Here is a 57,671-nt window from a genome sequence, read left to right as displayed (position 1 = left end):
TATTAAAATTAGCACTTTCATATAATTTTATCATAAATTTGAAAGTTATTTATTTTTTGAGTGCTTCATAATTTTTTTAACTTTTTTATAAAGTATTTTAAAAACAATATAGTGAACATTTTTATTTGGGTGCAATTTGTCTACAAAAAAATAACAATCAAAATTAATAGGATCATTAAATTTTGCTGAGTTAATTTGAATTAAGATTTTATTATTTGCTTTTTTTGAAGCAAAAATTAATTCTGGTAGTAATGAAATTAAGTCTCTTACTCCATTTATTGATCTTGTTTGTTCACCAATAGTTAATTCTACTTCAACTTCTTCTCAATTAGTAGCACTTGTGTTTATCATTTCTAAAGCTAGTTTTTTCTTTTTAAATCAAAAAGTTTTATAAAATTTATTTTTTAAAAAATCAGTATTTTTATAAAGATCAAATAAATGAACACAATTTTTATAGTGTTCATTGGTTAATTCTAACACTTCAATTATATTTTTATAAAATTGATCAGTTGCTAAAAGAATGACTTCTTTAATTAAAATGTATTCTTTTTTACTCATAATATCTTGAAATATAGGTGGAAATTCAATTGGTGGTGGTGTCATAAATAAAATATTTTTAATACCATTGTTTAATAAACTAAAAAGCGCTATTTTTATACGTTCAGTTGCATCTTCTAAATAAGAAGTATAATCTTCCCCAATTTGAATTAACTTAACAATATAAGCCAAATCATTACCTCCAATTTCAAAAAACACCAAATCATTTTTATTGATTTTATGTTGTTGAATTAAAGCACGAGCTTGAATATCAATTCTAACATCATTTAAAAAAGTTCCTGAATTAGTGTTTAATTTACCAGCAGTAGCTCCAGCAACAGCATAACTATTGCCAAAACCATTTACTCCCTCTGAATAAATATTAGAAGGTTTTAAACATTTTATACCTAATTTTTCTGCTAATAAAAAAGCAGCTGTTGGTCCATTAGAAAAACAGTTGAAAAACTTTTCATCTTTATAAAAACCATATGCATCACCTTTAATAATCAATTCAGCATTTAATTTTAAAGCTTTAATCCTTTGTTCTACAAAAGTTGTTAAACCATTTACATCGCTTAAACTATCACCAATTACAAAAAAGTTAGAAATGTTATGTTTGTATTTACCACTTGAATCTTTAGCATTAGATTTATCGATATCTTTACCTAATTCCAAAACATTATCTACTTTATTTTTTTCTTTATCTAATTTCTTCGCAACAGAGTTTATTTTAAAAGGAATAATTGTAAATAAACTTGATATTAAAAAAAAGATTTTTTTCATATTATTTTCTCCTAATCATTTTATTTTATTATAACTCCAACTCTGATTGAATAACAATCTTGTTTATCTCTTTTAATTGACTTACACCGCAGCCAATTAAAGATACATAATTTTCTTTTTCGATTTCATATAATTTACTTATTAAATTTGCAAAAATTATTTCTAAATCATTTGTGTGTTTGTTTAATGTTAAAGAGTAAGTTTTTCTTGATTTAGATTTTTTATTATCTTCAAAAAATTTAATTGATAATTGAATAGTTTTAGCTTTTAAGTTATTTTCTTTTAATTTGAAAACAACATTTTTAGTTAGTTGAAATAAAAGTTCTTTTATTTCCTCATCTCCAACTAGCAATTTATTGTTTGCAGTTAAAGTTTTTTCTTTTGAGATAGATTTAATATCATGTGATAAATAATCAACAAATGAGTAATCTTCACCTTTTAAAGCTTTTTGAATTTTAAACCCAACTTTACCAAAAAGTTTAGCAACTAAATTTTCATCAATTTCAACAAATTCAAAAACTTTACTTATTTTTAAAGCTTCAATTTGTTTTTGTGCACTATGTCCGATTCCAATAACATTTGAAATGTCCATGCTTCAAATCAAACTTTTGAAATTTTGCTTAGTAATGATTTGAATACCATTAGGTTTTTGCATATCACTTGCCATTTTAGCAAACATTTTATTAAAACTAGCACCAATTGAGCAAGTCAAAGTTGTTGTCTGATAGATTGCAGCTTGAATAGCTAAACACAAGTTTTTAACACTTCCATAAAAACTTCAAATATCAGAAACATCAATAAAACATTCATCTAATCCGTATATTTCTACTTTATGAGTAAATTGAGATTTTATAATATCAAATATTTGTTTACTGTATTTTTCATACAGATCATAACCACTACTTACAATGTGAAATTCAACGTTTTTTAAAAGTTGTTTAACTTTAAAAATTGGCATTCCAGCTTTTACACCATATTTTCGACACTCATAAGATGCAGCTACTACAATTGATTTTTCATCATAACGGCTTACTATAATAGGTTTATTTTTTAAACTAGGATTATTTGCTTGTTCACAACTAGCAAAAAAAGCATCCATGTCTAAATGCAAAATGATTTGTTCTTTTTTCATATTTTTTAATTATTCAAAGTCTTTTATTTGATTATCTTCTAATACTTTATTGACACTGCCTTCATAAGCAGTTAACATTTCTTTAGCTTGATTGATCTTTGCAATATTATCTTCAAAAATTTTCATAGCTTCTTGCATTGTAATTTCATTAGACGACAATTTTAGAGTGCTTTGTTTTAATTCTTCTATTAATTTATCATATGTCTTATTTTCCATTTTTAATTACCTCTTTCACTTGAGTTGAAATTTCTCCATCATTTAAAATAATTTTAATTATGTCATTTTCTTTTAGCTTATTTACTGTATTAATAGTTTGATTATCATAAATTAATAAACCATAACCTTTTTCTAAAGGTTTTTTTGGATTTAGCAACTGTGTTTTAGTTTTTATATTTTCAAGTAATATTTTATTTTTATCTAAAATGTTTTTAATTAAATTTTTAGTATTTTGATAAAAATAATTTAATTCTTTTTGTTCTTTGTTAATTTCATTTTTAATAATTGAATAATTGTTTTTAATAAGAATGTTTAAAGTATTTTTATCATTATTTAAATGAGATATTATTAATTGTTTTTGGTTATGATAAATATATGATAACTCTTTTAGTAACTCTTTTTGATTAGGAGTTGCTAATTCACCAGCACTAGTTGGAGTTGGAGCTCTTAAATCTGATACATAATCGATTAAAGTGATATCTGGTTCATGACCAACAGCTGAAATTATGGGTATTGTTGAATCAATTACAGATTTTAAGACTTCCATTTCATTAAAGCATCATAAATCTTCATAACTTCCACCCCCACGTCCAACAATTAATATATCTAGTTTAACTTTAAACATATTAGCTTGTTTAATTTTTTTAGCAATATCTATTTTAGCAAATTCACCTTGTACCATTGATGGGAATAAATAAATGTTTATTAAAGGCATTCTTCTTTTAATGGTTGTTATCAAATCTTTAATTGCAGCTCCAGTATCAGCTGTAATAATCCCAATATTTTGTACAAATCTTGGAATTGGTTTTTTTCTTGATAAATCAGTTCACCCTAATGCTTTAATTTCTTGTAAACGTTTGTCAAATAATAATTGTAAATCACCAACACCTTCAACACTAATATCAGTAATTTCAAAACTAACTTTAGCATTGGGGATATAAAAAGTTATGCGTCCATAAGCAATAATTTCCATTCCCTCATTTAAATTCAAACTAACAAACTTGTTTGCATTGCTTTTTCATATCATTGCAGTTAAACTTGACTGCTCGTCTTTTAAAGATAAGTATATATGTCCGCTTTTATTAAAAACCAAATTAGAAATTTCACCTTTAACATAAATATTTTTAAAATAAGTGTTTGCTTCTATTACTTCTTTTAAATTTTTGCTAATTTCACCAATCGAAAAAATATGTTTATCCATTGGGTTTATACATTTTATCTAAAACTGCATTTACATATTTGTATTCATAATCAGGCATAGCAAATTTAATTAATTTTAAAATTTCATTAATTGTTACTGGTTTTGGGGTATCTGTATTTTTAATTTCATATGTTCCAATAATTAAAGCAGATTGAACATAAGCAGGGATTCTTTCTCATTGTCATTTAATACTTAAAACTGGGACGATAACATCAATAATTTCAAATATTTGATCAGCTACTTTGTTAGCTATTTCAAAAGTCAGAATATCTAATTTTTCTTGTGTTTCATCCAATAAATCTTGTTTAATCACACTAATGTCACTATTAGTTAATGCATAACGATAAAATAGTTGAACTAGTATTCGTCTACGATCTGTTAAATTAATTTTAAATTCACTCATCTTACTCCTGTTCTTTTATATTATATATAATTTAATCTTTTATTTTTAATATATGTTGTTTGTTCAATAAGTTATATATCTCTTCTTTATATGGCGGTTTATCATTGTGGTATGGAGTTTCTAATACTTTAGGAACATCAATGTATTCTTTATCTCATAAAATTTTTAGTAAAGTATCAAAACCAATATGCCCATAGCCAATGTTTTCATGACGGTCTTTGTGCGCACTTATTGGATTTTGAGAATCATTTAAATGAAAGCACCTAATTTTTTCTTTACCAACAGTTTGTTTGATTTCTTGTTTAACTGCATCTCAATCACTAAGATTATATCCAGCATCATGCATATGACAAGTGTCTAAACAAACAGCAACTTTATCAGGTTCTTTTACTTTGGATAAAACATATGCAAAGTCTTTTAAGTTAATACCAACTTCACTACCTTTACCACTCATTGTTTCTAAAGCTATAATAGTGTTTTTTTGATTCGCTGCTACAGCATCTAATCCTTTAACTAAAGCATCAAGTGCTTTTTGATAATCACCTTTTAATCTAGCTCCTGGGTGTAATACTAAAATATTGATCCCCATACCTTCACATCTTAAAATTTCTTTAGTTAAAAAATCAACTCCAAAATCTCAAGTGTTTTGATTAACTGGATTAGATATATTAATTAAATATGGTGCATGAACAATTAAATTTTTCATATCTAAATTATTATTTCTCATTAATTCTTTCATTTCTTTAATATGTAATTTATCTAAATCAGTTCTCATTGTATTTTGCGGAGGTCCTGAAAATATCATAAAAGTATTAGCCCCATATGATAATGATTCATTAAAACTACCAATCAAATATTCACCATGCTTGTTGCTTTTACTCATTCCTACATGGCTTCCTAAAATGGGTTTTTTCATTTTATTCTCCTTTAAAATAATTTATTGCAATTTTTTTATCTTCGTTTAAAAGTTTTTTTAAGTGATTAAAATCTTTTACTTCAATGCTTTCTCTAATGTAATAAAGCATTTCAATTTCAATTCCTCACCCATAAATATCTTGTTCGAAATTAAGGATATGTGTTTCAAAAACTGAAACACCTTGTTTATTAGTTCAATAAACACTAATACCTTGTAATTGTTCATCAAAACTTGGCAATTTAACTATTGTTACATAAACTCCTGGTTTTAAAATTAAATGATTGTCAACAATTATATTTGCTGTTGGATAACCTATAGTTCTACCTAATTGATTTCCTTGTGAAACAAATCCAGAAAATGAATAATTAAAATTATTTATTTTTTGATAATCTTTAAATTTACCTTCTCTTAAAGCTATTTTACTTTTTTTAGTTAATTCATTTAAAGAATTATTATATTTCATAATAAAAATTTCAAAACTAAAAGCTTTTTTAATATGTTCTAAATCAATGTTATTATCAAAAACAAAAGCTTTTTTTATGTTTAAATTATTTTTAATTAATTCATAATCAAATTGCTCATTAAAACCATATCAAACTACTAAATCAACATTAGCTTTACTAGCTTTAATTTCCATTCCTTTAGTTGGGATAGTGTACAGCAAATTATTATTTTCTTTATTAATCAATATTACTTTTTTACCTTCTTTTTTTGCTTCAATAATTAAGTTATCTTCATTAAGGTCTCATTTTGAAAAATCACTAAATACAGCAACATTCTCATCTAAATTTCAAAGCATCATTAACATGTCATTATAATTTATTTTCATTTTAATTCCCCCTTTTATTTACATTATTTTAATTTTAACTCATCAGGTTAATAAATACAAAATATATATTTATTTTAAATAGTATTTAATCAATATATATTAATAAAAATTATGAATTGAAATTAAAAGATAAAACTCATTATTTTTTGGTTTATAATTATTAATATAATTTTTTCTAGAAAGGATTTGAAAATGTGTAAAAAGAATGGTGCAAAAACCAAAAAAGAAACAAGAGAATTATTATCAGATTTAAATAAAAAAATAAATAGTAACAATATTAGTGAAAAACAAAAGGCAAAAGATCTTTTATTTGTACATAAAAAAATTACAAATAAATTATTGGTTTGATCGCTAAAGTTATTCATTTTATTTTTAATTGATATTTTCTTATTAATTACAGTTATAACTTTATTTATTACTAATATGTTTTTAGACAATAATACATTAGTTTGAATAATTATTTCATTATCATTATTAATATTAGTAAAATTTACTTATATGAACTGATTTTCTAAAAACTTATTTTATAAAAAAATAGTTGTTTTCAATTTTAAAAGTAAAGTTGATAAACATAAATTTCAAGCTTATAGGGAAATTTCATTTACACCTATTTGGTTTTGAATTTTCTTTGTTGGGGCAAACTTTATAGTGGCTGTTATTATAAATTATCAAATACAAGGGATTTTATTAGCCTATGGAAAAGGTAATAAATGAAACGGACCAGGAATATTTACATTTTGAGCTATATCAAGAGCTATGTTAGACATGATGTTACTACCTTCATTTTTGAATGCTTTTGGTAAAATTGCAGAAAAAGATAAAGCTGTTGAGTCAAATTATGTTAAATTAATTAAAGACCAATACTTTTCAAACAAATCGTTATTTGAAGATGTTGAATTTGAAGAAAATTATTTAAATCTTAAGTTTAATAAAAATAACTTTTCTTCAAGAAACGGATTATTTATTTTTGTAAATAAAGATGATCTAACAAGACCTGACCAATCTAGAATGATAGAAATAAATAAAGAGATTTTAGAATGTTATAAAGAAATATGAGAAAGTTATATTGATTTACTGGAAAATAGAATGAAAGCTAAATTCAATAAAACAACAGTTCACACTTTATATTGACTTGAAAGAATTTATGACAAAATATTTTTAGATTTATTTGATATTTAAAAAAAATGAACTACAAGTTATTTTGATTTGAATGAATATAATTCTCTAAGTATACAAAATGATAAAAAACATTTTATTATTACAATTGTATATAAGGAGAATTTTTATTATGTCAAATATCAAAGCCAATAAATCAATTATCTTGTCAGCTCAACAAAAAGAAATAATATTAAAAGATCATTTACAAAATGAAATGTCTTTTGGTCAATTATCAAAAAAAATACAAAGTGTCATATTCCGCAATTAGAAAGTGATGTTTAGATTATGAAGTTTATCGACTTGATTCTTTAAAAAGTCAAACTAGTAAATTAAACCTTTCATCAACTCACATAATTCAAAAGATAAAGAAATAGTTATTTTAAAAAAACAACTTAAACAATCTAATATGGAAAATGATATTTTAAAAAAGATTGATGAACTGATGAGAAAATCACTAAAAAAGAAATATAAAATATACCAAATATATTCTGTACTTAAAATTACAAGAAGAACTTATTATTTATATATTAAAAAAGATATTCCAGATTTTCAAATTAAATTTGATAAATCATTTGCTAAGCAATTTAAAAGTGTTTTTTATGAAAACAATGCTAAATATGAATATCAAAGAACACAAATTTATTTAGAAAACTTTAGAGTAACAGCTAGTTATTCTAAAGTTTACAGATACATGAAACTTTTAAATCTGTTTCAAGTGAAGAATTAAAAGTTTAAAAATAAACCTAAAGAAATAAAAAACATGAATCGTAAGTTTAAAATTTTGTTAATAGAAATTGGGCTAGTTACAAAAAAGATCAATTATGAGTGACTGATGTTTGTTATATACAATGCAACAAAAAGTTTGTTTACTTAAGTGTCTTAAAAGATGTTGCCACTGGTTTTATTGTTGGACATAATGTTTCAAAATTCAACAACAATCAAATTTATCAAGATACATGAAAAAATGCAAAAAGATTTTATAATCCTTTAGAACCAAAAATAACACATTCAGATAATGGTGTTCAATACACCTCAATTTGAGCATAAAAGATTTGCAAAAAATAATAACTTAACTATTTCTTTGTCAAATCCAGGTTGTTTTTTAGACAATGCGGCATGTGAAACTTTCTTTTCGCAGTTAAAAACTGAATGCCCAGAAGTTTTAGAAAAAAGTACTTTTGAAGAAGTTTGTAAATTAATAGATAACTATATAAATTATTATAATTACACTAAAATTAGGGTTAAATCTAAAAAAACTACCAGCTTGTGATTATTAAAATCAAACAAAAAGTCATTTCAAAAGTGAAATGACCTATATTTTATAAAAAACATTTTGTATACTTCAAAATTATGTTCAAAACATATTCATTGTCCGTATATTAAGACATTTTTTTATACTTAGAAAATTATATATAAGAGAAATAGTGTCTTAATTTCATTTTATGTAATACTTAAAGATGTTAAAGAACTTTAGTAGCCAAGTATTTAATAACCTGTTGAAAATTTTTTCCTCCAAACTGGTGCGTATTATGATTTAAGCATAGATTGGAAGTTATTTATCAAAATAAATTGCAAATCATTAAAATCAATATTTTTATGGTCAATGATTATTTTAAATATACAATCATTGCGGATTTGTTGAATAAAAAGTCCATAAGCTCTTAAATAACGTAAGAAAAGTCTAAGTTCTTTATATGGATCATTTTTTAAAACAACCGTTTGAATTTTTCTCTTTATTTTTTTTGATAATTTTGAAGTGATTTGTTACGTCAAGAAACTTTTTTAGACTTATATCATATAAAATAATTTTTTGATATTCTAACACCTCATTATTTTCTTTAAAATATTTAATATAACATTCTTCTGCTTCTCCTTTAAAAGAACTGGAAACTCATTTATATTTATTTTTTGACCAAAACTCATAGTAATATATAAGTATTTATATTTTCATGTAGCTATGTATGCTACATGCGCCGCGAGAGGAAAACCAACCGCTAAAGCAATGAATGCAAAAATCAGACATGCATATATATCTCAAGTCATCATAAATATTATCCTCTTACAACTACATCTATTAATTCTATTACTGCTGCTATTGTACCAATAAGAGCCAAAAAAGGTGGAAATTCTCAAGATATTGGAGTAAGAGAAAGTGATGCAGTCATCGGTATTGTTTTCGTTGTGCTCCCTAAAACACGCCCGATTGACAAAGTTGCAGCAATAGCAGATGCGCCTTTTTTAATATTGCTCATGCTTTCATCATATTTTACTAAGGCTAATGCTAAAAATCCTTCTACTGCAGCTGCGGTAGCAGCGCTAATTGCAGTACAACCAATAGCTCAATTTACTGATATACCAAAACTTACAACAGCTGCTGCATAAAATCCAGCAGCAGCAATAGCAGCTGCAGCAGAGGCCGTAACAAGGGCAGTTTTTACAATTTTAAGTTCTTTCACTAATTTGTGGATTCCTTCCAAGCTATCTGTTGGTGTGTAAGGCGGACTAATATGTCCACCACCAATACCACCACCAAGGGTTGGTTCAAAAGCAATTTTATTTAATTTATGGTTTGGAAGCGCATTAACACCTTTAATACCATTTATATACAAATTATATGTTCTTCCAAATTCAGTAACTGTTGTTTGTAAATAATTAATAAGAGCAGAAAAATTAATATTTTCACCCTTGAAATGATCAAGAATTTTTCGAGACTCATTTTTTGCATATTCTATAATATAATCATTGTCAACTATTTCAGAAACACTTTCTTGTTCATTTTGAACAAAATTACAAAATAAGCCGTCTAATTCTTTACTCATTTCTAATTTTTCTAAAATCATTTCTTTATTGTTAACAAATAAAATTTGTTCTATTTCCCCATCTTTGGCGGATTCTTGTGAGTAGTTCATTTGACTACTTATAACTTTATTAAAGGAGTTTATTTCATCATTTGGTGTTCTTGATGAAGTTCGAGTTACGAAGGAACTTGCTGTTAATGCTAAAGTTCCGGTAACAGCCATTAAAATTGTCGAGCTAACTGCTAATAATTTTTTCATAATGTAATCCTTTCTAACAGTAAAACTTTCATTTCAATTGTTATAAAGATTCCCTGTATGTTTAATATATTAACATACTTTTCTTTTTTAATTGCGCTTATTTTTTCAAAATTAATGCTTAATGTTTTTGAATCTAATTTTTTGTTGTAAACTACTTGACCTTTTTCGTCATTTTTTTAATGATTACGGCTCTATCAATAATGTGATTTAATTCATCAATGTTATGTTAAGTAATAATGATAGTTTTTTGATATTTAACAGATAAGTCTTTTAAAATATTCATAAAATCTAATCTTGATTTTACATCTAAATTAGCTGTTGGTTCATCCAATACTGTAATTTTTGGATTAGTTACTAATGCAGATAAAAGAAGTGTTCTTTTTTGCATACCAGCAGATAATTCACTAAATTTGTTATTTTTAAAATCTTTTAAATTTAAAGCTTCGATGTATTTGTCTAAATACCTTAAAGTAATACATTTGCTTATATTTTTTAATTCTGCAGAATAAATTGTAAACTCAACTATATTAAAATTTTTAGGAAAATTATTTTGATCTGGAAAAATGCTATATCTTTTAAGCCAAAATTTGGAGAAACTTCTTTTCCTTTTAACAGAACATTACCTGAATCTTTTAAATGTTCACCAAATATTAATTTTATTGTTGTAGTTTTACCAGCACCACTGTCTCCAATAAAACCAACAATTTTCCCTTTTTTAACATTAAAATTAATATTACTAACTCCAACTTTATTAATTAATTCTATACATTAAATTTTATCAAAAAAGCTAAATTTGCTTTGAATAAATTTAAAAAATTAATAAAAAGATACACAGTTATTACTGTATATCTTTTTTTTCTATTAAAATATTATTATGCATAACTTGCAATTCATTTATTGTTATTTCTTCTTTAATTGGTAACATAACTTTTAAGTATTCTGGAGACTGTTTTCTTTTAGAATAAATAACTGTATATACAACTCACCCAAGAATTGGAATAAATCAAAATAATCATAAAAAACCTATAACTTTTTTTTCAACTGCTTTAATTTGTGTTTCTAATACTTTATGTTGTTCTTTTAATTTTTCATTTTGAAGTTGTAATTGTTCAATAGTTAAATTTTCATTTTTGTTGAATTTAATATCCATTTTTTATTCTCCCAAGGTTTTCATATAAAAAGATAATAACACAAATTTTTAACTTAAATTGTTATAATATAAATTGATAATCTTAAAAGGAGTAATAATTTATGTTTTATTTAGGAATTATTCTTGCATCAATATTTGGTTATTTATATGGTAGTGTGCTTTGATCAGTACATATTTCAAAATGAGTTAGGAATATAAATATATACGATTTTGGATCTAACAACCCTGGTGCTACAAATACTTTAAGAGCATTGGGGAAAAGATGAGCTTTAGTTGTTGCTTTATTGGATGGTTTTAAAGTAGTTATTACAGCGTTTGTTGCATTTGGATTAAGTTGTATTCCGAGTGAATTGTTTTCACAAACAAGTTATTTTATACCATGTGTATTTGCAATAATTGGGCATTGTTGACCAATTTGATTTAAATTTAAAGGGGGAAAAGCTGTTAGTTGTTTTTGTGGGCTAATACTTGTTGTTTCTCCATCATTATTTTTGTGTTTTTTTATTATTTGATGAATAGTCGCTTTATCAACAGGTAAAGTTAGTTTGTCATCGATTATAGCTACTTTTTTTATTCTTATACTAATGTTTTTTCCCTGAATATATGGAACAAATAATTTTGTTTATCAATGAAATGGATATGAAGGTTTTAAAGAAACTTGAGCAAATGGATTATGAATGTTTTCGTTTAACAATTGATTGCACACACTAACATCTAACAAAGAATTTGCTGATGGTATTGTAACTGCTCAAATATGTATATTGATAGGAATAGTAATTTTAGCTATTAGACATATACCAAATATGAAAAGATTAAAAAATGGTACAGAACAAAGGATTTTTCCAATTAAACAAAAATCAGTTAAAGAAAACGGATTTATAAATAAAGCTTTGATAATAGTCGATTACCAGTATGACTTTGTTGATCCTAATGGTAAATTATATGTAAAACATGCTGAAACAAAAAAAGAATATATTTTAAAATTGATTAAAGAATTTAAAGATAATAGTAATTTAGTTATAGCAACAAAAGATAATCACCCAATTGATCATTATTCATTCAAGCAATGAGGTGAACATTGTTTAAATGGTACTAAAGGTTGTGATCTTTATATTGATGAGAATTTAATGGATAAGATAATAATTAAAGGGACTAAAAAAGATGCTGAAAGTTATAGTGCTTTTTATGATGAAAAAGGCAATTCAAACTTTCTAGATGAATTCTTAAAAAAAAATAATATAGAAGAATTAACCATTGTTGGTGTAGCTTTGGAAGTTTGTGTTAAAGCTACTTATGAGCACGCATTAGAGTTAGGATATAAGGCATTTTTAGATATTAATGGTTGTCAAGGATTTGAATAAAAAAAGGTTCATAACTTTTTTGTAGGGGGAGATTCAACTTAAGCAATTAACTTTATTTTGAATTTGATTAAATGAATAATTTGACGATCTTATCTTTTAATATATTTATACTTTTTATCAAAGGTTGGTCCAATAAGTGGTTTCAACTTTTGTTTTAAACTTTTAACATTAATTATATAACTTGAATACTTATCAAATTGTAAAACTTTGCCGGAATTTAATTCTACATCAATGATATATTTTTGTTTCAAATTTGTTGATGCTTCTGTTACTCTAATTAAACTTGTGCCAGAATAAACTTTAGTGATTATAAAAGGTCTTGCTTCTTTAAATGATAATGAATCATCAAAGTAGTCAGCAGGGCTTTCTGAAAAACCTAATCAAATTTCTTTTTCGTGTATCATCATTATTTCTTTCTTAATTAATATTCTTATAAAAAAAGAACCCGTGGGTTCCTTTTTTCCTGCATTTGCATGCGAGTCTTGATCTCAAAGTATTCTTTGATAAATTAATATTAACATATAAAAATGTTGTTGTGTTGTTTTTTTATCTAAATATTACAAAATTTATTTTTATTGATCCAACTATATTAAACCCTTCATTAAATTCATTAACAGCTTCACTACCTACATTAAAATAATTTAATAATTGTTTTTTATTAGCTTCTTTTAAATAATTTACAGCTGTAGTTGTGATAGAAACTTCATAATACCTGTCCACTTCTGTTATTGGTTTTCCGTTTAACATTGATGGTTTATCTAATTTTTCTGCTGTTTCATAGATATCTGAAGATTTAAATTCTAAAAGGTTGTCAAAATGTCCAAGACCCTCAGGAAATAAATTTTTATCAGGAAAAACACCATGAAATTTTTCAATTGAAGCAACCCCTGCTATTCCCTTATCTCATGGTCAATTTGGGTCTATGCATTCTTCAACAAATCATGTTTTAATTTTCTTATTTGTTCATCCCTTAAATCAAGCATCATTAGTTGTATCCCAGTAGCTAATATTTCAATCACCTGAAATTCTTGTTCAGAACCGGTGTTACTGGGAAATTTTTTATATATTCTTCAAAACTTATTACATATTCACCTTCTGGAACAATTGGATTATCAATTATAGCTTTAGTCAAAATAAAATTATCACTATCAATTGTTTTGCCTTCAACAACACTAATTTTTATTGTAAAATCTGTTTTATTATTTTCAAGTTCAAAAGCTTCAAGCTTTTTAATACCATCAACTTTAACTTTTATCAACTCTTGATTAACTTCATTTATATCAGTTTTATTTTTAATATGACTCACAACTTTCTCAACATCAGCTATTTTAATTTATCCTTTCTTTAGAATATTGTTTAGTTTAATTAACATAGATATAAATAAACATAAATATATATAGAAAAGCCCACTCAATATTGAATATTAAAATGCACACAAGAAGTATTTTGCATGTATACAAAATTAGAAGACACTATATCTATGTCAATTAACAAATAAAAAAAGTGGGATTGCCCACTTTTTCGGACCTCCCCAAATAAAACTTACTGCCTTTATTTTTTAGCTTGCTGCATTGAACGCATTGTTCTTTTTATATCAGCTTCACTGGGTTTTCTGCCCATACTCATATACATTGCTCTAATTTGTTTTTCTGTTACTGGTGGATTGTCTTTAATTTGTTTTCTTACCATAGCTCTTGTTATAAAAAAACCAATAATGATTCCAATAATTATAGCCCCGACAATAACTCCAATTAACATCCCTGCTAAAGCTCCACTTGAAAATGTTGATGCTAGAATCATATTTTATTTCTCTTTTCTAATTACTTTTATAATTGTATTAAAAATTTGTTCTTTTGTAAACCCATATTCTTTAATTACATCAATAGCTGGAGCACTAGCTCCAAACTTATCAATTCCAAAATTTAATCCATTATCTCCTGTATACTTATCTCACCCATAAGTAGTTCCCATTTCAATTGAAATTCTTAAAGTGTTTTTGTCAATTATTGAATCTTTATATGTTTGAGATTGTTGATCAAATAAATTAGTTGAAGGCATTGATACAACCTTTGTTTTAAAATTTTGTTCATCTAATAATTCACTAACACTAATTGCTAATTCAACTTCACTACCAGTAGCTATTAAAGTAATTTGTGCATCTTTTTCATCTTTAATTATGTAGGCACCTTTAGAAACTTCTTCAAATACATTATTGTGAGGTAGCTGTTTTAAATCTTGTCTTGTAAGGATCAAACTTGAAGGTGTTTTTTTTAACTTATTTAGCATGTATTCATAACTTGCTAAAGTTTCAGCATAATCACATGGTCTAAATAACATATGGTTTGGAATACTTCTAATCATTGCTAATTGTTCGACTGGTTGATGAGTAGGTCCATCTTCACCAACAGCAATTGAATCATGTGTAAAAATAAATAAAGTTTTATTTTCCATAATTGATGCTAATCTTATTGCTGGTTTCATATAATCAGCAAATACAAAAAATCCTGAAGCAAATGGAATTAAACCTCCATGTTTATAAATACCATTATTAATACCTCCCATAGCAAACTCTCTTACACCATACAAAATATTACGTCCACTACGATTATTAATATCAAATATACCATCAGCACCTTTAATTTTAGTCGAACCAACTAAATCAGCACTACCTCCAATTAAATTTGTTTGTGAGTTATTTATTTTATCAAAAATGTTTCCACTGCTTACTCTAGTTGCTTCATTTTTTAAAGGCATTTCATTTAACAGTGACATGAAATCAAAATTAATTTCGTTATTTAAGTGTTTATTAAATTTTAGTAACAATTCTTTGTCTAATAAACTTAATTTTTTAATTCATTCTTTTTCAATTATTTCATTTTTAATAATACAATTTTGCTCTCAATGTTTATAAACATCTTTTGGAATAACAAATTCTTCTTCGTTTCATCCAAAATAAGATTTTACATTTAAAATATCATTTCCAACTGGTGCACCATGAACTCCAGTTGTTCCTTGATTTGTAGCACCAATTCCAATAATCGTTTTAACTTCAATATATGATGGTTTATCACTTGATTGTGCTTTTAATATAGTTGATTCTATCAATTCTAAATCTTCACCATCTTCAATTTTAAAAGTATCTCACCCACATGATTTAAATCTTAAATGTAAATCTTCTGATTGAACTGCTTTGACTTCTGTGTCTAATTGAATGTCGTTTGAATCATGTATTAAAATTAACTTGTTTAATTTTTGTCTACCCGCAAATGAAATACTTTCATAAGAAACACCTTCTTGTAAATCTCCATCTCCGCATAGTACAAATGTATTATGGTTAATTAAATCATTATTTTTATTAAAAATACTTGCTAAATGCGCTTCAGCCACTGCAAAACCAACTCCCATCGCTATTCCTTGCCCTAATGGACCAGTTGTTACTTCAACACCTTGTGTTAAATGAGATTCAGGATGACCAGGAGTTTTTGAATTTAACTGTCTAAATTTTTTAAGATCATTAATACTCACATCATAACCAGCTAAATGTAAAGCAGAATATAATAAACCACTACCATGACCAGCTGATAAAATAAATCTATCACGATCAAATCAGTTGGGGTTTTTTGGGTTATGTTTCATAATTTTATTGAACAATGTATAAACTATAGGTGCTGCTCCCAAAACTATACCAGGATGACCTGAATTTGCTTTATTAATAGCTTCAACACCTAAAATTCTTAAAGCATTTAAATTATGGTTGTTTTTATTTATGTTCATTTCTTACCTCTTTAATTTTTTTTGGAGTTATATCTTCTCCTTTTTTATTTACAACTTTAGTATTTAATATTTGTTGTTCTAATCCTGCTCTAAAATTGCTTATATAAACCTTTTTTAAAGCTTCTCTAAAAATATTTTCTTCTTTTGTTAATTCTCTAGTCTTTTTTATTGCAACTAATTCATTAATATTGGCTATAATTTCACCCATTGACATGTTAATTGTATCTTTCATTTAAACCCCCTAATATAAGTATTTTAACCTATTAAATGATGGATCTTCTTAATATAACATCAACTTTATTGTTATCTGTTGGAATATTAACCACGATTTTAAATTCTTTAGTTACTTTAAAACTAATTCAACCTAGTCCTGAAATCACAATATCATATTCTTTATTAAATGTTTTTTTATCAAATAAAAATTCGTACTTACTAATATTTTTATTTTTAATATTTAAATCTAGTAAAAATTTATTTTTTTCATAATAGTTTAAACTATTTTTAAAGCTGGTTCTATGTGTTTTAATATCTTTATTTGTATAAACATGAAAACTATTTTCTATTTCCTTTTCTGATAAAAAGTCAAATCAACATAAAGCTTCATAAAATATTGAATTGTTACTATTTAATTGATACGTTATTTGCTTTAATTCTTTTGTAAAATACATATGTTTTTGTTGCTTATTAGTTGTTAAATTAGCTATAGAATTTTGCCTGCTTATTCCTGGTGTATCAATTAGTTTAGTCTGACTATCTAACTTAATATCTATAAATTCTAGTGTTGTATTAAAATAATTAGAAACTAAAACTTGAGGGATTAAATTATTAGCAGTCATTATAGCGTTAATGATTGATGATTTACCAACATTTGAAGAACCTATAAAATATTTAACTGTTTGTGTTTTTTTTACTTTATTTAAAAGTGAATTAACAAAATTCTTTTTAGTTGTGGTCATTAAAATAATGTCACATTTTTTTAAACTTGTTTTTGCAAAAAGTTCAGTTATATATTTTGCTATTTTACTTAATTTTACAGATTTGGGTAACAGATCAATTTTATTTATAATAATAATTACTTTAAATTTGCTCAATAATTCTTCTAATTCTATAATTCTTGAAGCATTTAAGTCATAAATGTCCAATATATAGTAAAACTCTGTTGTTTGTTTTTCTGATTTAATAACTTCTTTTAATTTTTCAATAAAGTCACTTGCTTTTATTTCTTGAGCAATAAGTTCGTTGTAGTTTTTAATTTTAAAGCATCTTAAACAATAAGGATTATCTATTTTAGCAGCATAACCTGGGTTATTTTGATCTTCTATTTGTTTAAAAATTCCACATCCTATGCAATTATTCATCTTTTTTCTCCACAATCTTTCAATATATGTAATTAATAAATTTTATCAACAATAAAATTTTTAAAACATCATTATAACAATGTTTTTTGACATCTTTTATAAATTTTGACAAATATGCATGTTGTTTTTCATCCAACTCTTTTAATGAATAAAACTTTAAGGCTTTTGTACATAAAAATGTTATATCTTCTTCTTCAAAATCAACATTAGTATGCAATTTTCTAGTGTAATTAAAAAATTTTTTCAAACTACGAAGAGCTATGGTTTGTTCCTTTTGACCGTTTTTTAAATTGTTTTCATTATAAAATTTATTACCTTCACTGTCAAAGTTAGTAAAACTTAAGGTTTGTTCTAATAAGTCATAAATATCAAAACTATTTAATTTATAAGTATTTGTTTCTTTATTCAAAATAAATAAATCACTTTTTCTATTATGAAATAATGATTTATGTGAATTAATTCAATTCTCTAATATTTTTTTGTCATTATCTTGTCCTGCAAAAATTACTGTTTTAATATTTTTATTAAAACACATGCTCATAAAACTTGCAAACATTGAATCATGTTGTTTTTTAAAATCATAATTAAGATCATTTGGTTTTCTTTTAATGGATAAATTGTTTATAGATTTAAAATTATTTCTAATTTCTATTTCTTTAAAAGATTTAGCGAATGAATAATTTATTAAATAAACTTGGTCTTTATTTTGTTCATCATATAAATGTGGTTCTGTTTTTTCTCAGTCATGACTTCTGTTAAAAAATTCTGTATCAACAATCAAAACAGGAAATTTAATTTCTGAAATATTTTTTTGAATACTGTTAGTATCAAAAAAAATACTTTGTTTATTATTTAAAATAACTTTTTGACCATCAATTTTTAAGTCCTTATATCTCATCACAAATCATTTCTATTAATATAATTTTACTATAATGTTAATTATTATTAATATAAGTTTTTGAAATAAAAAAAATAATAGACTTGTAGGGATACCAAAAAAGTAAGTATTAAATAAAAATTAACAATATTGATAAAAGCACAGTCATAAAATTGAGTTTTTATTATTTATTTAAAATATTTTTCGTAAATTTATTGTTCTATATCATGGAGACGATTTTCTTTCTAGTTGAACGGTGTGAAAAAGGTGAAATAATATATTGTTTTTCAAGAATAAAAATTAATATTTTATAAGAAATCTTAATATCGTGATCTTGAATTAATTTTTCTCAAAAATGTATATAACTAAAATCATATTAAATTTAATATCTTAGTTTTAAAATTTTGTTAACTACAACTTTAGGTGTTGGTTATTAGATTTTTTATTACAGTTTTTATGAATAAAACCTTTTATACCATTTTATTTATATCTTATTATTTTTTTATTGATCGTTCTTATTGTGCAATTAAGTATGATTGCTGCTTTTATTTTGTAATCTTGCCCTTCACTACTTGTTCAATAACTTCAAATGCATTCTTTTGATCTAGTCTAACTTTGTTCTCATTTCATCACCTCAAATATAATTTTGAGGCTTTAAGACATTTTTACTTTCTAATTCATTGAGACATTATCACTTACAATTCGACAATTCGACACAACTTAAGTAACCTTTTTCCTTTTGTGTTGGTTGATTTAAAAATATTATGTAATATTAATGTTATAAAGGTGATTAAAAGAAATCCTTGATGAGTTGAGCTTTCTAAAAAATTACTTCTATTTTACATAATTGAAATAATTTTTTAAAGATATTAGACGTCTTGAAAATTTACTGGTTTTTAATTATTAATATAAAACATTAGTAAATAATTAAATTAAATTAGTAATAATTATTTCTGTATTAGTCAAAATGAAAAAAAGATGAAGTACATTTTATCAAAAAACTTATTTGTATATAAAATAAAAGAAAATTATATGACAATTGAAAATTTTAACGACTTTAAAATTTTAAAAATGAATTATAATTTAATAATTTTGTTGAACTTAATTAAGTGCTCCTTTTCAATATGATGAGCAACCATAATAATAGTGAAATCTTTTTTATCTAATAAATAATTCATTATTAAACCTGAAGTTTTTTTATCTAATGCAGAGTTAACTTCATCCAAAAACATCCAAGGTTTTTTTGCAACCAAACCTCTCAAAATTGCAAAACGCTGTCTTTCTCCGCCACTCAAATTTTGCATGTTATCTAGAATAATTGTTTCAAGACCAAATTCTAATCTATCAATTAAATGATTTAATTGCAAAAAATTTAAATAATAATCAACTTCTTCCTTGTTGATTTCAGGATTTGCCAATGTAATATTGTTTCAAATTGTGTCCTTACTTAAAAAAATATCTTGATCAATGTAAACTGCTTGTTTACGAATGTCATAATTTTCACAACTCATATCATTTATGAATATTTCACTTTTTTCTTCAAATAATCTTGGATAAAATAATTGCTTTAGCAAAGTGGATTTACCAACTCCTGATTTTCCCAAAATTAAAACTTTATCACCGTTAATTATTTTTAAATTTATTTTATCCAAGATTGTTGTTTCATCATATTTAAATGTGAAATTTTTAAATATTATTGAATCTAATTTTTCATCAATGACTTTGGTTTTTGTGAAATTTTCTAATTCTTTGATACAAGGTTCATTAATCTCATTATTTGTTTTGCGTAAGTTTAAATATTTAATAAAATGATTTAGAATTATTCCAAATGATTGAATATATTGTGACGTTACTTGCGACAAAGTTACAACAATTGCAACTGTAAAAATATTTTTAAATAAAAAAAATGAAATTAAAGTTATTAAAATAATTTGAATTAAATAAATTGTTATTGTACTTAACATAACTTGCAATCCTTGAAAGTTTTTATTTATCTTGTTTTCTTTTTCATAATTATTTGATATTTTCATTAAATCAGACTTAAGTTTATTGGTTTTATTTAAGCTTCAATAATTTCAATATGATTTAACACTATCTTTGCTAAACTGCAAAAAATCATCGTTTGCTTGATTAGAAATTTCTATTTTTTTTTGGGATTTTTTAGTTGTTAAAAAAGGAACTAAAAACACTAAAATTGAGAAAAAAGTTGTTATTATAAAAATTAATCAATTGTAATAAATAACCATAACTATTGATAAAATTAAAAAACAAATTCCATTAAAAATTGAAAAAACACTTTCATAATAAAATATTTCTAATTGAGATATTTTGTTTGATGAATTATTTATAAATTTTCCAGTGTCTATATTACTATTAAATTGATCAGATAAAATTTTGTCATAATATTTTTTACGTAATTCTTGGTTAATTTCCTTAATTATTTTATTTTGAATCAACACTGACAAGTAATCAGAAACAATAGCGATGGTAGTTGTTAGCAAAGCAACAATTATATAAAAAATAAAGCTTTGCAAATCTTTAGAAATTGCAAACTCAATCACTTTACCAAAAAAGTAAGCAAAGAAAAGCGCCCCAATAGATCCAACAATTGTCAAAAATATATTAATTAAAAAAAGTCAAAAATGTTGTTTAATAATTATTTTCATAAACGTTTCTCCATTTCTTTTAAATTATAAATTAAAAATATCATTTAATGAATATTAGTTGTTTTTTATCATAAAAAACTTTCTAAATCCAATAAAAAATAAATTGTAGCTAAAATAAAAATATGATAAAGCTATTAAAGTCATCGATGAAAAATAATGAACAATTGATATTAAAATTGCTAGACAATTTATAGCAAAACAAAAAAAGGAAGTAAAAAAGAAAGTTTAGAGCTTTCTTTTTTACTTTCTTTTTGGTATTCATTTTAACTTGCTATTATTCTATTTCTTCTAAAAATTCTGTTAAATCTTCATCATCATCTAAAATTTCACTATATTTATTGTCCATTTTATTTAAAAAATCTAAAGCTTCCATTGTATTTGTTGATTTAGTTTTAAACTCTTGTGAATCTTGAAGTGTATTATTAATGTCTTCAGAATCAACTTCTAATAATGTTGAATACTTATCTTCTAGTTGATTTAAAAACTCTAATGCTCCAAGTGTTGAATTCTGATTTTCAGCAAATGTTTGTAGTGTTGAGTCTTCAAACATTGATTGATCAACTGTCTCTTCATCTTCAGAAGTTGTTTCAAATAATGTCTTTTCTTCAGCGTTCAAAATAAACTCTTCTAAAGGCAAATCATCATACTTTCTAATTGTTAAATATGTTTCTTCTTTATCAACCAATATTTGTGATGAAGAATCACTAATTATTGTATCTAAAGCATTTTGTTCAAGTTCTATTTCAGCATAATCTTCACTTTCAATTGATGCTTTTTTTATCTCTTTTTCTGTTAAACTTTCAGTTTCTGCTTGTAAAGAAAATTCAACTTTATCATTAGTAGTATTTTGATTATCAAAACTTTTTTCATTTGAATTATAAAGTATCTTTTCAATATTATTAGCCAAAGGTTCAGGAGTTTTTAAACTTGAATCAAAACCATCTTCTACCAGTTGTGATTTATCAATAATAATATCTGAAAATTCTTCTTCAAAACTTCTCAATTCTTCTAGATTAGTTTTAGAAGTGTAATCATCAACAATTATAAAATCTTCATTTGATTCTTCTTGATTTTCTTCTTCAATCATAATTGTATTACCATCAATTAAATCTTGATTATATGAAATTTCTGGTTCAATTGTTGAGTCTTTTGAAATAACATCTTCAAACATAAAATAATCAGATGTTGATATGTCTTCATCTTTAACATCATCTTCGTTTAGTCTAAATAATTCGCTGTTATTGTTATCAAGTCTTAAATTAATTTCATTTAATATCTCATCAACTGATTTATTAGAACTAAATTGTTTAAATTCTTCTTCCTCTTCTTCCTCTTCTAAGTCAATAATTGGAAGAGCTCTAAATGTTTTTCCGAATGTAGAAGTTTCCTGATCATTTTTTTCAAGTTCATCTAACAAATCTAAAGTTAATATATCAGTTGATTGAGTTTCTACTTTTGATAAATCTTCTAATTGATCTTCAATTAATTCTTCTGACTCTTTCATTAAATTATTTAAAAGCATTTCATCTAAAGAAGCATTATCTTGAACTGCATTTTCATTTTCTGCAATTTGAATAATATCTTCAAGTTTTGTATCTTCAATTTTATCTTCAGTTAAAATTGTGTTTAATTCATCATCAAAAATAATTGTTTGATTTAATTCTTCATTAGTTCCCTCATCCAACACCAATGATTCTTCAATTAAAGTAGCAATAAAAGTTTCCCCATTAGATAATATAACTTCTTCAAAAGCCATTTGAATATCTTCTTGATCACTAATCTGGTCTTTTCATAATTCTTTTGATATTGATTCTAATCTTTTATTATTTTCACGCTTTTGTTTTAAAAGTTTTTCTTGTTCTTCAAAATCTTGAACGATTCTTTGCATTCTTGATTTATTACTTTGTGATGGTAATGAATCTTTAGAGTTTTGTTCTTCTAATCATTCAACACGATTTATATATTTATCTCAAGCATTTTTAGTATCTTTTTGATTATCATCTAATCACAATAAATACTTTATATACTTTTTAATGTGTTCTTGAATATCATGAGGATACACTTTTATTTCATGATTAATTAAAATTAAAACAGCATCATTTGAAACTTTTTGAATTAAAACATAGTTATTTATTTTTTTAATTAAATCTAAAGAAACTTTTCTCATAAAAACCTTTCAAATTACATTCTTATTTAAATTATAACTTTATTTATTAAATCTTGTTTAGTTTATTGTTGATTAATTCTAATTGAATTTTGTATTGCTCATACTTAGCTTTTTCTTCAACTATTTTATCTGGATTAGCTTTAGCAATAAAGTTAATGTTATTTAACATTTTTTCAGATCTTAAAAGCTCTTGTTCAAGACTCTGTTTTTGAATTATCATTTCTTTTAGCATTTTTTCATTATCAATAAATTCATCATTATTTATTTCAATTGTAAAGTCTTGAATAGGAATAATTGTTTTTTTATTATCATCATTTATATCTAAAATAATTTTGGAATTAACAAATGATAATAAAAATTCATTTATTTGATTTAAATTTTTGTTAATAATTTTATTTTTATCAAAAGTTAAGTTATTAATTTGAAAGACTAAGTGAGTTTTGTTATTTAAATTATTAATTGCTTTAAATTCTCTAATTGAACCAATTAAATCTACAACAATATTAAGATAATCAGTTTCATAACAGTGATTTATTTTTAATCAGCTTTCTTCTAAAATAGAGTCTTTCATATTTAAATTTTGATATATATGTTCAGTCACAAATGGAATAAATGGATGTAGCATAACTAAAATATTTTTTAAAACATAAACAAGCGTTTGCTTAGATGCTGCTTTTTTAATTGAATCATTTAAATTCACTTTTGACAATTCTATATATCAACTACAATATGTATTTCAAACAAAATCATAAAGTATTTTACCAACAAGAGCAAATTCATATTTATCCATTAATTCACTAACTGATTTTTCAACAATGCTCAATTGTGTAAGAATTCATTTATCAGCATCACTTAGTTTTAATTGATTGTAAAAATTTTTGTTTAAAACAAATGAATCATCAATGTTGATCATTACATATCTGGAAGCATTTCAAAGTTTGTTAATAAAGTTTCAAGCCGAGGTAATTTTTATTTCACTGAATTTGAAATCTAAACCTGGAGTCGAACCATTTAGTAAAAAAAACCTTAAAGCGTCAGCTCCTTTTTCTTCAATAATTTGCATAGGATCAACACCATTCCCAGCAGACTTGCTCATTTTAGCACCATCTTCAGCTCTAACCAAACCATGAATCAAAACATCTTTAAATGGTATTTTATTTGTATATTCTTTAGTTTGAAATATCATCCTTGCAACTCAAAAAAATATAATATCAAATCCAGTTACCATAACACTAATTGGAAAGTATTTTTTAAAGTAAACTGATTGTTCATTTTCGCTGCGCATAGTTGTTACAAAAGGTCATAAACCAGATGAAAATCATGTATCTAAAACGTCTTGATCTTGCACTCAATTTTCAATATCAATTGGAGGTTTTGTTCCTACATAAATTTTTGATTTGTCATCAATATGGTATCAAGCAGGAATTTGATGTCCCCATCATAACTGTCTTGAAATTGTTCAATCATGAACATTCTCCATTCATTTAATCAATACATCATTAAATCTTTTTGGATAAAAAACAATTTCTGGATCATTTTGTTGCATTTCAAGAATCATTTGTTGAAATGGTTTCATATCCACAAATCATTGATCAGACAAGTAAGGTTCTATGATTGCATTACTTCTCTCACTATATCCAACTTGGTGAACTATTTTTTCAGACTTTATAAAAGTATTATCTTTTTTAGTTTGTTTAATAATTTTTTTTCTAGCAGTAAATCTATCTAATCCAGCATAAAGTTCTCCACCCATTTGATTAATCGTTGCATCTTCATTCATACAAATAGGTTTTGCTAAATTATGTCTTTCGCCAATCTCAAAGTCATTTAAGTCATGAGCTGGTGTACATTTCATAACACCAGTTCCAAATTCTATTTCAACATATTCATCAGCAATAATTGGAATAATTTCTTTATTAACTGGATTTATAACATTCTTCCCAATAAACTTAGCATATCTTTGATCACTTGGGTTAACTACAATACATTGGTCGGCAAACATAGTTTCAGGTCTGGTTGTAGCAACTGATAAAAAATTATCTTTTGATTCTAAGAAATATTTAAAATAAAACATTTCTCCTTCAACTTCTTTGTAAATAACTTCAATATTAGAAACAGCTGTTTTTTGAATTGGATCTCAGTTTACAATTCTTTTACCCTTATAAATTAATTTTTTATTGTAAAATTCTACAAAAATTTCTTGGACTTTTGCGTTAACATCAGCGTCAAGTGTAAACTTTTCTAAATCATAGTCAAAACCAAGCCCCATTTTAGATCATTGATTTCTTATTGTTAATGCATACTCTTCTTTTCAATCTCAAACATGTTTTAAAAACTCTTCTTTTGAAATATCAAAGCGACTAATTCCTAGTTCTTTTAATTTTGCTTCAACTTTTACTTGAGTACTTATTCCAGCATGATCCATCCCTGGGATAAAAACAGTGTCAAAACCTTTAAATTTTTTGTATCGAATTAATGCATCTTGAATACTAACTCCAAATGCGTGACCAATATGTAATTTACCAGTAACATTTGGTGGTGGCAATATAATTGAAAATGGTTTTTTATTTGAATTAGGATTAGCTTTAAAATATTTTTTATCCATTCATAATTGATACTTATTTTTTTCTACTTCTGCATTGTTATATTTACTCGCTAGCTCTTTTTTTGCCATTATTTCTCCTATTTTACTTATGATAAAGTTTTTAATTATATATATTATATATTATCTAGGATATAAAATTAAACCATTTTAAGATTTGATTTTTTATTCTTTTTTAAATTAGTATAAACTTTAAAGTAAAAATAATTATGACCATTGTTGTTTAAAAAAATTGTTGATGATAAAGCTAGCTATTAATTAAACTTTTTAAATGCAATAATCAAAAACTTTTTATCATTTTGTAATATTAGATTAAAACGTCAATTAAATGACTATGAACCAATTAAAAAATTTTGTAAAATCATTTTAGCTCTATAAAACATCATAACTAAGTTTAGCTTTAATCTCTTTTTTTTGATTACAAAAAAAACTAACAAATGTTAGTTTTAAAATTAATTTTTATTTTTTCTAAAAATTTTTCTAGATTTTTTTGATTCTTTTTTAGAAATTTTGTCTTTGATACTTTCAAGTTTTTTTGCAGATATTAATTCTGTTTCATTTTCGAATAAGCCCTCTTCTTTTGCAACAAGTGTTGCTGCAAAAACACCACCAGTAACATTTGTAGCTGTTCTACCCATATCAAATAATCCATCAATAGCTCCAAATATTGCATAGACTGGTGCAAAATATGGCCCAAATCCAATTCCGTTTAGCACAGCAAAAGTAACAACTGTAGCTGTTCCAGGAACTCCAGCAATCCCAATGCTTGCAACAACTGTTGTAAATAAACCCATTATAAAGTAAGCGAATATATTCATTTGACTAACTGAATCAGATCCTGTATGTAAAACTGACATAATTAAACCAGCTTGAACCCCAGCACAAGCAACTAATCCTAATGAAGTTGAAAGTGGGGCTACTATGCTGACTACTTTATCACTGACTTTCATTTCACTATTCAAAGTCTGCATTGTAATTGGTAAAGTTGCATTTGATGATTGAGTTGAAAAACCTTGTATTAAAGGTCTTCATGCATACTTTCACCATGCTTTTATATTGATACCTGAAACAAATAAGATTAATGTCATAAAACCAAGCATCACAAATAAACCAATGTACCCAACAGCTAAAATTAATCCTATTGATCCAAGAGCACCAATTGCTCTTGTTGTAATTGAAGTTGCCAGCATGGCCATAACTGCTAATGGCATTATTTTCATAAACATCATTAAGACTGACATTATAATGTCTCATGCTCTATTCATGAAATTCATTAAATTGTTCATTGATTCAGGATGTTTTTTTCTAACAAATTTTGTTGCTGTGCCAAATAAAACTGCTAAGACAATTATTGGAAGAACAGCAGCAGCAGAAAACGCTACTACAAAATTTGAAGGGACATAACCTCAAATAATTGATGGTAAAGATTTAGAATCAGTTGTTCCTGATCCACCCTGTAATTGATTGTCAAAATTTAAACCATTTCCTATTTTCAAAAAATATCCCAATCAAAAAGTTATTGTAAATGCAATTGCAACATTTATTAATAATATTGCTACTGCTTTTCCAGATATTCTTCCCAACCCTTTTGTTCCAGGTGTAGCTACAACTTTAAATATAGCAATAAAAACAACAGGCACAGTAATTAATAATATACCATTTATAAAAACTTGCTTTAATAAAGAAGCTCATACATTGAACTCTATAACTCAGTGTACCCCTTGTTTAATTGACTGATCTGATACTATAGCATTAACAAACGCTTCAGTACCATTATTATCAGAAAATATTGTTCCTTTAATTAACTCAGCTGCATTTTCTAAATCAACAATAGAAGAAATTGAAACAAAACCTTCTCCATTAGAAACATAATATTTAGAAATATCTATTCAATTTCCATCAATCATTGCTCATGCTGAATTACCACTGTGTGAGAATCATGATCCACCAGGAAAACCTATTATTATTTGTATTGTTATTCCAACAATGAATCCTATAAGCATTCCTATTAAAATTCTGTAAACAAATTTTATTTTAATTTTTTTTAGTCCATATCAAAATCCGCTCATTAACCCAAAAAAGATTAATATAGCTAATAATGATTGTCATGTGCTGATACTTAAAAACTTTTCTAAAAAAGTTTCTCTAAAACTACTTAATAACATATTTATTACCTTTCTTTACACTAACTTACTTAAAGCTATATGTATTATATCTGTTGTTCTTGAAAACGGTGGAGAATATGGTAAATCTATTTGTTCTAAAGAATGATCAACTTTAACTCTTGATCAAATTAAACTAACTAATCCATATATTCTCAAAACAGATTTATTTTTACCTGCTAGTTGAACATTTATAATTTCATTTGTATTATTATCAACTATTATTTTTAGTCATAAATCTTCTTGATCACTAACATAATTAGTATGATCTTTATCTTTGATTAAAATTTCTCTTGTTTTAATTTTTTGGTTTTCCATAAAAGTTCTGTTTTCTCCACTTCGAGCTAACTCAAGATCAAAAAATCTAATTATAGTTGTACCTAATCCGCCCATAAACTGATTTGACATTGATTGATTTATATTATCAGCTATTATTTTTGCTTGTTTGTGTGCTATTGTAGCTAAGTAAAAAGTTTTTGTGTTTTTATACAAGAAACTTAGACTACTGCAACAATCACCACCAGCAAAAACATCTGCTATATTAGTTTCACAATATTGATTAATTTTAATAGCACCATTTAATTCCATTTCTAAATTTGTTTTTTTAAACAATTGCGTATTTGGTAAAACACCAATACTTAAAATAACACTGTCACATTGAATAGTTTCACCATTTCGTGTCTTAGCATGAGTTACATTGTTTTTATTATCAACTAAAAATTCAATAACTTCATCATTTTTTATAAGAGTAATATTTTTATCGTGAATTTTATTTTCAACTAAATCACTAAACTCCTCATCAAAAATATTTTTAAGAATTTTATCCGCTTTTTCTATAATGGTTATTTTTGAATGTTTACTATTATAAATATTTTCAACCATCTCTAAACCTATTAATCCAGAACCTATAATTAAAACTTTGCTTTCTTTTGTTATTTTATTTTTAATTATTATTCCATCTTCTTTTGAGTTAACAGTGAATATGTTATTTGCATTAACATTTTTAATGGATGGTATTATAGGTTTGGACCCAACAGCTATAACTAATTTATCATACTTTAAAGATTCATTATTAAAAAATACTTCTTTGCTTTCAAAATTAACATTATCTACTTTAGTATTTTTTATAACCTTAACTCCGGTTTCTTCAAATTTTTCAACTGTTCTAGCAATTAAGGTTTCAGGGTTAGAAAAATTATCACCCACAAAATAAGGTATTCCACAAGCTCCCAGTGATACATATTCTTTGTCTTGAATAACAATAATTTCATTTTTTGGGTCTAATCTTTTAAGTTTTGCAGCAACTCCCATCCCTGTGGCAGATCCTCCAATTATTATGGTTTTCATAAGACTCCTTTTTTCACGAATATTAACTTATTATAATATTAATACTTTAACCTTACTTTAATGCAAGTAAAATGTAAAAAATATAAAAAACAACAAATTAAATTTGTTGTTTAAAAAATTTATTTTTTCTCTTTGTTATGAAATTCTTTTGTGTCTATTTCAACTAACTCTGCTACAAGTTTTTGATTTTTATCTCAATTAGCAATTGATAAGTGGTATGAATAAAAAACTACAATGTCAATTAATAAAATACTTATAAATGGTAAAAATGCAATTCCTAAAGCTGAAAATAAAACTCAAACACTATTTGCATTTCATCCTTCACTAGTTCCAAATCCCATTAACTTGAAAACTTTGTCATTAATTAAAGGAATAAACATTACAGCTAAAGATAATACTAAAGCTATTAAAGAAGCATTTATTAAAGGTTTTGAAATTAATAAACTTACTTTTTTATCTGCTTTTCAATTTGACAATTTTATTAAATGAGCAAATAGTAATGGTGAAATCACCATAGTAATAAACATACTTGTTCTACCCGTTATTATATAATCGTCTAATTGTTGAAGTGAATTAATGAGTTTAATTTGTTGTCATCATGATTGCTCTGCTGATAATTCAGTTATTTTTTTTGCTCAATAAACAGTGTCTGTTGCCATCATTCCTATAAAGAAAGATAAAACTGTGAAAACAGCAGATACAACCCCTATTTTTAAAATAGAGAATGCTAAACCTTTTAACAAACCATTTTTACCAACTACTGGTTTTTGCTTCATTAAAGTATTGTCTAATGGACCCATACCAATTGCAATTGCTAAACATGATTCTACAATTAAATTAATAAATAAAATATTTGTGGCTTCTAGAGGAGAAACTTTAATTATTAATGAAATTATTAATATCGATAACACGTTAGCTAAATTAAATCCCATTAATAACGTTATTGATCTTTTTATTTTTTGATAAACATTTCTTCCTTCGTTTACACCAAACATAATTGTTGCAAAATTATCATCAGTCAATATTACATCACTTGCTTGTTTGGCAACATCAGTACCTGTAATACCCATAGCAACCCCAATTTCAGCTTTTGATAATGAAGGCGCATCATTAACTCCATCTCCAGTCATAGAGACTATAAAACCTTTATTTTGTAAACAAGATACAATTCTTACTTTATGTTCTGGATTAACTCTTGCAAATACTCTAACATTGACAATTTTATCAGTTAATTCTTCATCACTCATTTTTTCCAATTCATCAGAACTAATAACTTGTGATTTTTCGAATGCCAAACCTAAGTCTCTAGCAATTGCAAGTGCAGTAATAGCATGATCACCTGTAATCATGCAAACATCTATTCCAGCTGACTTAGCTTGTTCAATAGCTCAAACAGCTTCTTTTCTAACTGGATCAATCATAGCAACAGCGCCAATAAAAACTAAATCTTCTTCTTTGGCTAAATCATTATTAGTTTCTTTGTAAGCAAAAGCTAAAACTCTAAGAGCATCACTTGATAAATTCATACTTGATTTTAATATTTCGTTTTTGTGTGATTCAGATATAGGTACAATTTTATCTTCAATAATAATTTTTTTACATACTTTCAATAATTGATCAATAGCACCTTTAGTAAAAATTATTTTTTTATCATCTACTTGGTTTAAAGTACTCATTAATTTTCTTTCACTATTAAAAGGTAACTCATGAATTCTTTGATACATTTTTCTATATTTTTGTTCATCAATATTCATTAATTCAGCATAGTCAACTAAAGCTAACTCAGTTGGGTCACCAATTCTTTCTTCACCTTCAGTAACTCCATCATTTGGTAATACAAGTGCTTTTAATAATAAATCTTTTTGCAATTTATTATTTTCTGCAATATACTCTTCAGCATTGACTATTTTATTATTGTAAATAACTTTTTGAACTGTCATTTTATTTTGGGTTAATGTTCCTGTTTTATCAGTACATATAACATTAACCGAACCTAAAGTTTCAACACTAGATAATTTTTTAACAATAACATTATTCTTAGCCATTCTTTTTGTTGAAAAAGATAATGTAATAGAAACAACAGCTGCTAATGATTCAGGAATAACTCCAATTGCTAAAGTAATAGCAACCATTAAATAGCTAATTCATGCTCCATTCTCACTTTTACCAGTTACAAATAAAGAAACAAATACTATAATTCCAATAATCCCAGCAATACATGAAATTCAATAACTAAATTTTGTAAGTTTTTTTTCTAAAGGTGTTTGTTCTTGATCATTATCATTAATAGCTTTAGAAATTTTTCCAATTTCACTTTCTTTTGCTGTTTTAATTACAACCCCGATTGCTCTACCAGCTGTTGTAAAAGTAGACATAAAAGCAATATTTTTCATGTCAGCTAACATGTTAGTTTCTTTAATTGGATTATGAGTTTTTTCCACGGGAACTGATTCACCAGTTAAAATAGATTCATCAATCATAAAATCAACTGATTCAATGATTCTTAACTCAGCTGGCACATATTTACCAGCTTCTAAAATAACAATATCGCCAACAACTAAGTCACTAGCAGCAATTTCTTTTTGATTACCATTTCTTAAAACTACTGCTCTTGGTTTAGAAAGTGACTTTAAAGCATCAACGCTTTTTCTTGCTTTAACCGTTTGAACAGTTTCTAAAATAGCATCAGCTATAACAATTAACATAATAACTATAAAATCAACAAAATCATGTAATGAAACTTTTCAATTATTAACAGCAGCAGGCGCAATTATAGAAACAATAGCAGCTAACATTAAAATAACTTGAAGTGGTTCTATAAAAGAATGTAATAAAATTACTCATCAAGGAGTTATTTTTTTAATTTCTAATTCATTTTTCCCATCTTTTTGCAGTCTGGATTGCGCTTCTTGTTCTGTTAATCCATTTTTAAAATCACTTTTAAAATGGACTTCAACTTCTTTTATTTTATAACTCTCTATTTTTTTCATTTTAATCTTCCTTTATTAATCTTATTAAAAGTTCAAAACTTTCTTCTAACCCAATTTTGTGTTCATTTGAAACTTTTATGAATGCATGTTTTGGATTAAAATTTAAAGTTTCTTTTATTAATTTTTCATTTCTAACAATTTCATTTCTTTTTAACTTATCCAATTTAGTTCCTATTATTAAAACTCTTTTATTAGATGATTTTAAAAATTCATACATTTCTTGATCATCTTTAGTTGGTTTATGACGTAAGTCAACTAACATGACAATTGCTTTCAAATTTTCTCTTTTATCAAAATACTCTTCCATCATTTCAGCAAATCTCATTTTTGCATCTTTTGCTATTTTTGCATACCCATAACCTGGTGCATCAACCAATCTAAAAAGACTATTGTTTATATCAAAAAAATTTAACAGTCTAGTTTTACCTGGGGTGTTTGCTACTTTTGCTAATTTTTTATTATTTGCTAATGAATTTATAAAACTTGATTTACCCACATTACTTCTACCTACAAAAAGTATCTCGGGAATTTCATCTTCAATTCATCCGCTTTTATCAGCTGCTGATTTAATAAAAACACTTTGTTTAAACATTAAGCTCCTTTTAAATAAAATGATTATTAATTTTATTTTCTATAATAAGATCTTTTAGTTCTCAATTATATTTAATAGTTATTATTGTACCTTTTTTTTCTGTATTTATATAGTGAATTATAATGTTTTTTCTTTTTTCATCATTTGTGATACTATGTATATTTTCAAACTTTATAGCTTGATCATCCACAATAATTTCATCATTTACAATAATAAAATAAATAGATTTTGATCAAAGCCTTCAAATAAAATAAGTTATTATTAAACAAATAAAATAAACTGATGTAATAATTGAATTAATAAAAAACATTATTTTAAATTCAATTAAAAACATTAATCCTGCGCTTAATAAAACAAAAACAAAAACAATAGTAGAAATAACAACACTTATCAAACAAAACAAAAAAGCTTTTTTGTTAAAAAAATGAATAGCTTTTTGCTTTTCAAATTTATGCAATGTTCTTTGTTTATTAAATTGAATTAAAACACTATATAGTATAACCCCACTAATACCTATAACTGAAACTAATAATGCAATTAAATTATATATATCTTTTTTGTCCATTGCTACCACCTAACATTTTGTTTATCATTATTCCTATTCTTAATTCTTCAACTATAAATATAAGTTTTTCTTCTTGTGTTTCAATTAATAGTGTTTTAAAGAGTTCACCAATATGTTGCAATGTATAAAAACTACAAATCAAAACTTTATCTAAAGAAATTATTTTATAATCATCTTTTATTTTAATAACTAATCTTTTATTACTTAAAAAAACGCTGCATTCATCAAAAAAGATTTTTTTAGGTTTATTAAATAATTTATAACTGCTTTTCATAACATTAAAAATATTATTATCAATATCCTTTTGACTTTTTTTTATTTCTTTTTTTGATTTTTGTAATATTTCAACTTTCATTTTCTGAACTAATAAAATGTCTTCACCTATTTTCGTTTCAAAAATACCCTTAACAGGCGTTAGATTATTTTTTAGAACAAAATCATTAAAAGTCTTTATCACTTCATTATGAAACTTTTTATTAAAATTCATAAATGGTTTATGCTTTACATGATACATAAAAGCTAATAATCCAGATATTAAAAGAACTATAAGGTATAAAGATATAACAAAAATCACCATTAAATGTTTGTTTGACATATTAATTTTCTTCTAATTCAAATTCACTTCATAAATCAATTAAAGAAATTAACACATCTGCTTTAACCAAACTTATTAATAATTCTTCTGATTTTAAATCATCATATTTAAAAATAATTTTTAAAATACCAATCAAAAGTTTGCTTGCTTCTCTTAAGTCATTAAGATTTGTTTCTTCTTGAGCTATTTTTAAAATCTTTAAAATTTCATTATCTTGTTTTGGTTGTTGTTCAAAAATAATTAAAGCTTTTGCATATAATTCATTTATCTTAGCAATGATAATAGTTTTATAGTTTTCAAATATTTCATAATCATCATTTACAACTTTACTTTCAATAAGTTTTTGAACTTCTTCAATATGATTAAACAAAAATTCATTTTCATGCAAAAATTCAGAAGTTAGGGTTGCTGAATACAATGAAATTAAAGTTTCGTACTTATCTTCAATTTCAAGTTTTGATATAGTTTTTTTAATTTCAGGTGCTTGTTTTTTTAATTCATCAAATAAATTATGTAGTTCAGACAATTGTTCAACTTCATTGAATTTATCTATTAAATTTATAAAGTCTTTATTAATAGAACTACTTTTTTCTAATTCGTATTCAATTTCTTCTAAGTTTGAAATTATTATTGACAAACTTGGCTCTAAAAAATCTATTTCAACTTCTTTATTCATGATGTACCTCTTTATATTTAAATTATATATAATTATACCAAACAAAACTTTTAAATATTTTAAAGGAGTATTATGATTCAATATTATAAACTGCAAATAACTGATAAAAATGTTTTAGATAATCTTGATAAAGTAACACCATGATGAACTAGAAAAGTTGATAATAAATTAAAAAAGTCAAGAAATATGATTCTTAAATTTGGGTTAAATCCAAATGACTTTATAAAATTTTCAAAATCTTCTGAAACTAATTATGAAGGTTTGATAGCTGGTGTTAATAATTATTTAAACTTTTATATTCCAAAAATAAAAATAATTGTAAGTAATAGAGCTGCTTTCAAAAAGTTTGATAACTCTATTATTAATTACATGAATTTGAATGGATATGTAAGTGCAATTCAAACAATAGCTGAGTTCTACTATTCCAATAAAGATGACGAATTTAACCAAATAACTAAAATAAATGCTGTTAAGTTTGCAAATAATAAAAATTTTGAAAAATGAAAACGTTATCAAAAAGAAGTTATATCAAATTTTGGCGGAAATGATCAAATTAAAAATAATCTTAAAAAGATTTTTAGTGAAGTTATTGAGTTCAAAAAAGATTTATTTGATCCAAGAGTTATTATTGGTGTTATTGTTAAATATTCTTCAAGGCTATTTAAAGCTAACGAAATTACAGAACAACAATTTTTAAACTTAATGTATTTTTCTTATTTACAATTAAGCTACATTGAAGGTTTTATTGATATTTACATTGTATTTTTAAACAACTTAAAATAATCAAAATTAAATTGATTTATTATTATTTAAAAATCAAAGGGGGAAATTAAAATGTTTCAAAGAAATTTTTCAAAATTTTTATTTATTATTTATAGCGTGTATCGACAGTTATTTCTTTACAATTATTTGGATGAATAGGTTTGTATTTAATTAGTCACATCAATGGCAGTTCAGATGCAAGTGCTTTAATGAAAGAAATTTTTCTTCATTCATTTGTAGGTTGAGTGATTTTATATTTCTTAACAGAATTTATTTTTTGTTCTATTACATCTTATTTAATAATTGCACAGTTTTGAAGAAGGAAAATATAATAAAAATGTAATATGATTTTTTATACCATCTATTTTAGCAATGATTTATGCCATTCCATTGTTCTTTTTATTCTTTTCATATTTAAAAGTTTTTAAATTAAAAAAGAAAAGCTTAATAACTGAATAAATAATAACAAAACAAAAAGTTTTCCTAAATATTGGAAAACTTTTTTAATTTAATTACTTGAATTTACGGTTTTGTTTTTGCTTGTAGATTCTTTTTTCTTTTTTATTCATGTGGTATTCACGTTTTCTAGCTTCAGCTTTTTGAGCAGATGCTACTTTTTGAAAACGCTTAAGTGCTTTTTCAATTGATTCACCTTCATGTACTTTAATACTTGCCATTTAATTATTCACCCGCTTTTCAATAGATTATTAAAATTATATCTTAAATTTAAAAAAAATTTCAAGATATAAAAGTTATTTTTAATTTTATTATATAAATCAAAGTAACTTTTTGTTTTGTTTTTTTCTAACTAATAAAATTGGAATTGTAATTACAAACCCAATTATTAAAAGAATAGTAAAAAAGAAAATCATACAAAACTTATTGGCTTCTTTTCTTAACAATAATTGTTGTTCAATAGTTACTATTTCATAACCATAATAAGCATCAATATTACCTTTTCTTTTGTAATTAAATATTAGAGCTAAAATGTGAAAAACTATTGTAACTCCCAAGATCACTAAACATATTATCACAGTTGTATTAATGTTTGGTGACTTGATGGCTTGATTAATTCCAAATAAAACACCAGCAATGATACTTGAATATAAATATATTGTTATACATATTCAATTTAAGTAAATGTAATTTTTAATTATTTTTTTATATGTATTTAATAAAAACAAAGGAATTCTTTCTCTTCCCATGATCAATTCAGCTCTATATCTTTTGATATCAGAAGTTAAATGACTCAAGCGAATAAGATTAACAATAATTACAATAATTGGTAGCGCTATACCTGTAATAGTTATACCCGGGTGTGGCATTGAACTTTTATTAATACCTAAAGCAACATCTTTTGTTGCAAAATATAGCGCTAAAAAGAAAGTTGATAAAAATAAAACTATTATGCTTAATAAAATAGAAATAGTTAACTTATATTTTTCCATTCTAATTTCTTTTGCAATACTTGAATGAATTTCAACACTATCAAGTTCCTCTTTAGAAAAATCTGGTACAACATTTACATAACGTTCATTTTGATTTTTATTCAAATTAATGTTTTGATCTACAGAATCTTTAAATTGATTTCCAACTTCTAATGGATTAGATTCTTTATTATCTATGTTCATAAGTTCTTTATCCATTGTCTACCTCTTTTTCTTCCATATTTTTAATTCTATATTTTTTTACAATAGAATTGATTTCTTCATCAATTTTATTTATTTCTAAATCTTTTCTACTGCTATCATTAATTCCTTTTTTCTTTTTGAAGATTAAGTTTAAAATAAATATTACTAAAGATAAAACCAACAAACTCATAAAGATAATAAATATTGTTAAAAAAGAAATATTTGTTCCAAATATTGTAATAGGTTTAAAGAAATTATTCATGTTACCTCCTTATCATAATTATTTTTTTTGTATTAATTTTAAATAAAGCTCATCGAGTTGTTGTTGTGAAACATTGCCTGGGGCATGGTTCATTAAATCATGTGCTTTTGAATTTTTTGGAAAAGCAATTACATCCCTAATTGAGTCAGCATGAGCTAAAATCATAGTTAATCTATCAATTCCAAGTCCAAAACCTGCATGAATTGGAGCCCCATATTTATAAGCATTTATAAATCAACCAAAATTATTGTCGATTGTTTTCTGATCTAGTCCAACAGCTTCAAACATTCTAGTTTGAACTTCAGAATTTGTAATTCGAACAGAACCACTGCCTAATTCAAATCCATTTAAAACTAAATCATAAGAATCAGCAATTGCATTTTGCTTATCGCTTTCGAAGTTTTCAATAGATGAACTGTGTGGCATTGTAAACGGATTATGAGCTGCTACAAATTTTTGTTCTTCTTCACTTCATTCAAATAAAGGGAAGTCGATAACTCACAAAAATTTATAATCATTTTTGTTAGTTAATCCTAATATTTCTGCTGCTTTATTTCTAACCACACCTAGCATTTCAGATACTTTTTGATATTTACCAAAATTCAACAAAATAGTTGCTTGATCTTTTATTTCAAATACCTTAATTAATTCTTCTTTTTCTTGATCACTTAAACTTGAAGCTAATGACCCAGATCAATTACCATTATCATGCTTAATAAAAGCAAGTGATTTAAATCCTTTTTGGTTAGCTGCTTCATTTAGTATTTCTAAATCTTTTTTAGACAATAAACTTTCAACCATAATTCCTCTAATAGAGTCAATAGATTTTATATTGGAAAAAAAATGAATATTGGTTGATTTGAATATCTCAGTTAAAGTTTTAAGATGCAAATTAAATCTTAAATCAGGCTTATCAACCCCATATACATCAATAGCTTCTTTGTAAGTCATTTTTAAAAACGCTTCATTGATATCAACATTAACTGTATTTTTAATAACTTTTTTAACAACCTTTTCAATAATTTCTTGAACTTGCGATGCACTTGAAAACGACATTTCCATATCTAATTGAGAAAATTCGGGTTGTCTATCAATTCTTAAATCTTCATCTCTAAAACATCTAGCAATTTGATAATATTTATCAAAACCACTAATCATCAATAGTTGTTTGTATAGCTGAGGTGATTGGGGTAGAGCATAAAAATTATTTGGATTAAGTCTTGAAGGAACTAAAAAATCTCTTGCACCCTCTGGAGTAGATTTACCAAATATAGGTGTCTCAACTTCTATAAAACCAAGATTGTCAAATTCATTTCTAATAGTCTTATTTACAGTAGATCTTAAAATTATATTTTTTTGAATAACAGGTCTTCTTAAATCTAAATATCTGTAAGACATTCTTGTATCTTCATTAACTTGAACTTCATCTTCAATAAGAAATGGTGTAATTTCACTCTTATTTATAATTTCTAAATCTTTTAATTCTATTTCAATTTCACCAGTGCTTAAGTTTAAATTTTTTGACTTTCTTTCAATTACAGTTCCAATGATTTTAATAACATACTCTGATTTTAAATCACTAAGCAAATCTTTTTTATAATCAGTAACTAATATTTGAGTAACACCATACATGTCCTTTAAATCAATAAATGCCACTTGTCCAATATTACGAACTTTTTTAACTCATCCTTGAAGAATAACTTCTTCACCTTTATTTTTAATGCTAAGTTCGCCACAATTGTGTGTTCGGTTCATTATTATTTACACCCTTTCTCTAATTTTAAATATGAGATTATTTCATCATATTTTACTTTTACAATTTTGTCTGACACTTTTGATTTTATTTCATATGCATTAGTACATATGCTTTCATCACCAATTATTATAAGATTTTTTGTTAAAACTTTTTCTGAAGCTTTAAATCCATTTTTAAGTTTAGAAATATTTCAGTTAGTATCAACAATTATACTTTCATCTCTCATTTCATTCATTAATTTATTAGTTATGATTCTTCCTTTATCTGAAATAGGAATAATAAAAACATCTAATTGATTATCCTCTATTTTTAAAGTTTGATTTTCTTCAATTAAAATCAGCATTCTTTCTCAACCAACTGCAAATCCAATAGCAGGGATTGAAGGTCCACCCATGTTTTCTACTAAATTATTATATCTTCCACCAGCAATAACTGCTTGACTAGTTTTGACATTTGTTACTTCAAAAACAATACCTGTATAATAATCTAAACCTCGAACTAATTTTTCATTTATTTTGACATTTACATTTAATGTCTTTAATTGACTAACTATTTGTTCAAATCTTAACTTGTCTGTTTCATTAATGTACTTAGACATTTTAGGTAACTGTTTGTATTTGTGACCATCTATCTTACAATCTAAAACTCTTAAAATATTTTTTTCTTTTCTAACTTCACAATCAGCACAAATTTCTTTAATTTTATTTACTTCGTCTAACAATGCGATTTCATATTTTTTTCTAGCATCACCACTAATCAAATAATTTATTTCAATAGATAATAATTGATCAACTTTACAAGTTTTAATGAATTTATTTGCTAATAAAATAATTTCAATATCTTGTTCTAGTGAATCATTGCCAAAAACTTCAATCCCAAATTGATTGAATTGCCTGTATCTTCCAGCTTGAGGTCTTTCATATCTAAAAGCTGGACCATTATAAAAGAATTTCAATGGTAAATTTTCATTAGCATACATTTTGTTTTCAATAAAAGACCTAACGACTGGAGCTGTTAATTCAGGTCTTAAAACATTGATTCTTTTAGACTTATCTTCAAATTCAAACATTTCTTTTTGTACAACATCAGTTTCACTCCCAACACCACGAACAAAAACTTCTTTTGATTCAAAAATAGGAGTTATTATTTCATTAAAATTGTATTTTTTTAATACATCAATAAATTCATTGGATAATCATCTTCATTTTTTTGCTTCTTTTAAAAAAATATCTTGTGTCCCTTTTGGTTTTTGCATGAAAACTCCTTTTTAACTTACATTATTATAACATGGAGCTGTTTTAAAACAAAGATACTATATAAACGAATTTAGCCAAAATTAAAAATTATTCATGTTTTTAATAAATAAGTATTCAGCTATGTTTTCTTTATCAATATTTTGATTAATAATTCCTTTTTGTATTGTATAAATTAACTTAATTTTTTTATTTAAAGATGCAACATTTAGATTGTTTGATAAAGCCAGCTTAACTCTAAATGGGTGAGCCTTTAAACTAGATATTATTTCTTCTTTTGATAATAATTTTTCTTTTAAAATTTTTACATCTCTGAAAAAAACTAAATTAGTGTGTATCAAAGCAATTAAACCGATAATATCATCATTGATTAATAAATAATCTTTATACAAATTAATGAATTTTTTATTATCATTTTTAACAAAACTTTCTGCAAGTTCAAAAACATCATTTTCAATATATTTGCTAATATTAGCGTTTATTGTTTGCTTATTTATTTCAATCACTTCTAAATTTGATAGTTTATTTAATTCGTTAGAAAGACTCTGCATATCATTTGGGACTTTATTGTAAAGATAAGTTGCAGTTTCTAAATCAATTTGTTTACCTTGTTTGAATAAAAACGTTTTAACATATTGAATAACTTGTGAATCATCCATCTTCTTAATGTGAATTAATTCTGCTTTTTGTTCAATATATTTACTTAATTTTAATCTTTTAGATATCTTATCAGTATTAAGTGTAAAAATTACAATATTGTCTGTAATGCTATCAATTATTTGATATATAAACTCTTCAGAATAAGATTTATTTAAAGTTACTTTTTCTTCTGTAAAACATCATGCATCTTCAATTATTATTATTTTTTTATAACCAAATAAAGAAATCGTAACTAAACTATTGTAGATTTCATTTAAATTGTTGTAAATCAAAGAAAACTTTTCGACTTCATAACTTTGATCATTGTTTAATTGCTTAAGTAGTTTATTAAGAGTTTTTGATAACAAAAAGTGATCACTAGAATAAATGAAATGCATAACCCCTCCTTATATAAAATTATTTTAACTTATTATCATCATTTAATAATATAAAAAAATCATTTTGAGTTATTTTTCTCTATTTTATTTATGAATTTGTTATACTTTATATTGACTTAAAATAAAAATATTGAAAAGGAGTTGAAACTATGCCAAATATTAAATCACAAAAAAAACGTGTTTTAACTAATGAAAAATCAAGAGTAGAAAATAAAGCTATTAGATCAGAAATTAGAAGAGCAATTAAACATGCTAAACACGCTAAAAGTGAAGGAGCAGCTGATGCTCAAACTAAAATTACTCATGCTGTATGCCTAATTGACAAAGGTCTAAAAAAAGGGATTTTAAAAGACAATAAAGCTGCTAGAGAAAAATCACGTTTAATGTCTGCTTAATTTTATAAGCATTTTATTTAAATTTAAAAAATAAGGTTAGTTCCTTATTTTTTTGTTATAGATTTACTTAAAATATTGAAAAATCAATTATTTTTACTTTGTGTAATAAAATAAGGAATTTTTAAAAAATTAAGATTATCAATAGTTTGCTTATGAGGAAAAATTTTATTTCCACCTTCATCAGTTCCACTTATAAATGCATTTTTTGGATTTATAAATTTTAAAAATTCTAAAGATGATGATGTTTTACTTCCGTGATGTCCAACTTGTAGTAAATCCACTCTTTTTAAATTTAAATAATTTATAAAATCTATTCTGTGCATTAAATGGTTTTCAGTGGGTTGTTCTGCATCACCCATAAATAAAGCTCTAAAGTTACCAACGTCTATAAAAGGAATGATGCTTTGATTATTTTCACTACTAGCTGATGGGTCATTAAAAAACCTTATAATCACATTTTTAATTTTATAAACTTCTTTGAAATTATCCTTATTTACAAATAAATTTATTTTGAAATTTTCTTGTAAACTAGATAAATTATTGTAATGGTCTTCGTGATAATGGGATATAGCAATCATATCTATTTTATTGATTCCATAATATTTTAAAAAACTTGTAACAAGTTCTGTACTTTTATTTTTTCCTGTCCCTGCATCAAAAATAATGGTCACATTATTTCATTTATTGTGGTATACAAAAGAATTAGCGTTACCAACATTTAACATCGCAAGATTATGATTAGGTTTTAATAAATAAAGCAAAGATATTGCTAAAATGATTGTTATAAAGCTTATTATATTTGTTTTTACATCTAGCAATTGTTTGTTGAACAAAACAGTCAAAACAATCATATAAGTTAATATAAATCAAATTTCTATTTTTCCAATATTAAAATTAATACCAAATTTTGTAATTCAACTAACAAGTCTGAATAAACTCAAATATAAGGCATTGTTGTTTACACCTATACCATCAAAAATTAAACTACAAACTGCAAAGATATTAAATATTGGTATTAGAATTAAAGCTATAAAGTTAGTCATGGGATTAATATTATAGTTAAAATACATATTTAAACCCATAAATAAAAAATAGAAAAAAATAAAGTTTAAATACTTTTTGTTTTTTTTAGGTAAAAAGCAAGATAAAGTATAAATAACACTTATATAGATAAAACCTGTTGAAAAAATATAATTTGGTTTTAAACAAATCATTAAATATATAGTTAGCAAATTTAAACTTTTATTACTTTTATTTTTATAGAGTGATTTTAAGATTCAAAATATTAAAATTCTTAACAATAACACATTTTCTAATTGTAAATAAATTACAAGAGCTATAACTGTTAATATAATATTTTTAAAGTTAAATAATTTGTTTTTAGTTTTTTTAAAGCTAAGATTAATTAAAGGAATAAGTAATAAAATACAGGAATTTGAAATATAAGAAATATTATTTTTTATTAATAAGTTATTTAATTCTTTGGATTTAAATTTTTCTGGTAACCAAAAAAATCTAGTTAGATCTGAAAAACTAACTCTATTAAAAAGTCAAAAAATTACAGTTTTTAAATTTTTGCTTTCCACTTTTTTTATATCAGAAACTTTTAATTCATAAAAAACAAATTTTTTATTTAAAAATTTTACGAAATCAAATTCATAATAGTTGCTATTAGAAACAAGTTTTTTTACAACACCATCAAATTTAAATTGATCGCCTATTTTTAAATCAACTACTTTTGGTTTAGATAAATAAAAGTCAAAACTATTTCAACCAATAACAATGTAAGAATCTTTTACTTGTTTGATTTTGCCTATACCTTCTATTTTTGTGTTATCTGCATAACTAACGCTTTTTATTTTGAATAAAATAAAAAAAATAAATACAGGTAATAAAAAAACAAATAATGATTTAATTTTATTTTCCCCAATTGTTAAGTAGCCAATAAAAGTCACAATTCAAATTACCAAAAAATAAAAAGAATTATTAAATATAAAGATATTAAAACAAAAAACTGAAATTAATAAAAAAATAGCCTTTCACACATTAGAATGAAATAATTTTACTAATTCCTTTTTCAAACAAAAATGGGTAGTTTTTTTCATCACAAAATTCCTTTACTTTATTTTTGATTTCATCACTTTGAATTTTTAATTTTAAAATTTGAAAAAGCTGATATTGCTCATAACTTGATAATAAAAAAATACTTAAGTGCTTCATTTCTAGTGAATCTAAACTTTTTTTAATTACAAATTTACTTTTGATGTCTAAATATATAAAATTAGTATTTAAATCAATTTTTAAAGGCTCAAATCAAGTTAAATCACTTTTATGTTCAGCAAAATCTAGTCAATAAAATTTATATCTTTTTTTTAAAAGTTTTTCAGGGTACGAAAAATTTCTTATATTATGATTAAACTTATATCGCAATTCAAAGTAGTTGTAAGAATTATTTTTTACATAAATTTGAAATGGTAAAAATGAAATAATAATTAAAAGCGTAACAATGATCAATAAATTTTTTTTCATATAGAATTATTAAAGAAATAAAAAAAATAACTACAACTAAGCAATTATTTTTTAATAATTTATTTTGTTATTTTTGGAATAAATTAAGATTATTAAAAGAAAAAATATAAAATAAGTTTACAAATAATGCAAAAATGCATTGTCATCCTGATTAAAGCAATTTTATTTTTGCAAACATTTTTTCTACATTTACAAAATTGATCATTTGAAAACTCTTTATTTTATTTATATTAATTTAGACAAAGTAGAAAGGTTTAAAAATTCTTATTGAATTGTTTTGATTTAAAACTTTAATAAGGTTTATAATTAATCTATAAAAGGAGATTTATGAGCAAAATTTATGAAGCAGAAATAAAAAATACAGGTGGTAGAACTGGTGAAGTATCATCACCTGATAATAAATTTAATTTAAAAGTTTCTTCACCAACTTTAAATGTCGAAGGCACAACTAACCCAGAACAATTATTTGCAGCTGGCTATAGTGCTTGTTTCAACGGAGCTTTACAAGCAGTTATGAATAAAAATAATTCAGTTTTTCCAAGCAATGTAACTGCTAAAGTATCATTACATCATAACGGAGATTTAAACTTCAATTTATCAGTTGAAATTATTGTTGAAATTGTGGGTATAGATCAAGAAATTGGGGAGAGATTAATGCACGAAGCAGATTTAGTTTGTCCTTATTCCAAAGCATTAAGAAATAATGTTGAAGTTAAATTACAATTAAAATAAAAAAAGTTTCAAAGAAGAGAGTGCTATTAAAATAGTAAGAAAAAAATCGTTACGTTTTTATGTGAATACATTTTCCCATTATACAAAGCATTTTTTCATTAATAATAATTTATTCCATTTGTAAAATAGCTTTTTGTTTTGTTTAAGTAGCTGTAAGTTTGACAGTTGGATTTAGATTTAATTATAATGTAGTTGTAGTAATTTATATAGTTTTTAGCAATTTGCTTAATTAAATTCAAATCTTTTTATTGAAATACTTATGGTATTTCTTTTTAAGATCTAAAAGAACTTTTCAAAAGTTGTATTTTATTTATTGTTAGTTTTGTTATTAACTCATTAAATAATAAAAATTTTTCAGATACGGGGTAAATATTTTCTGTTTAAGTTGTTTTCTAAAATGGCTTTGCCCTATCTTTTGGACTAAGAGATCTAGATTAAGAATTTACTTGTTTAGCATTTTGTTTTGTTATTTAACTTTCTAGGGCAAAAAGTACATATATTCAAGATCTCAGCATCATAATCTAATTGTATGAATAAGAAAATTTGTATTTATTTGATAACTACGAAAAAGATAATTTTATTTTCAAAATTTTCTTCTACTATATTTTTTTGTCTAGTTGATAAGATAAATGACTTACTTCGTTTAATATTTTAGATAAAAAAATATCTTTATATACATTTTTAATGATAAAGTTTTCTTTTATCATTTTGTATACTTAGAGAAATATATTCATATTTATTTATTAACACCTTTATTTCATTGTTGAATTAGTAATTATATTTTGTATTTATACCAGCAAAATTAATTTTACCTATTGTTCCTTTTTTATACTTTGGTTGAATTCCAATAAAAATGTTTTCTTCAGCTGATTCATCCAACTCTCTTATATAATATCTATTTTGAGTTGTCTGACCAACTCTATATCAACTATTTTTATCAGTTGAATAATAAACTTGATAATAATCAACTGCATCTTGGTTTTTATCTTCTCAATTAAATCTAATATTTACATTATTTTTTACTGATTCTCTCTTTACAACATATTCATTTTGGATAAAACTAATTCCATCATTAATAAGATTATCAGTTTTCTTGGAATTTTTGTCAATTTTAAATCCACCTACATTAAAAATAAATTGATTCTCTGAACCTGTTGTGCCTGGATTAATTTGTATTCCTAATTTTGCAATTCTTTTGTCCTTTGAAATATTTTCTAGTTGAGATAGATTAGATGATATTTTAAATCAGCCATTTTTTTCCTCTTCAACTGTTGTTTCTAATACTAATGGTTTAGCATCAGTATTTTCAGTAGTAGGATCAGATGTAATCGCAGTTATTTTAGTATTTTTGGCAATATTTTTAATATCTTCATTTGATGAACTTTCATTTGAGTCTTTATCAGTTGCTTTAACATAAAAACAAACTGTATAATCGTTTTTTTGTAAGTTTGTACCCATTATATTTCAATAATAAGGAATATTCATTCATTTTCCTGGTTTTACTGTTCCTTCTTTATCAAAGTCATAACCATATCCAATTGCAAGTGAATTTCCTTTTTGGTATGCATCATAATAATCATAATATCCTGTTAATTGACCTGAATCAGTTATTTTACTTACATTTTTATCTCCGTCTGAGGTTGATATTTTAGTTGTGCCATCATTTTTTTCACTTGACCAAAAATCCCACTGATAAGTTGGCGCAACATCAGCTAATCGTGAATTAGTTCATGGGTAAATTTCTTGATTCATTATAGAACCATTAAGATCTCTATTAATAAATTGAATACCTGACCCAGTTGAAAAATAAGTTTCCAAAGTAGGGTCATTTTCAACTTCTTTTGTTTTTTCTTTATCTAGTTCACTATAATCATTTGGGATTATAGAATCTGCTATAACTGTTTTTTCTCAAAAAGCATTCCCTACACCATAACTATTGATTTTTTTACCTTCATTGTCTTTTCCTTTTTCACCCAAAGAAAACTCAGGTCGAGTTATTTTGTTTTTATCTTTTGCAAAATTAGTAAATGAAAGTCTAGGATCATTTTGATAGATTCCTGCCACAGATTGCACACTTTGTGAAATTAATGTGTCATATCCATCAGCATCATTTTCTAAATAACTGTTACTTCCAAAAAATTGATACCCAGAGTATAGGTTAGCAACTTCTTGTTGCATTAAAAAAACTTTGTATTCATCAGTTTTGTTTTTAGAAGCATTTAAGTAGTAGTTTTTGAAATCTTTTGCATATTCATTGGCTCCACCTGAACCAAAAATTGAAAACGAGTTATTAGCTTTACCAAAACCAACATCATTTCCATTGGCATCTTTTGATTTTTGAAAGACTAAATTTCTTACATCATAATTACCTACACCTGGAATATTGGTGCTTTCATTTAAAAGTGAATAAATTGTTTTTCTTTTTGACTGATCACCATTTCAAACATTTGTTAAATATGCGTCATAATCAGAAACTAGATTATCATGATTAAAATCAAGCTGAATTTCACTTGCATACCTTGCTGCGTCAACAGTTTTTTTAGAAGTTGGTTTATTGTTTAAATGATCATAATCTAAAGAACCACTATTAGTATAGTGTACAATATTTAGTCTTTTGTTCAATTGAGGTTCTAAATCAATCGCTGTTTTATTGAAATCATCCATTATTTCATTAATTTCTGAGTTTTTAATAACATATCCATCACCTTGAGAACCATTTGCTTCATTATTAATCATTCATCCATCAAAATTGTATTTTAAACATTGTTCAATTAAGATATCAACTATTTTAAAATGTCCTGTAGAATCTTTTTCCAGTAAGTTTTTTAGAGATTCACGAGTTAAATCTTCTCAACCTGACATATATCAAAGACCTAATACAGGTATACCATTTTTATGCATATAATCTGTGTAATCAGCAAACGAAGCTGTTATTCAACCTTTATTTGTAATTGCAGGTCATGTGTACATTTCATGAATGTATGAAAGGTTAGTTAGATTACCACCAAATGGGTTCTTAGTACCAACTATTGAACTCGAAGCATTTGAAGGATCATGAAACATATTAAAGAACGTTTCTTTTTGTTGTGATTTAACGCTACTTTTTGCTACATAATTTCTCCCACGCAAATCATAAGAAGCTTGATTATATGACAAATCTAAATCTGAACCATCATTTCAGTTTAAAATAGAATTTATATATGAATGTTTTCTAGATTTTGAACTTAAACCAAAGTCTGATCACTTATTACCATTAGGTCTATATGATTTAATAACAGGTGCTCCTGTTGTTGCTTGTTTTTTAACAAAATTTGCTCCCTTATATGATGTTGAATATTTATCATAATTAAAAATTTTGTCAACAGGCCCTTGAATTGACGAAACTTCATTAATTTGCGAATTTTCAAGTTTCATTCCGTTTTTAATAAAATCATCATATTTTCAATTATACCCATCACCATCTTGAGTTTGACCTTTTGACCAATCAAAATCATCAAAGGCCTCTAGATAATTTCTTGTTGATGAATCCCCTATATCACATGCAAGAACATTAAGGGCAGTACTTGATATAATAAAAGTTGCTGTAATTAAAGAAAGTAGTTTTTTCATTATTATTTACCTTTCTTATTAGAATTTTGAATTAGCAAGAAAAGAGCTAAAGTTCAAATTGTAGAAAAAATTAATGTCACAGGTAGGATCATTCATGTTTTATTAGTTAAAAATGTATAAGGAACTTCAAGGTTTGGGCTAACTATTGTTTCTAATAAATTGTAGCCTGCAAATGTAGTATTAGTAAATAATGAAATGAATAATCATTGAAAAGATTTAGTTGGTGTTAAATAACCAAAAATATTATAAATCATTTGTGCATATTTATTTGTCACTAAATTTACATCTAATACAACATCACCTAAAGCAAAGAATAATATTATTATAATAAAATTTATAGCTTGTATTAAAACTATTGATTTTATTTTTAGTGAACTAATATAACAGATATTAAATATTAAAAACAAATACAATGTAAAAAACACTATTAATAATGTTATAGCAAATATTAGATTTAAATATTCAGTAAATTTACCTTTTATTATGTAAAATCCTGCCATGTTTCAAAAAGTCATTGAAAAATTTTTGATTTCTAAAAAGCTGTCAACTGTAAATAATGCCAATATTGAGCAAATAAGCGAAATTAGTGTAAGTGTTGCTATTGAAATAAAAATTGAAAAATAAATTTTAATCTTACTTATTGAAAATATTTTTGATTGTTTTATTAAAACACTTTCTTTTCAATTGACTAAAGTTGAAGAAAAAGCAAATAAAGAAAAAGTAAAAGGTATTATTAACAGATTGTATATTTGGCCAGACTTTTCTCTATAATCACTTTGTCCAAAAGAAGTTTTTATTAGATAGATGGCTAAAATAATAAAAACTGGCAATATTATTGAAAATAAATAATTTCTAAAAGACTTAAAAGTTGATTTAAAAGTATAACGCAATACATTTTGAAATGGTATTTTATCTTTCATGTTTTTTCCTCTCTTATTTTCATTTGAAAAATTTCACTGATAAGTAATAAGTTGCAAGTATAAATATTATTGAAACTGTTAACAGAATTCATAAATTTGAAACAAATAGAGTTGTTTCACTATGAGATTCATCAAAAATTATTTGTTGTATTCCACCACTAAAATCAACAAAAGAATATGATGAAACAATTAATAAACTTCAAACTACATATTTTGAAATAAAAGCATACCCAAAATAATTAAATGTACCTCATCTAGCTGAAATAAATGAAGGGATAATTGTATCTGACATCACCAAGAACAGCAGAAAAATTATTAATGGTACTGATGTTCTAACATTTTTACTTTTAAATAAATCCGCTATTGATGAAGAAAATAAAAATGAAGAACAAACACAAAGAAAAGATAAAGAAAAGAATCATATTCACATTCATCAATTTAAATCTATGATGTAGTAAAATTTTATTCTTATAAATATTAAGGATAATAAAAAAGTTGTAAATATTACAATAATTTCAGAAATAAATGCAAAGAAAACAGCACATAACATAAACGAAAATATTATTGATCACTTTTTAATACCTAAGAATTTGATTCTTTTTAAAAGTGAAGTGTCTTTTCACTCAATTAAAAATATAACAAAATATGCTGCCGAAACAAAAGAAGGAATGATAAATATTGCTAACATTTGAGGTGGTAATAATTCATATGTTCTAGAAAAAGTTGAATACCCTACAAAGCAAATAATTGTAATTATTAGTGAACCAAGAATTATGAAAACTCATGCTCTTTCATTTTTAATTGAAGAAATAAAACTAGCTCTAAATACTTTTCTAAAGTTGTTAGAACTGCTCTTAAAAAATTCACTATAACTTGCTTTAGTCATTTATCTTTCCCTCAAAATATAAAGTTAAGAAATTTCTAATTGATCCATATTGCTTTTTTATTTCATTTACCGTTTTATCGATAAATATAGTTCCTTTATTTAGTACAACTATTCTTTTACAGATTTGTTCTATTTCTTCTGGAATATGAGATATAACTATTAAAGTAATTTTTTCATTTTTTCTCATTTTATCAAAGAAATTAATTAATTTAATTTGCATTTTTAAATCTAAACCTGTAATCAATTCGTCTAATATGAGCACACTTGGTTTATTAATAATGGATAGCATTGAATTAAATCTTTGTTGCTCCCCACTTGAACAATAAGATATTCTTTTTTTAATAATTGTAGTAACTTCGAATATATCTAATAAATTTTCAATATATTTATCTTTCTTTCAATTTTTACCAACAAAAAGATTTAATAAGTCAACTCCTCTAGTGTTGAAAGGCCAACTGCCACTTTGAAATTGCATACCGATTTTTTCTTGTAATGAGTTATCTTTTTCGTTTTCTGAATTGTAGAAATTAATTTCTCCATTTGAAAAGTCACTAACTCCAGAAATTATTTCAACTAATGTTGTTTTACCTGCTCCATTAGCTCCTAAAATACCAATAGATTCTCCATCCTTAATATTTAAGTTAATTCCATCAAGAACAACATTTTGTCCATATTTTTTAGTAAGATTTTTTATTTCTATCATACTAGCTCATTTCCTCCATCGTAAACATTAATAAGTCTCAAGTTTTTTCAACAAAAGCACGCATTGATTTATTTAAATCAATTCAAGGATTAAACGATAGTCTTTCTCTATTTTCTATATTATTTTTTGTATCTTTTAAGTGTTCATCAACAATAGGTTTATTACTACTTTTGTCATATTCAATTTCATTATTTTGATCATAGCTTATATAAACTATTCTTTGATTATTATTTGCAACTGTAAAAACAAATATTCTTAAATCATAATATGCATTATATTTGTATGCATAATATAAAAGCGAACCGGGTGTTGTTCCTGAATATTTAAATGGATCATTAGCATCAGTTAAAGGACTACCTTTTTGATGATAGTTTGGAGATAGCGGATCAATAAAATCAATGTAATTTAAAGCGATTTCACAATAAATCTTAATAAAGTTATTTGCTATGTAGCAATTTAAATCAAGATCATTTGAATTATATTGATTTCAATCTCATAATTTATATTGAATATATTCCTCAGAATCAGATGATCTTATTTGAATTTCCAATTTATTTCTTCCATAGAATGGGTCATATAAATCTAGTATCTCATTATCTTTTTTTGCTTTAAAATATACTGGAATGTCACTATTTGGCTGGTTTACTACATTTTCACTTGTTATTAATTCTGTGGTTTTAAAGAAAATATTATCCGTTTCCTTTTTATTATTTAACTTAACATAATTTCTATTTTCGCCATCGGTGAAAGTATCATTTTCATCTGTGTATAAAATTTCAAGTCTCTTATCACTGTTACTTACATAAATAGTATAACCTGCATTTTCAAGTGCCGTAAAGTTGGCTATTTCATATCTACCAATTTCATGCATCTCTGTAGCTGTTGGTTTATTATGGCCCATAACTTGTAAACCTAAATAAACAGCATCAGTTAATTTTGTTTTTGTTGAAATCGGTTTTTTCTTAAAGTCGGCATTCATTATATTAATATCCTTATTTAAGATTCGATTTAATAATGATTCCATTTTTAGTTTGTATTTTCAATCATAAATAGCAGAAAATGAATCAGAATCACTTATCAATTTTTCTCAACTTTTCCTATATAAAGGTGATAAAGGAATATCATTAAAATTTATAAGGTTTTTCAACTGATTACCTAAAAATTTTCCTTCTTTTTTCACTGAGTTTTGTATTATAAAGTATATTGAATATATAGGTGAAGAACTTAAAATAAAAAATGCAGCCATAGTTGTTATTAAAAATTTATTTTTAAACATTTTATTTCCACCTTTTTAATAATTTTTAAGTTTATTTTAACCATTAAAGATTATACAAAAAAAGTGATTAAAAATGGTAAGTATGATATAAAAAATTAAAAAGCGCTAGATTTTACTATTTAACCTTAAACTTAACATTTTCTTAGTCTTTGAAAAGGGTTGGGGTTTCCAACCATAAATACAAAATTTCTAAGTGCGAAGTGGTAATGATTTTTATGGTTTAAATCATTTAAAATGAAGTATTTTGTTTTAAATACTTCCATGAAAAAAAGATTTCTTTATAAAACACCATCTTTTTAGACATGTGATAATTTTTTGGTACACTGTAGTCTATACTTTTTTATTATCTTTTAGAAGACTAAAAGAGAATTTATAAAAAATCAAAATCATCAGTCAAAAAAATTTTTAAAATAGATATTTTTGAATTAGTAATGAAAAAATAACCTATATAGAGTATTGCTAAAAAAGTAAGTTCTTAAAAAGTTTGTCTAGTTTTTTATATGATGTTGATAAAGATTAATTTTTAACTTTTTTTAAAATCTCTTCAATTCTGTTTGCATTTTCCAAGCTTGTATCATATTCAAATTTTAATTCAGGAACTGTTCTAGTATCTAATTTTTTAGATAATTTCATTCTAATGAATTTAATATTAGTGTCTAATTCATTTTGGATTAATTCTTTTGTTATTCCTTGTATTGGTAAAAATGATCAAAATACTTTAGCAATTTCACTATCATTTGTTAGTCTAACTTCAGCAATTGATACTGCCCTTAGAATATCATTTTTTAGTTCTCTTTCCAAAATCATTGTTAATTCTCTTAAGATTGTAGATTCTTTTCTACCTTTAATTTTATTGTTAGCCATGAAACACCTTTTCTATTTAAATTAATTATATAAGATTTTTAACTACATTCAAAATTTCATTACCAGCTATTTTTATAAATTCGTTAAATTGCACTGCATTACTATCTTCTGTACCAATAACATCACTTATTACTTTTATTGAAATAAATGGTTTTTTGTAAATATAAGCTGTTTGTGCATACCCAAAGCATTCCATGTCTAGAACACTTATTATGCTTGGTATTTTTTTGATATGTTTGCTTGCTTGTTCAATATCATTAATAAAAATATCTGATGAAGCGAGATTTTTATTAATATATTTTTCCTTCACATCAGTGCTTGCAGTTTCATAGAATTTAGGCATTTTTGGAATTTGTCCATAATCATAACCAAAAACAGTAGCATCAGCTGCGCTATTAAAAATTTTATTTATTCAAACTATATCTTTTTGTTTTAAACTTGAATCACAAGCTCCACTAGTTCCAATATTTATAACTTGTGATATTTCGTAATTGTTTAATACATAACTTAAGCCCACAGCTGCATTAATTAAACCAATTCCTGTAACACAAAATAATATTTTTTCATTTTTATATATATTACAAATTGAATTTTTAATTTTTTTAGCTTTGAAATAATCAATACTTGTTTGAAGTTCTTCAAACATAGCTCCAATAATTAATTTCATCTTTTATCCCCTTTTAAATATTTTTTAGCTGTTTTAAAAATATTTTTTCCTAAGTTATTAACATCTTTATTTTGAGTTGCATTTATTAATTGTTGTTCTAATAATAACTTAAATCCGTTTTTTAAATCTTTAAAACATTCTGCTCTAAAGAAATTAACATTTTCATAATTACGTTCCTTTGAAATTTTATCAGCACAAAATACAACCATATCTAAATCAGTCATTTTATCACTTCCAACAGTGTGATTAAAAACTGCGTTTATAATTTCTTGGTCTGTGATTAATCAATCATATTTTAAATGAAAAGCTCCAGTATATGAATGTCAAACAGCAAATGGTTCTTCTATTAATTCTGGGTTATACTTATTTAAATATTCTAATTGTCTATCTTTTGGTCATCTTTTGGTAACATCATGCAAAGTTCCTGCAATTCTTGCTTTATGTACATTTACTTTGTGTTTAATTGCCAACAAATAAGCCATTTCCCCAACATTTATACAATGCTGGTATCTTTCTTCGTCTAAAAATGGTTCTAGTCTTTTATTCAAATAAAGTAAATGATCATTTATATACTGATTAATTCTTTTATCTTGGTTTTCAATATCAACTAATTTTCGAATGTTAGTTGAGCTTAAAAAAGTGTTTTTAAAATCATATATTTTAAAGTTATATTTTTTTGCAATATTACTTTTAAAATTTTCACTTCTTTTGAAAACAATAAATTCAACTAAATCAATTAGCTCATAAAAATTATTTCATTCTTCTAATCTATCCAAGTTATCAGTCCCAATAACAAAAGCAAAGTCATATTCAGGATAAATGCTTTTAAAGTGCTTCACAGTCTCAATTGTTGGGGTTGGCTTATTATTATTGATTTCAAATTCTTGTATTTTAATAAAATCATAACCTTCAATCATAATATTTAACATTTCAATTCTATGTTTGTTAGTTGTATTAACAGATATTTTAAAAGGTGATAAAAACGTTGGGATCATTCAAATTTCATCAAATTTTAAATCTTCTTTACAAGCTAAAGCCATACTTAAATGATCAGTGTGTACTGGATCAAAACTTCCCCCAAACAATGCAATTCTTTTTTTTGGATTATTTTTCATTTCTTCACTCTTCGTTCATTATATAATCAGCACCTTTTTGAACTTCTGTTTTACTCAAACCTGGATAATCTCATTGTCTTAATATTTCATAAACAACAATACCTACAGTATTAGCTAAATTAATACTTCTGGTTTGCTCTGTCATAGGTAATCTAAATGTTTTATCAAAGTTCTCTTTAAGGATTTGTTTATCAATTCCTGTTGATTCTTTCCCAAACATTACAAAAACTTCTTCATTATTTTCATTAAAATCATAATCACTGTGTGTGTTTTTACCATATCTTGAAATACAATATAAATTTATATTTTTATTTTGTGATTCAAAATCGTTTCAGTCATCATAAAGTTTATAGTCAACTAAATCAAATGTTCCAGCACTAGCACGATTAAGTTCTTCTTTTTTAAAAATAAAACCTAATGGTTCAATAATATGCAAAACAGAATTAGTAGCTACACAAGTTCTAATAATTGCTGCTACATTTTGTGCAATTTCAGGTTCAAATAAAACAACATTAACTTTTTTATTAATACTCATATTCAAATTCCTTACTTTCTATAAAGTCTATTAACTTTTTTACAGCAATACCTCTTGCTGATATTTTTCTTTTTAATTCACTTGATAATTCTGCAAAATAAACATTAAACTGATCTGGTTTAAAAATTCAATCATATGCAAAAGTATCATTACCTTTTATTATTTTATCACCTAGTTGACCTTCACACAAACCAGTGAAAATGTATTGTTTATTTAAAGTGTGATTATATAAAACTAAACAAGTTGTAAAATTGGCTTTTAAATTACTCATATTTGTTTCTTTTTTAATTTTTGCCAATAATAATTCACACAATTTTTCATCATCACTTACAGGATATGCCCACCTTTTAGAAAGAACTCCTGGAAATCCATTTAAAGCATCAACACAAAAACCAGAATCATCTGATATAACTCACCCGTCAACAACTTCACTTAAGCTCTTAGCTTTTATTATTGCATTAGCTTCAAATGTATCACCATTTTCTTCTGGTTCCACATAATCAGGCAATTCATCTAAGAACTTAATATCAAACAAGCCCAAAAGACTTTTAATATCTTTTATTTTACCTTTATTGGAGCTAGCAAATCATAATGTTTTCTTATTCATTTAATTCCTTTTTGTCTATTAAATATATAATATATATTTTAGAGGTTAATATGAATAAAAATAAAATATTAGGACTAACAAATAAAATAAATGTTAAAAATAACATCCTTTACAAAGAATCTCATATTTTTTGTGATGATTATTTAAATAGAAATAATGAAATAGCAATTTATGATCAGTTAAATAAAATAAAAAATAAGTATGTTATTATCCCTTTTGCTTATCAAAAAGAAACTTTATTTACTTCTCAAACCCTTTTTTTTAAAAATGTTAAAACACTTAGTCAAGTAAATGTATGCACTAATAAAATGCTAACAATTATCAATATTATAAAAAATATTCATAATTTAAAATTAGAAAATATTGCAGTATTTAAACCACTTGATTTTTTGATGTTTTTTAAATCTAACGTTCAAAAAGAAATTCAACAACTAAAAGTTTTTGACTCAAGAATAATTAAAATTTTAAATAATTATTGAGATGATGGTTCTTATCCTGTTTTTTCTCATAATGATTTAGTTTTAAATAACTTTATTAATTTCAAAAAGGGATGAAAAGTTATTGATTTTGAATATGCTTCATATAATCATTACTTATTTGATTATGCAAGTTTTATTAGCGAGTCATTGCCTGTTAAAAAACATGATAAATTTATTGAGTTATTAAATTTAACAGAAAAAGAAAAAAAGAAATTAAGTGATTTAATTTTGTTTCAAAATTATTTATGAAGTTATTGAGCTTTATACATGTTTGAAAAAACAAATAATAGTATTTTTATAAATATTATGAACGACAAAATTAATGCTTTGTTTAAAACAAGAAGTTAAATATCGTCAATAATACCAATTGATTACAAAAATGAGTATTTTGTGACTGGACCTGCAAGTTTAAATCCTTTTTTCAAATCCATAAGATAATTTTAAATAATTTATTATTTGTTTATTATTAGTAAAACCTCAAATGTATTTATCAAAATTTTTGAACTATTTTTTATTAAAATAATCAATCATGTCAAACAT

General features: G+C 24.6%; 55 protein-coding genes and 2 pseudogenes. 11 read left to right on the top strand and 46 right to left on the bottom strand.

Translation table 4 applies throughout. The features are described 5' to 3' along the window. Positions 1–45 precede the first annotated feature (45 nt). Genes EELLY_RS01315 through EELLY_RS01285 form a run of 7 tightly spaced genes read right to left on the bottom strand, consistent with a single transcriptional unit; the run spans position 46 to position 6,017 of the window. A complete protein-coding gene (locus EELLY_RS01315) occupies positions 46–1,320 on the bottom strand; it encodes an SGNH/GDSL hydrolase family protein (protein WP_104205713.1) in 1,275 nt (424 codons plus the stop codon). 28 nt (positions 1,321–1,348) lie between these two features. Beyond that, the gene (locus EELLY_RS01310; protein ID WP_104205712.1) at positions 1,349–2,452 is read right to left on the bottom strand and encodes a Y-family DNA polymerase; all 1,104 of its coding nucleotides are present in this window, start codon (positions 2,450–2,452) and stop codon (positions 1,349–1,351) included. Positions 2,453–2,461: 9 nt separating this feature from the next. After that, complete coding sequence (gene xseB, locus EELLY_RS01305; RefSeq protein WP_104205711.1) at positions 2,462–2,668, bottom strand: exodeoxyribonuclease VII small subunit; 207 nt, start codon at positions 2,666–2,668, stop codon at positions 2,462–2,464. Beyond that, entirely contained in the window at positions 2,658–3,869 is a 1,212-nt protein-coding gene (gene xseA, locus EELLY_RS01300) for an exodeoxyribonuclease VII large subunit (RefSeq protein ID WP_104205710.1), read from the bottom strand. Before xseA ends, xseB begins: the two co-directional genes overlap by 11 nt. Then, positions 3,862–4,272: a transcription antitermination protein NusB gene (locus EELLY_RS01295; protein WP_104205709.1), complete on the bottom strand. Its 411-nt coding sequence runs from the start codon at positions 4,270–4,272 to the stop codon at positions 3,862–3,864. The genes xseA and EELLY_RS01295 overlap by 8 nt, the downstream gene beginning before the upstream one ends. Before the next feature lie 31 nt (positions 4,273–4,303). After that, positions 4,304–5,188 carry a deoxyribonuclease IV gene (locus tag EELLY_RS01290; RefSeq protein WP_104205708.1) on the bottom strand — a complete coding sequence of 295 codons (885 nt, stop codon included), beginning with the start codon at positions 5,186–5,188 and terminating at the stop codon, positions 4,304–4,306. Between the two features lies 1 nt (position 5,189). After that, positions 5,190–6,017, bottom strand: coding sequence for a riboflavin kinase (locus EELLY_RS01285; protein ID WP_104205707.1), 828 nt, complete (start codon positions 6,015–6,017; stop codon positions 5,190–5,192). A 192-nt stretch (positions 6,018–6,209) separates the two neighbouring features. On the opposite strand from EELLY_RS01285, the gene EELLY_RS01280 reads away from it, so the two are divergent. The 5 genes from EELLY_RS01280 to EELLY_RS04395 all read left to right on the top strand — a co-directional run bounded on the left by EELLY_RS01280 (position 6,210) and on the right by EELLY_RS04395 (position 8,577). Beyond that, positions 6,210–7,196 carry a hypothetical protein gene (locus EELLY_RS01280; RefSeq protein WP_104205706.1) on the top strand — a complete coding sequence of 329 codons (987 nt, stop codon included), beginning with the start codon at positions 6,210–6,212 and terminating at the stop codon, positions 7,194–7,196. A 109-nt stretch (positions 7,197–7,305) separates the two neighbouring features. Then, positions 7,306–7,443 carry a hypothetical protein gene (locus EELLY_RS04160; RefSeq protein WP_181021034.1) on the top strand — a complete coding sequence of 46 codons (138 nt, stop codon included), beginning with the start codon at positions 7,306–7,308 and terminating at the stop codon, positions 7,441–7,443. A 174-nt stretch (positions 7,444–7,617) separates the two neighbouring features. Next, the gene (locus EELLY_RS01275) at positions 7,618–7,902 is read left to right on the top strand and encodes a hypothetical protein (protein ID WP_146063616.1); all 285 of its coding nucleotides are present in this window, start codon (positions 7,618–7,620) and stop codon (positions 7,900–7,902) included. Between the two features lie 98 nt (positions 7,903–8,000). Beyond that, positions 8,001–8,222, top strand: a complete 222-nt coding sequence (locus EELLY_RS01270) for a DDE-type integrase/transposase/recombinase (protein ID WP_104205704.1) — start codon at positions 8,001–8,003, stop codon at positions 8,220–8,222. Next, complete coding sequence (locus tag EELLY_RS04395; RefSeq protein WP_104205703.1) at positions 8,191–8,577, top strand: IS3 family transposase; 387 nt, start codon at positions 8,191–8,193, stop codon at positions 8,575–8,577. Before EELLY_RS01270 ends, EELLY_RS04395 begins: the two co-directional genes overlap by 32 nt. A gap of 649 nt (positions 8,578–9,226) precedes the next feature. Here the strand turns inward: EELLY_RS04395 and EELLY_RS01255 are convergent. The 3 genes and pseudogenes from EELLY_RS01255 to EELLY_RS01240 all read right to left on the bottom strand — a co-directional run bounded on the left by EELLY_RS01255 (position 9,227) and on the right by EELLY_RS01240 (position 11,381). Continuing rightward, on the bottom strand, positions 9,227–10,231 hold the full coding sequence (locus EELLY_RS01255; RefSeq protein ID WP_104205701.1) for a hypothetical protein: 1,005 nt from the start codon (positions 10,229–10,231) through the stop codon (positions 9,227–9,229). 226 nt (positions 10,232–10,457) lie between these two features. Then, positions 10,458–10,924, bottom strand: a pseudogene (locus EELLY_RS01250) (ATP-binding cassette domain-containing protein). 145 nt (positions 10,925–11,069) lie between these two features. Beyond that, the gene (locus tag EELLY_RS01240) at positions 11,070–11,381 is read right to left on the bottom strand and encodes a hypothetical protein (RefSeq protein WP_104205699.1); all 312 of its coding nucleotides are present in this window, start codon (positions 11,379–11,381) and stop codon (positions 11,070–11,072) included. A gap of 101 nt (positions 11,382–11,482) precedes the next feature. Here EELLY_RS01240 and plsY point away from each other — a divergent pair. Both plsY and EELLY_RS04385 read left to right on the top strand, forming a co-directional pair. Next, positions 11,483–12,247 (top strand): annotated as a pseudogene (gene plsY, locus EELLY_RS04390) (glycerol-3-phosphate 1-O-acyltransferase PlsY); the annotation flags it as partial. 24 nt (positions 12,248–12,271) lie between these two features. Then, entirely contained in the window at positions 12,272–12,742 is a 471-nt protein-coding gene (locus EELLY_RS04385; RefSeq protein WP_407643903.1) for an isochorismatase family protein, read from the top strand. 89 nt (positions 12,743–12,831) lie between these two features. Here the strand turns inward: EELLY_RS04385 and EELLY_RS01225 are convergent, their stop codons facing one another. From EELLY_RS01225 to EELLY_RS01135, 18 genes are all read right to left on the bottom strand, one after another. Continuing rightward, positions 12,832–13,263 (bottom strand): hypothetical protein, encoded by a 432-nt coding sequence (locus EELLY_RS01225; RefSeq protein ID WP_104205698.1) that lies wholly within the window; start codon positions 13,261–13,263, stop codon positions 12,832–12,834. A 25-nt stretch (positions 13,264–13,288) separates the two neighbouring features. Continuing rightward, positions 13,289–13,489 (bottom strand): hypothetical protein, encoded by a 201-nt coding sequence (locus EELLY_RS01220; protein ID WP_104205697.1) that lies wholly within the window; start codon positions 13,487–13,489, stop codon positions 13,289–13,291. A 256-nt stretch (positions 13,490–13,745) separates the two neighbouring features. Then, positions 13,746–14,048: a hypothetical protein gene (locus EELLY_RS01210; protein WP_104205695.1), complete on the bottom strand. Its 303-nt coding sequence runs from the start codon at positions 14,046–14,048 to the stop codon at positions 13,746–13,748. Positions 14,049–14,293: 245 nt separating this feature from the next. Further along, complete coding sequence (locus tag EELLY_RS01205; protein WP_104205694.1) at positions 14,294–14,542, bottom strand: YneF family protein; 249 nt, start codon at positions 14,540–14,542, stop codon at positions 14,294–14,296. A 3-nt stretch (positions 14,543–14,545) separates the two neighbouring features. Further along, the gene (tkt, locus tag EELLY_RS01200; RefSeq protein WP_104205693.1) at positions 14,546–16,516 is read right to left on the bottom strand and encodes a transketolase; all 1,971 of its coding nucleotides are present in this window, start codon (positions 16,514–16,516) and stop codon (positions 14,546–14,548) included. Then, positions 16,503–16,748, bottom strand: coding sequence for a DUF896 domain-containing protein (locus tag EELLY_RS01195; protein ID WP_219818097.1), 246 nt, complete (start codon positions 16,746–16,748; stop codon positions 16,503–16,505). The genes tkt and EELLY_RS01195 overlap by 14 nt, the downstream gene beginning before the upstream one ends. A 31-nt stretch (positions 16,749–16,779) precedes the next feature. Beyond that, on the bottom strand, positions 16,780–17,874 hold the full coding sequence (gene yqeH / locus EELLY_RS01190; RefSeq protein ID WP_104205692.1) for a ribosome biogenesis GTPase YqeH: 1,095 nt from the start codon (positions 17,872–17,874) through the stop codon (positions 16,780–16,782). Continuing rightward, positions 17,867–18,772: a hypothetical protein gene (locus tag EELLY_RS01185; RefSeq protein ID WP_104205691.1), complete on the bottom strand. Its 906-nt coding sequence runs from the start codon at positions 18,770–18,772 to the stop codon at positions 17,867–17,869. The genes yqeH and EELLY_RS01185 overlap by 8 nt, the downstream gene beginning before the upstream one ends. A gap of 1,055 nt (positions 18,773–19,827) precedes the next feature. Then, positions 19,828–21,417, bottom strand: a complete 1,590-nt coding sequence (locus tag EELLY_RS01180; protein ID WP_104205690.1) for an ABC transporter transmembrane domain-containing protein — start codon at positions 21,415–21,417, stop codon at positions 19,828–19,830. A 274-nt stretch (positions 21,418–21,691) separates the two neighbouring features. Further along, entirely contained in the window at positions 21,692–23,584 is a 1,893-nt protein-coding gene (locus EELLY_RS01175; protein ID WP_104205689.1) for a hypothetical protein, read from the bottom strand. A 46-nt stretch (positions 23,585–23,630) separates the two neighbouring features. Further along, on the bottom strand, positions 23,631–26,258 hold the full coding sequence (locus EELLY_RS01170; RefSeq protein WP_104205688.1) for a valine--tRNA ligase: 2,628 nt from the start codon (positions 26,256–26,258) through the stop codon (positions 23,631–23,633). A 380-nt stretch (positions 26,259–26,638) separates the two neighbouring features. Then, entirely contained in the window at positions 26,639–28,351 is a 1,713-nt protein-coding gene (locus tag EELLY_RS01165) for a dicarboxylate/amino acid:cation symporter (protein WP_104205687.1), read from the bottom strand. 15 nt (positions 28,352–28,366) lie between these two features. Further along, positions 28,367–29,695, bottom strand: coding sequence for an FAD-dependent oxidoreductase (locus EELLY_RS01160; protein WP_104205686.1), 1,329 nt, complete (start codon positions 29,693–29,695; stop codon positions 28,367–28,369). Positions 29,696–29,814: 119 nt separating this feature from the next. Continuing rightward, entirely contained in the window at positions 29,815–32,685 is a 2,871-nt protein-coding gene (locus EELLY_RS01155) for a cation-translocating P-type ATPase (protein WP_104205685.1), read from the bottom strand. A gap of 1 nt (position 32,686) precedes the next feature. Next, positions 32,687–33,277, bottom strand: a complete 591-nt coding sequence (gene yihA / locus EELLY_RS01150; RefSeq protein WP_104205684.1) for a ribosome biogenesis GTP-binding protein YihA/YsxC — start codon at positions 33,275–33,277, stop codon at positions 32,687–32,689. A gap of 10 nt (positions 33,278–33,287) precedes the next feature. Further along, positions 33,288–33,842, bottom strand: a complete 555-nt coding sequence (locus EELLY_RS01145; protein ID WP_104205683.1) for a hypothetical protein — start codon at positions 33,840–33,842, stop codon at positions 33,288–33,290. Beyond that, positions 33,820–34,437, bottom strand: coding sequence for a hypothetical protein (locus tag EELLY_RS01140; protein WP_104205682.1), 618 nt, complete (start codon positions 34,435–34,437; stop codon positions 33,820–33,822). Before EELLY_RS01140 ends, EELLY_RS01145 begins: the two co-directional genes overlap by 23 nt. 1 nt (position 34,438) lies before the next feature. Beyond that, positions 34,439–35,113, bottom strand: a complete 675-nt coding sequence (locus tag EELLY_RS01135; RefSeq protein ID WP_104205681.1) for a hypothetical protein — start codon at positions 35,111–35,113, stop codon at positions 34,439–34,441. 72 nt (positions 35,114–35,185) lie between these two features. Between EELLY_RS01135 and EELLY_RS01130 the strand changes: the two genes are divergently transcribed. Continuing rightward, positions 35,186–35,896: a hypothetical protein gene (locus EELLY_RS01130; RefSeq protein WP_104205680.1), complete on the top strand. Its 711-nt coding sequence runs from the start codon at positions 35,186–35,188 to the stop codon at positions 35,894–35,896. A 491-nt stretch (positions 35,897–36,387) separates the two neighbouring features. Here EELLY_RS01130 and rpsU read toward each other — a convergent pair whose 3' ends face one another. From rpsU to holA, 6 genes are all read right to left on the bottom strand, one after another. Beyond that, entirely contained in the window at positions 36,388–36,552 is a 165-nt protein-coding gene (gene rpsU, locus EELLY_RS01125; protein ID WP_104205679.1) for a 30S ribosomal protein S21, read from the bottom strand. Between the two features lie 90 nt (positions 36,553–36,642). Then, on the bottom strand, positions 36,643–37,521 hold the full coding sequence (locus EELLY_RS01120; protein ID WP_104205678.1) for an MSC_0882 family membrane protein: 879 nt from the start codon (positions 37,519–37,521) through the stop codon (positions 36,643–36,645). Beyond that, a complete protein-coding gene (locus EELLY_RS01115) occupies positions 37,514–37,768 on the bottom strand; it encodes a TIGR04561 family membrane protein (RefSeq protein ID WP_104205677.1) in 255 nt (84 codons plus the stop codon). Before EELLY_RS01115 ends, EELLY_RS01120 begins: the two co-directional genes overlap by 8 nt. An 18-nt stretch (positions 37,769–37,786) precedes the next feature. After that, positions 37,787–39,523: an aspartate--tRNA ligase gene (gene aspS, locus EELLY_RS01110; RefSeq protein ID WP_104205676.1), complete on the bottom strand. Its 1,737-nt coding sequence runs from the start codon at positions 39,521–39,523 to the stop codon at positions 37,787–37,789. 2 nt (positions 39,524–39,525) lie between these two features. After that, a complete protein-coding gene (gene hisS / locus EELLY_RS01105; RefSeq protein WP_104205675.1) occupies positions 39,526–40,779 on the bottom strand; it encodes a histidine--tRNA ligase in 1,254 nt (417 codons plus the stop codon). Between the two features lie 81 nt (positions 40,780–40,860). Further along, positions 40,861–41,814, bottom strand: coding sequence for a DNA polymerase III subunit delta (gene holA / locus EELLY_RS01100; protein WP_104205674.1), 954 nt, complete (start codon positions 41,812–41,814; stop codon positions 40,861–40,863). A 149-nt stretch (positions 41,815–41,963) separates the two neighbouring features. Between holA and rpsT the strand changes: the two genes are divergently transcribed. Continuing rightward, entirely contained in the window at positions 41,964–42,209 is a 246-nt protein-coding gene (gene rpsT / locus EELLY_RS01095; protein ID WP_104205673.1) for a 30S ribosomal protein S20, read from the top strand. A 44-nt stretch (positions 42,210–42,253) separates the two neighbouring features. Here rpsT and EELLY_RS01090 read toward each other — a convergent pair whose 3' ends face one another. Next, positions 42,254–44,164 (bottom strand): ComEC/Rec2 family competence protein, encoded by a 1,911-nt coding sequence (locus EELLY_RS01090; RefSeq protein WP_181021033.1) that lies wholly within the window; start codon positions 44,162–44,164, stop codon positions 42,254–42,256. A 91-nt stretch (positions 44,165–44,255) separates the two neighbouring features. Next, a complete protein-coding gene (locus tag EELLY_RS01085) occupies positions 44,256–44,738 on the bottom strand; it encodes a hypothetical protein (RefSeq protein ID WP_104205671.1) in 483 nt (160 codons plus the stop codon). A 327-nt stretch (positions 44,739–45,065) separates the two neighbouring features. Here EELLY_RS01085 and EELLY_RS01080 point away from each other — a divergent pair, with 327 nt between their 5' ends. After that, positions 45,066–45,470, top strand: a complete 405-nt coding sequence (locus EELLY_RS01080) for an organic hydroperoxide resistance protein (RefSeq protein ID WP_104205670.1) — start codon at positions 45,066–45,068, stop codon at positions 45,468–45,470. 768 nt (positions 45,471–46,238) lie between these two features. Here EELLY_RS01080 and EELLY_RS01075 read toward each other — a convergent pair. From EELLY_RS01075 to EELLY_RS01030, 10 genes are all read right to left on the bottom strand, one after another. Beyond that, positions 46,239–49,079, bottom strand: coding sequence for an endo-beta-N-acetylglucosaminidase (locus EELLY_RS01075; protein ID WP_104205669.1), 2,841 nt, complete (start codon positions 49,077–49,079; stop codon positions 46,239–46,241). Positions 49,080–49,081: 2 nt separating this feature from the next. Next, a complete protein-coding gene (locus tag EELLY_RS01070; RefSeq protein WP_104205668.1) occupies positions 49,082–49,999 on the bottom strand; it encodes a hypothetical protein in 918 nt (305 codons plus the stop codon). A 13-nt stretch (positions 50,000–50,012) separates the two neighbouring features. Then, entirely contained in the window at positions 50,013–50,885 is an 873-nt protein-coding gene (locus EELLY_RS01065) for a hypothetical protein (RefSeq protein WP_104205667.1), read from the bottom strand. Then, on the bottom strand, positions 50,878–51,588 hold the full coding sequence (locus EELLY_RS01060; protein ID WP_104205666.1) for an ATP-binding cassette domain-containing protein: 711 nt from the start codon (positions 51,586–51,588) through the stop codon (positions 50,878–50,880). The genes EELLY_RS01065 and EELLY_RS01060 overlap by 8 nt, the downstream gene beginning before the upstream one ends. Position 51,589: 1 nt before the next feature. Then, positions 51,590–52,864, bottom strand: a complete 1,275-nt coding sequence (locus EELLY_RS01055; RefSeq protein WP_104205665.1) for a hypothetical protein — start codon at positions 52,862–52,864, stop codon at positions 51,590–51,592. A 516-nt stretch (positions 52,865–53,380) separates the two neighbouring features. Beyond that, complete coding sequence (rbfA, locus tag EELLY_RS01050) at positions 53,381–53,728, bottom strand: 30S ribosome-binding factor RbfA (protein WP_104205664.1); 348 nt, start codon at positions 53,726–53,728, stop codon at positions 53,381–53,383. Between the two features lie 25 nt (positions 53,729–53,753). Further along, positions 53,754–54,395 carry a 5'-methylthioadenosine/S-adenosylhomocysteine nucleosidase gene (gene mtnN / locus EELLY_RS01045; protein WP_104205663.1) on the bottom strand — a complete coding sequence of 214 codons (642 nt, stop codon included), beginning with the start codon at positions 54,393–54,395 and terminating at the stop codon, positions 53,754–53,756. Then, positions 54,386–55,510, bottom strand: coding sequence for a nicotinate-nucleotide adenylyltransferase (locus EELLY_RS01040; RefSeq protein WP_104205662.1), 1,125 nt, complete (start codon positions 55,508–55,510; stop codon positions 54,386–54,388). Before EELLY_RS01040 ends, mtnN begins: the two co-directional genes overlap by 10 nt. Further along, the gene (locus EELLY_RS01035; protein ID WP_219818096.1) at positions 55,500–56,045 is read right to left on the bottom strand and encodes a tRNA (cytidine(34)-2'-O)-methyltransferase; all 546 of its coding nucleotides are present in this window, start codon (positions 56,043–56,045) and stop codon (positions 55,500–55,502) included. The genes EELLY_RS01040 and EELLY_RS01035 overlap by 11 nt, the downstream gene beginning before the upstream one ends. After that, positions 56,035–56,652, bottom strand: a complete 618-nt coding sequence (locus tag EELLY_RS01030; RefSeq protein ID WP_104205661.1) for a non-canonical purine NTP pyrophosphatase — start codon at positions 56,650–56,652, stop codon at positions 56,035–56,037. Before EELLY_RS01030 ends, EELLY_RS01035 begins: the two co-directional genes overlap by 11 nt. A 50-nt stretch (positions 56,653–56,702) precedes the next feature. Here EELLY_RS01030 and EELLY_RS01025 point away from each other — a divergent pair, with 50 nt between their 5' ends. Then, the gene (locus EELLY_RS01025) at positions 56,703–57,479 is read left to right on the top strand and encodes a phosphotransferase family protein (protein WP_104205660.1); all 777 of its coding nucleotides are present in this window, start codon (positions 56,703–56,705) and stop codon (positions 57,477–57,479) included. The last annotated feature ends 192 nt before the right edge of the window (positions 57,480–57,671 follow it).

It is taken from the genome of Entomoplasma ellychniae (genome assembly GCF_002930155.1).
In the GTDB taxonomy this organism is placed as follows: Bacteria; Bacillota_I; Bacilli_A; order Mycoplasmatales; family Mycoplasmataceae; genus Entomoplasma; species Entomoplasma ellychniae.
This window is presented reverse-complemented; position numbering and strand designations above follow the sequence as displayed.